The 51,323-nt window shown below is 59.0% G+C and carries 48 protein-coding genes and 1 other RNA gene (1 of these 49 running past the window's edge); 17 read left to right on the forward strand and 32 right to left on the reverse strand.

Annotated elements, in window-relative coordinates; all coding sequences use genetic code 11:
* On the reverse strand, positions 1–460 hold the 5' portion of the coding sequence (locus FHR98_RS11810) for a gamma-glutamylcyclotransferase (RefSeq protein ID WP_246377772.1). Its footprint begins 158 nt before the window's first position; only the first 460 of its 618 coding nucleotides appear in the window; the start codon lies at positions 458–460; the stop codon falls past the left edge of the window.
* A 111-nt stretch (positions 461–571) separates the two neighbouring features.
* Here FHR98_RS11810 and FHR98_RS11815 point away from each other — a divergent pair, with 111 nt between their 5' ends.
* Positions 572–1,609: a DUF2125 domain-containing protein gene (locus FHR98_RS11815; protein WP_183416898.1), complete on the forward strand. Its 1,038-nt coding sequence runs from the start codon at positions 572–574 to the stop codon at positions 1,607–1,609.
* A 19-nt stretch (positions 1,610–1,628) separates the two neighbouring features.
* On the opposite strand, the gene FHR98_RS11820 is transcribed toward FHR98_RS11815, so the two are convergent.
* The 8 genes from FHR98_RS11820 to ffs form a co-directional block, all read right to left on the reverse strand.
* Positions 1,629–2,567 (reverse strand): prephenate/arogenate dehydrogenase family protein, encoded by a 939-nt coding sequence (locus tag FHR98_RS11820; RefSeq protein ID WP_183416899.1) that lies wholly within the window; start codon positions 2,565–2,567, stop codon positions 1,629–1,631.
* Entirely contained in the window at positions 2,564–3,649 is a 1,086-nt protein-coding gene (gene hisC, locus FHR98_RS11825; RefSeq protein ID WP_183416900.1) for a histidinol-phosphate transaminase, read from the reverse strand. The genes FHR98_RS11820 and hisC overlap by 4 nt, the downstream gene beginning before the upstream one ends.
* Entirely contained in the window at positions 3,649–4,533 is an 885-nt protein-coding gene (locus tag FHR98_RS11830; protein ID WP_183416901.1) for a chorismate mutase, read from the reverse strand. Before FHR98_RS11830 ends, hisC begins: the two co-directional genes overlap by 1 nt.
* A gap of 124 nt (positions 4,534–4,657) precedes the next feature.
* Positions 4,658–6,079, reverse strand: coding sequence for a DUF4139 domain-containing protein (locus FHR98_RS11835; RefSeq protein WP_183416902.1), 1,422 nt, complete (start codon positions 6,077–6,079; stop codon positions 4,658–4,660).
* 91 nt (positions 6,080–6,170) lie between these two features.
* Positions 6,171–6,773 carry a recombination mediator RecR gene (gene recR, locus FHR98_RS11840; protein WP_183416903.1) on the reverse strand — a complete coding sequence of 201 codons (603 nt, stop codon included), beginning with the start codon at positions 6,771–6,773 and terminating at the stop codon, positions 6,171–6,173.
* A gap of 28 nt (positions 6,774–6,801) precedes the next feature.
* Entirely contained in the window at positions 6,802–7,125 is a 324-nt protein-coding gene (locus FHR98_RS11845; protein WP_183416904.1) for a YbaB/EbfC family nucleoid-associated protein, read from the reverse strand.
* Positions 7,122–8,984: a DNA polymerase III subunit gamma/tau gene (locus FHR98_RS11850; protein ID WP_183416905.1), complete on the reverse strand. Its 1,863-nt coding sequence runs from the start codon at positions 8,982–8,984 to the stop codon at positions 7,122–7,124. The genes FHR98_RS11845 and FHR98_RS11850 overlap by 4 nt, the downstream gene beginning before the upstream one ends.
* Before the next feature lie 62 nt (positions 8,985–9,046).
* Positions 9,047–9,143, reverse strand: an RNA gene (gene ffs / locus FHR98_RS11855) — signal recognition particle sRNA small type.
* Positions 9,144–9,255: 112 nt separating this feature from the next.
* Here ffs and nudC point away from each other — a divergent pair.
* On the forward strand, positions 9,256–10,182 hold the full coding sequence (nudC, locus tag FHR98_RS11860) for an NAD(+) diphosphatase (protein ID WP_183416906.1): 927 nt from the start codon (positions 9,256–9,258) through the stop codon (positions 10,180–10,182).
* Between the two features lie 28 nt (positions 10,183–10,210).
* On the opposite strand, the gene FHR98_RS11865 is transcribed toward nudC, so the two are convergent.
* Positions 10,211–11,071 (reverse strand): prephenate dehydratase, encoded by an 861-nt coding sequence (locus tag FHR98_RS11865; protein WP_183416907.1) that lies wholly within the window; start codon positions 11,069–11,071, stop codon positions 10,211–10,213.
* Positions 11,072–11,137: 66 nt separating this feature from the next.
* Positions 11,138–11,899 (reverse strand): 3-deoxy-manno-octulosonate cytidylyltransferase, encoded by a 762-nt coding sequence (locus tag FHR98_RS11870; RefSeq protein WP_183416954.1) that lies wholly within the window; start codon positions 11,897–11,899, stop codon positions 11,138–11,140.
* Positions 11,900–12,132: 233 nt separating this feature from the next.
* Here FHR98_RS11870 and FHR98_RS16595 point away from each other — a divergent pair, with 233 nt between their 5' ends.
* From FHR98_RS16595 to FHR98_RS11910, 7 genes are all read left to right on the forward strand, one after another.
* Positions 12,133–13,182: a c-type cytochrome gene (locus FHR98_RS16595; RefSeq protein WP_221205865.1), complete on the forward strand. Its 1,050-nt coding sequence runs from the start codon at positions 12,133–12,135 to the stop codon at positions 13,180–13,182.
* A 203-nt stretch (positions 13,183–13,385) separates the two neighbouring features.
* Positions 13,386–14,198 (forward strand): inositol monophosphatase family protein, encoded by an 813-nt coding sequence (locus FHR98_RS11885; protein WP_322091251.1) that lies wholly within the window; start codon positions 13,386–13,388, stop codon positions 14,196–14,198.
* A gap of 129 nt (positions 14,199–14,327) precedes the next feature.
* On the forward strand, positions 14,328–16,214 hold the full coding sequence (locus FHR98_RS11890) for an extracellular solute-binding protein (RefSeq protein ID WP_183416909.1): 1,887 nt from the start codon (positions 14,328–14,330) through the stop codon (positions 16,212–16,214).
* Positions 16,215–16,224: 10 nt separating this feature from the next.
* Complete coding sequence (locus FHR98_RS11895) at positions 16,225–17,337, forward strand: microcin C ABC transporter permease YejB (protein ID WP_183416910.1); 1,113 nt, start codon at positions 16,225–16,227, stop codon at positions 17,335–17,337.
* A gap of 5 nt (positions 17,338–17,342) precedes the next feature.
* A complete protein-coding gene (locus FHR98_RS11900; RefSeq protein WP_183416911.1) occupies positions 17,343–18,464 on the forward strand; it encodes an ABC transporter permease in 1,122 nt (373 codons plus the stop codon).
* Positions 18,464–20,101, forward strand: a complete 1,638-nt coding sequence (locus tag FHR98_RS11905; protein WP_183416912.1) for an ABC transporter ATP-binding protein — start codon at positions 18,464–18,466, stop codon at positions 20,099–20,101. Before FHR98_RS11900 ends, FHR98_RS11905 begins: the two co-directional genes overlap by 1 nt.
* A gap of 33 nt (positions 20,102–20,134) precedes the next feature.
* Positions 20,135–21,064, forward strand: a complete 930-nt coding sequence (locus tag FHR98_RS11910; protein WP_183416913.1) for a 2-hydroxyacid dehydrogenase — start codon at positions 20,135–20,137, stop codon at positions 21,062–21,064.
* 30 nt (positions 21,065–21,094) lie between these two features.
* Here the strand turns inward: FHR98_RS11910 and FHR98_RS11915 are convergent, their stop codons facing one another.
* Positions 21,095–21,538 (reverse strand): universal stress protein, encoded by a 444-nt coding sequence (locus FHR98_RS11915; protein WP_183416914.1) that lies wholly within the window; start codon positions 21,536–21,538, stop codon positions 21,095–21,097.
* A gap of 122 nt (positions 21,539–21,660) precedes the next feature.
* Positions 21,661–23,049: a leucyl aminopeptidase family protein gene (locus tag FHR98_RS11920; protein WP_183416915.1), complete on the reverse strand. Its 1,389-nt coding sequence runs from the start codon at positions 23,047–23,049 to the stop codon at positions 21,661–21,663.
* A gap of 112 nt (positions 23,050–23,161) precedes the next feature.
* Here FHR98_RS11920 and FHR98_RS11925 point away from each other — a divergent pair, with 112 nt between their 5' ends.
* Positions 23,162–23,809 (forward strand): glutathione S-transferase family protein, encoded by a 648-nt coding sequence (locus tag FHR98_RS11925; protein ID WP_183416916.1) that lies wholly within the window; start codon positions 23,162–23,164, stop codon positions 23,807–23,809.
* 25 nt (positions 23,810–23,834) lie between these two features.
* On the opposite strand, the gene FHR98_RS11930 is transcribed toward FHR98_RS11925, so the two are convergent.
* Positions 23,835–24,977, reverse strand: a complete 1,143-nt coding sequence (locus FHR98_RS11930) for a TAXI family TRAP transporter solute-binding subunit (protein ID WP_183416917.1) — start codon at positions 24,975–24,977, stop codon at positions 23,835–23,837.
* Positions 24,978–25,180: 203 nt separating this feature from the next.
* Between FHR98_RS11930 and FHR98_RS11935 the strand changes: the two genes are divergently transcribed.
* Entirely contained in the window at positions 25,181–26,704 is a 1,524-nt protein-coding gene (locus FHR98_RS11935) for an AMP-binding protein (RefSeq protein WP_183416918.1), read from the forward strand.
* Between the two features lie 44 nt (positions 26,705–26,748).
* Here FHR98_RS11935 and FHR98_RS11940 read toward each other — a convergent pair whose 3' ends face one another.
* Positions 26,749–27,225 (reverse strand): hypothetical protein, encoded by a 477-nt coding sequence (locus FHR98_RS11940; RefSeq protein WP_183416919.1) that lies wholly within the window; start codon positions 27,223–27,225, stop codon positions 26,749–26,751.
* 175 nt (positions 27,226–27,400) lie between these two features.
* Here FHR98_RS11940 and FHR98_RS11945 point away from each other — a divergent pair, with 175 nt between their 5' ends.
* Entirely contained in the window at positions 27,401–29,191 is a 1,791-nt protein-coding gene (locus FHR98_RS11945) for an SLC13 family permease (protein WP_183416920.1), read from the forward strand.
* Here FHR98_RS11945 and FHR98_RS11950 read toward each other — a convergent pair.
* On the reverse strand, positions 29,141–30,832 hold the full coding sequence (locus tag FHR98_RS11950) for a tetratricopeptide repeat protein (RefSeq protein WP_183416921.1): 1,692 nt from the start codon (positions 30,830–30,832) through the stop codon (positions 29,141–29,143). The genes FHR98_RS11945 and FHR98_RS11950 overlap by 51 nt on opposite strands.
* 179 nt (positions 30,833–31,011) lie before the next feature.
* Here FHR98_RS11950 and FHR98_RS11955 point away from each other — a divergent pair, with 179 nt between their 5' ends.
* The 3 genes from FHR98_RS11955 to FHR98_RS11965 all read left to right on the forward strand — a co-directional run bounded on the left by FHR98_RS11955 (position 31,012) and on the right by FHR98_RS11965 (position 34,337).
* Complete coding sequence (locus tag FHR98_RS11955) at positions 31,012–31,428, forward strand: OmpA family protein (protein ID WP_183416922.1); 417 nt, start codon at positions 31,012–31,014, stop codon at positions 31,426–31,428.
* A 93-nt stretch (positions 31,429–31,521) separates the two neighbouring features.
* Complete coding sequence (locus tag FHR98_RS11960) at positions 31,522–32,184, forward strand: transglutaminase-like cysteine peptidase (protein WP_183416923.1); 663 nt, start codon at positions 31,522–31,524, stop codon at positions 32,182–32,184.
* Positions 32,166–34,337, forward strand: coding sequence for an HD-GYP domain-containing protein (locus FHR98_RS11965; protein ID WP_183416924.1), 2,172 nt, complete (start codon positions 32,166–32,168; stop codon positions 34,335–34,337). Before FHR98_RS11960 ends, FHR98_RS11965 begins: the two co-directional genes overlap by 19 nt.
* On the opposite strand, the gene FHR98_RS11970 is transcribed toward FHR98_RS11965, so the two are convergent.
* The 16 genes from FHR98_RS11970 to acnA all read right to left on the reverse strand — a co-directional run bounded on the left by FHR98_RS11970 (position 34,334) and on the right by acnA (position 48,884).
* Positions 34,334–34,858, reverse strand: coding sequence for an isoprenylcysteine carboxyl methyltransferase family protein (locus FHR98_RS11970; RefSeq protein WP_183416925.1), 525 nt, complete (start codon positions 34,856–34,858; stop codon positions 34,334–34,336). The two genes, FHR98_RS11965 and FHR98_RS11970, sit on opposite strands and share 4 nt — an antisense overlap.
* On the reverse strand, positions 34,855–35,913 hold the full coding sequence (locus FHR98_RS11975; protein ID WP_183416926.1) for a type III polyketide synthase: 1,059 nt from the start codon (positions 35,911–35,913) through the stop codon (positions 34,855–34,857). The genes FHR98_RS11970 and FHR98_RS11975 overlap by 4 nt, the downstream gene beginning before the upstream one ends.
* 182 nt (positions 35,914–36,095) lie before the next feature.
* Positions 36,096–36,287 carry a hypothetical protein gene (locus tag FHR98_RS11980; RefSeq protein ID WP_183416958.1) on the reverse strand — a complete coding sequence of 64 codons (192 nt, stop codon included), beginning with the start codon at positions 36,285–36,287 and terminating at the stop codon, positions 36,096–36,098.
* 50 nt (positions 36,288–36,337) lie between these two features.
* A complete protein-coding gene (locus tag FHR98_RS11985) occupies positions 36,338–36,514 on the reverse strand; it encodes a DUF1328 domain-containing protein (RefSeq protein ID WP_183416927.1) in 177 nt (58 codons plus the stop codon).
* Positions 36,515–36,551: 37 nt separating this feature from the next.
* On the reverse strand, positions 36,552–36,803 hold the full coding sequence (locus FHR98_RS11990; RefSeq protein ID WP_183416928.1) for a hypothetical protein: 252 nt from the start codon (positions 36,801–36,803) through the stop codon (positions 36,552–36,554).
* A 274-nt stretch (positions 36,804–37,077) separates the two neighbouring features.
* Entirely contained in the window at positions 37,078–37,920 is an 843-nt protein-coding gene (locus tag FHR98_RS11995; RefSeq protein ID WP_183416929.1) for a phytanoyl-CoA dioxygenase family protein, read from the reverse strand.
* A 38-nt stretch (positions 37,921–37,958) separates the two neighbouring features.
* Positions 37,959–38,717 carry an SDR family NAD(P)-dependent oxidoreductase gene (locus FHR98_RS12000; RefSeq protein WP_183416930.1) on the reverse strand — a complete coding sequence of 253 codons (759 nt, stop codon included), beginning with the start codon at positions 38,715–38,717 and terminating at the stop codon, positions 37,959–37,961.
* A complete protein-coding gene (locus FHR98_RS12005; RefSeq protein WP_183416931.1) occupies positions 38,704–39,729 on the reverse strand; it encodes a CobW family GTP-binding protein in 1,026 nt (341 codons plus the stop codon). The genes FHR98_RS12000 and FHR98_RS12005 overlap by 14 nt, the downstream gene beginning before the upstream one ends.
* A gap of 9 nt (positions 39,730–39,738) precedes the next feature.
* Positions 39,739–40,467 carry an isochorismatase family protein gene (locus FHR98_RS12010; protein WP_221205866.1) on the reverse strand — a complete coding sequence of 243 codons (729 nt, stop codon included), beginning with the start codon at positions 40,465–40,467 and terminating at the stop codon, positions 39,739–39,741.
* Positions 40,468–40,477: 10 nt separating this feature from the next.
* Positions 40,478–41,851, reverse strand: coding sequence for a dihydroorotase (locus tag FHR98_RS12015; RefSeq protein ID WP_183416933.1), 1,374 nt, complete (start codon positions 41,849–41,851; stop codon positions 40,478–40,480).
* Positions 41,852–42,238, reverse strand: a complete 387-nt coding sequence (locus FHR98_RS12020) for a nuclear transport factor 2 family protein (protein ID WP_183416934.1) — start codon at positions 42,236–42,238, stop codon at positions 41,852–41,854. It lies immediately after the preceding gene.
* 6 nt (positions 42,239–42,244) lie between these two features.
* Positions 42,245–43,036 carry an ABC transporter permease gene (locus tag FHR98_RS12025; RefSeq protein ID WP_183416935.1) on the reverse strand — a complete coding sequence of 264 codons (792 nt, stop codon included), beginning with the start codon at positions 43,034–43,036 and terminating at the stop codon, positions 42,245–42,247.
* A gap of 1 nt (position 43,037) precedes the next feature.
* Entirely contained in the window at positions 43,038–43,964 is a 927-nt protein-coding gene (locus FHR98_RS12030; protein WP_183416936.1) for an ABC transporter permease, read from the reverse strand.
* Positions 43,965–43,996: 32 nt separating this feature from the next.
* A complete protein-coding gene (locus FHR98_RS12035; RefSeq protein WP_183416956.1) occupies positions 43,997–45,019 on the reverse strand; it encodes an extracellular solute-binding protein in 1,023 nt (340 codons plus the stop codon).
* A gap of 44 nt (positions 45,020–45,063) precedes the next feature.
* A complete protein-coding gene (locus FHR98_RS12040; protein ID WP_183416937.1) occupies positions 45,064–46,122 on the reverse strand; it encodes an ABC transporter ATP-binding protein in 1,059 nt (352 codons plus the stop codon).
* A complete protein-coding gene (acnA, locus tag FHR98_RS12045) occupies positions 46,119–48,884 on the reverse strand; it encodes an aconitate hydratase AcnA (protein WP_183416938.1) in 2,766 nt (921 codons plus the stop codon). The genes FHR98_RS12040 and acnA overlap by 4 nt, the downstream gene beginning before the upstream one ends.
* A gap of 184 nt (positions 48,885–49,068) precedes the next feature.
* Here acnA and FHR98_RS12050 point away from each other — a divergent pair, with 184 nt between their 5' ends.
* Positions 49,069–49,740, forward strand: a complete 672-nt coding sequence (locus tag FHR98_RS12050; protein WP_183416939.1) for a GntR family transcriptional regulator — start codon at positions 49,069–49,071, stop codon at positions 49,738–49,740.
* A 32-nt stretch (positions 49,741–49,772) separates the two neighbouring features.
* The gene (locus FHR98_RS12055; protein ID WP_183416940.1) at positions 49,773–50,672 is read left to right on the forward strand and encodes an isocitrate lyase/PEP mutase family protein; all 900 of its coding nucleotides are present in this window, start codon (positions 49,773–49,775) and stop codon (positions 50,670–50,672) included.
* Positions 50,673–51,323: the final 651 nt, after the last annotated feature.

Below are 51,323 nucleotides of genomic sequence, written 5' to 3' on the forward strand. Positions count from 1 at the left end.
CCGAAAGAGCGCCGGCATACTGCTTGTGATGTCGATCGACCACAAAACCAAGCGCCGTCACCGAACGGCCCCTGTCATCCTTCAGACCAAGCCAACGCGGGATATAGACCCCTGTCATCATCTCGCGCTCATAGAGATAAGCCATCACTTCGGCGCCTTCGGCGCGGGGGACACGGTAGGCCAGTCCCCAGCAGGACCCACCGCGATCAAGGCCTAGCACAAGTCCAGGCCGCTCCGGAGTACCGCGATAATTATAGGAATAAACGCAAAAACATCGGCGAAAGCCATGCAATCGGGTCGCACGCACTTCAAGATGCGGGAAGCCCGGGTCCCACATCAAGGAGCCATACCCGAAAACCCAATAGTCATCCCGAGGAATATCCATGGCCGGGCGTTTTAGGCCCTCTTGGGCCAAACGCCGTTCTAAAGTGGCAATTCGTTGGGATGCGGTTTCGGTCATGATTTTCGACATGATACTCAAAGAGATTGGGACGACAAGCGCCAGCCCAATGTTTACTATGGACTGATGGATTTTTCCCGACCAAAGAGAGTCCCCAAAAAGAGAGGATCCATGTCGCGTCGCCTGCTTGTTTCGCTCGTTCTTTTGGTTGTCGCGTCAAGCTCGTTATCCGGCCTTTGGTATTGGGGCACAGGGATCATGCTCTCCCGGATGAACGAATGGGCCGAAGCCCGAAGAGCGGAGGGAATTGCCGTTTCCTGGCAGAAGGCCGAGCGCGACGGCTTTCCTCTATCCATTGCGGGTCGAATAACCGCACCGGCGGTAGACCATCCCTTAGGGTGGCGTTGGTCCGGCGCGGCCTTGCGCCTGGAGACGACCTTGGCGCGGCTTGACCGCTATGCCCTGCAAGCGCTGGGCGAACAAACGCTATCCTGGCCGGGCCTAACCGAAAATCAGACGCCAGCCAGCCTAGTCGCCGCCGAAGCGCGCGGTGAAGCAAGTTTCGATTTCGACGGCCAAGCGGAATGGCTGGAAGTCACCTTGAAGGATTGGAGGGCGCGAGGGCCCTTCAAAGGCGAGGAAATCTCGGGCGACGGCGGCGATATCCGGCTGGAGCGGGCAAAGAGCGACCTGGGATATCCGGAGGGCGCTCTGGGCCGGACCGAGGTTCGGGTTCGCCGCCTCGTCCTGCCGCCCGAGTTCGAAGCCCCTTTGGGAAACGAGGTGGCTTTGCTCGACTTACAGGCGGTGTTGACAGGTAGCGCAGGCGACCTCAATGCGACCCCAAGGGAAATTCTCGCTGAATGGCGCGATACCGGCGGGACATTGGATGTCATGCATTTGGCGCTCGATTGGGGGCCCCTCAGCGTCAAGGGCGACGGCAGAGTGACGCTGGATGATGCGTTTCGTCCGCTTGGCGCTTTCTCGCTGAAAGTAAAGGGGCTCGGCAAGACGCTCGACCTCCTGGCGCGCAAGGGCCTCATAGAAGGAAGCGCTGCTTTTGCGTTGCAGGCCGGGAGCTTAGCGCTTGGAAAGGTAGATCCCGAAGACGGGCGGGCGGAAATTCAGCTCCCCTTGACGCTCCAAGACGGCTGGCTGTCTCTCGGCCCTCTGCCTATTCTGAAGCTCAAGCCGCTGCCGTTGCCATAGTAAACCCGACCGACTGATCTCAGTCCTCGGACTCCTCTGGCGTCTTACGCTCGCGCGTGTCGAAAGTGCCGGCCTGTCCCAACTCAACGACGCCGCGTCGAATTTCGCGCGTCCGGGTAAAAAGAGTTTCCAATACATCACCTTCACCCCAGCGGATCGCCCGTTGCAACGCTGTCAGGTCCTCGGTAAAGCGCTGAAGAATTTCAAGCACCGCTTCACGATTATTGAGGAAAATATCGCGCCACATTATCGGATCCGAGGCGGCAATACGGGTAAAATCGCGAAAACCACTGGCCGAGTAGCGAATGACTTCCTGGCGGGTTGCTTCCTCAAGGTCCTGGGCCGTTGCGACAATCGTGTAAGCGATCAAGTGAGGCAGATGCGAGGTGATGCCCAGCACCTTGTCGTGGTGCGCGGCATCCATGATCTGTACGGTGGAGCCGCAAGCCTCCCACAAGGCCTGAACCTTCTTTACCGCCGCGTCATCGGTGCCCGGCGGTGGCGTCAGAATGCAGTAGCGATCCTCGAAAAGCTCGCCAAAGGCCGCGGCGGGCCCGGAATGCTCCGTGCCGGCGATTGGGTGGCCGGGCACAAAATGCACGCCTTCGGGAACGAAGGGGCCGAGATCACGGATCACCGCATTCTTGACCGATCCCACATCCGTGACGATCGCACCTTTCTTGAAGGCGCCCGAAATCGCCTCTCCCAAGGCGGCATAACTACCGACTGGCGTAGAAAAGATGATCAGATCGCTGCCTCGCACCGCTTCGGCTGCATCGCCCGTGACGGTATCTGCAAGACCCAGCTTCTTGATTTGCTCGCGTGTTTCCTGACGGCGCGCAACACCGACGATCTCCCGCGCCAGGGACTTTTCGCGCAGGTTGATCGCCAGCGAGCCGCCGATCAATCCGACGCCCAGCAAGCAGACCCGCCCAAATAAAGGCGTCGCAGAGGTCATGTCAAAAACTCCGCGATTGCATCACGGGTAATTTCCATTTCTTCCCGCGAACCAACCGTGACACGCACGCACGCTGGCAAACCATAAGACGCCATGCCGCGCAGGAGCACACCACGATTCTTGAGCGCTTCAATCGCCTCGCCGGCTGTCTTGCCAGACGTTTCCGGAAACTCGACCAGAAGAAAGTTCCCCTGGCTGGGGTAAACGGTCAAACCCAAGGTCGAGAAGGCATCGGTCGCCCATGCGCGCACCTCGTTGTTGCTGCGTCGCGACTCCTCGACGAACGCCTGGTCTTCAAGCGCCGCGATCCCAGCCGCCTGCGCAGCCTGCGACACATTGAAGGGACCCCGCAAACGGTGCAATACATCAGCAACGGCAGGCGGGCAGTAGGCCCAGCCGAGCCGCAAAGCCGCCAAACCATAGATCTTCGAGAAGGTCCGGGTCATCACAACGTTCTCGTGCCGCTCGACCAAGCGCGCGCCGCTCTCGTAAGCCTCGGCATCAACGTACTCTGCATAGGCGGCATCGATAACCAACAGGCATTCCGACGGCAAGCCTGCATGCAAACGCTCAATCTCGGCGGATTCCAAATAGCTGCCGGTCGGATTGTTCGGATTGGCCAGGAAGAGGATACGGGTTCGCGGCGTCACTGCCTCCAATAGGGCGTCGACATCCGCGCGTAAGTTCTTTTCCGGCGCCTGCACCGGACGGGCGCCCGCGGTCCGTGCCGCAATATCGTACATCAAGAACCCATGACGGCTGTAAAGCACTTCGTCGCCCTCGCCCGCGTAAGCGCGCACCAGCAGCGCGATCAACTCATCGGAGCCCGCGCCACAAACGATTTGCGATTCATTGAGACCATGCACCTTTGCCAGGGTTCGGCGCAAAGCGACCGCGCCACCGTCCGGATAGCGATGCAATTCGTCGGCCAATCCAAGATAGGCCTCACGCGCCTTGGGGCTGCATCCCAAGGGATTTTCGTTCGATGCCAAGCGGACAATGCGATTCACGCCCGCCGCATTGGACTCTCCTCCAACATAGGCCTGTACTTCCAAAATTCCCGAACGTGGTGACGGCGCCATTACTTTTGCTTTCCTTTACCGGCAGGTTTCTTCTCAATTGCATTAGCCGTCAGCGGTACCGCCGCAGCCCCCAGGAACCAACACTGACCGATCCGGGAGTCCTCAAGTGCATTCAGGGCGTCAAATGCCTTATCCGCCTCAGTAACAAAACCCTCGACCTCTAGCAGGGACAGGGTGCTACCACCGCTTTCAAGATAGGAACGCAACGAAAGCACCTCGAGACCGGCCTTTTGCAACAAATCGCGAAGCCCGCTGCGCGATATCTGCTCATGGGTTTCAACAACCAGGAAGCTCGTATCCTCGCCACTGGCCTCTGGCTTAACACGTGAAATAGCAAGGGCTTCGACCTTGTCTTCGCCGCTGGCCATGCTGCCAAACGGCAGACGGGCGATGATCTTGGGCACGTCGCTTCCGCTGCGTGCCAAGGCTTGCCACCAGGAATCCTGCTCTTCGAGTTGAGGAAAGGGGAGAACGCCAATCACATGCGGACTTTCGGAAACGTGCTGAAGCACCTGCGCCGCCGAGCCACAGGGGATAAGCCCCGCCAGAGTTCCGTAATGGTCGCGGGTGATAGAGCGCAAAATGGGCCCGACATCACCACAAAAATAGGCCACGTCGAAGTGGCCCTGAATCAAGCTGCTCGAAGAAATGATCTCTCGCCAGATTCGAAGCATGCCGCGCAACGGGAAAGAGCCGCTGTGACGTTCGACGATACGGCGGAGCACCTGTGCCTCACGGCCAGGCCGCGTTACCGGCCCCTTACCCTTGTGCCCAGCAATCCGTTCCACGATTGAAGCACGCTCCATCAGCAGTTTCTGCAGACGTGCATCCACATCGTCGACCTGCTGCCGAAGGTCATCCAAGTTATCTTTTTCGTCCGCCATTCCTAGACTGCCTCTTGATCGCCAAGCCGCGAGGCGAATTGATAGTCTCTGATACAAGCAAAATCAAAGGGGCAATATGCGAAAAACCGCCGCTCCGCCCCCAGACTCGACTTTTCGACTAAGATCAGTAACTGACGAGCACCCGGTACACCAGAACAGATTCACCCTTTGGCGGGACCTGCAGGTTCCAAAGCAGGCGCGTCGCGGAAACGGCTTCATGAGCCTGGGTCTCTTTCAAAACGCGCGTGTTCGGCGGGTAATCGCCAACCAACTCGACCTGAACCGCTTCGTTCTTGGCATTCTTCACCGTGACGGTTTGTTCGGTTTCGAAGGAGCGGTTCGACACCTGCTTGTAGTCGTTCGTTACAGCTTCGGCCGTGATATCGAAGGCTGCCCCCAGCGTCAGGGTAGCCTCGCCGTTCTCGGCCAGATGATCCTGGCGGGATTCCCCCAACAGCAAGGCGCCGCCTTCAGGCGATTCTCCGTAGACACGCCAGACACCCGCAGGAAGTGGGCGACCAAGCCCCTCCGATCTTTCGTTTTTCAACAGCATATCAACTGAAGCGTTGACCGGCCCCAACTTATCTCCCTGCGTTGTTTGCGCGCGCAGCAAGTTCTCAATGCGATAACGCTTGGTGACGGCAACCGAGTTCGCCTCTAGGAAGACGACTTGCTTTACCGTTCCGGCCGGAAGGCTGACGCGCGATGGCAGCACGTAACGGTGATATTCGCCCGCAGTTTCCTGCTGCGGCATGGCGGCGCGCATGCCAGCACTCGCATCGCCTGACATCATCTCGAACTGTGCTTTGACAGGCATTGCCGGCTGCGGCCGCACACGGGAAATATCACCCGCCACCAGGCTCACATGGGCATGCTCATAGCTTTCATCGGTATCATTCCGGAGCGTTGCCTTGGCGACAATGGCAAGGTGTTCCTCGTTGTTGTCCAATTTGGCGACATAGTCGGCAGTCCATGAGAAACCCTGCGCAAGGTAACCAATCACCGCATCCCCTGCCCCGGCATTCTGTGTATCGAGCCGCACCTCCAAAAGGTCGTTGGCATCCAGGGCGTCCGGGACACCCGGCAAAAGCACCCTATCGGCCGCTACGATGCGGACTTCCTCACCTATGCGCACCAGCGCGCCACCATCAACCGACAGCAACTCTCCCTCGACAATTCGAATGTCGCTATCGTCCCCTTCGGCTGCGATCTCGACCCGTACGTTCTTGCCCACCGAAGCGCGCAGCAGGGCTGCGGGCGTCAAATTGGCCGGGCGGAAGCTTTGCTCCTGCACGTGAAAGCCCTTTCCTTCGACGAAAAGGCTTTCCGGGATCAGATTTTTACTGATTCCCTCGATCTCAAGGATTGTCTCGCCTTGTTGCAGCGTTACCGCACGCGCATCGGCGAAGAACGCTAGATTGCTGGTGTAGATCGTCACCGATAGATCTCTTTGGGACGATGGCAGCCGCAACGGCTCGGCCTGGCCTGATCCGACGCTAGCCAACAAAATTAGGGCGGCTGCAACGCAAGCTCGCGAATTGACCATGATCTGCACCCCTTACTTCATAGAAAGAAAATCCACTATGCGCAGACTCGATTGTAACCGAACCTAGGCTAAGAACATGGCAGGATAAAGATCAAGAAGAGGCGGCTGGACTGCGCGCGCGCATAGCCGCGGTAAGCGTACCGTCATCCAGATAGTCGAGCTGTCCGCCGACCGGAACGCCATGTGCAAGCCGCGACAGCCTGACATCGCAACCAGCCAGCCTTTCGGCCAGATAATGGGCCGTGGTTTGGCCATCGACCGTAGCGCCCAGGGCAAAGATCACCTCGACCACCTTTGTGTCGGAGGCACGCTCGACAAGGCTTGCAACACGGAGTTCCTCGGGTCCGCGGCCATCAAGCGCCGACAGGGTCCCGCCCAAGACATGGTAGCGCCCCTTGAAAGCGCCGCTACGTTCAAGCGCCCAGAGATCCGCTACTTCTTCCACGACACAGATGAGGCTGTCGTCTCGAACAGGATCGACACAAAGGCTGCAGGGGTCTTGGGAATCGAGGTTGCCGCAACGACCGCAGGACACAACCCGCTCCGCGGTCTGCTGCAACGCCGCGGCCAGTGGCACCAACAGCTGCTCGCGCCGCTCCAACAGCGCCAGCGCCGCCCGGCGCGCGGATCGAGGGCCTAGTCCCGGCAAGCGGGCCAAAAGCTGTATCAGCCTCTCGATTTCACCAGCGCTCACAGCGGTACGAAGCTCCTTCGCCTGAAGCTCAAAACGGTAATTTAAGGCCGGGAGGAAGCTGCATACCGCCGGTAATTTCCTGCATCTGTTCTTGCACGTAGGCTTCGACTTTCGCCTTCGCGTCGTTTGCTGCGGCGACGATCAGGTCCTCCAGAACTTCCACGTCATTCGGATCAACCAATGATGGCTCAATGGAGAGATTCCGTAACTCGCCCTTCCCATTCATCGTCACCTGCACCAACCCACCCCCAGCAACGCCCGTGACTTCCGCGGCCGCCAATTGCTCCTGCATCTCCGCCATCTTGGCCTGCATCTGCTGGGCCTGTTTCATCATCTGCCCAAGATTCTTCATTCCAGATCCTCCCCATCGCCCAGGAAAGCTTCCAGAGCTTCCGGGTCCACTTCCAAATCGTCATCCAACCCTAAATTCGACAGGGCCTCCTCGACAGCCTCCGTTTCGAGAGAGGCGCCCGTGATCGCGATCAACTTCGCGCCGGGGAACAATTCCTGGACGCTGCGCACCAGGGGCTCCGCCAGAACCTGACGACGTTCGGCCGCCTCCGCATCGGCGCGTTGCTCAGACAGAGTTGCCTCTCCGGCGGCGCCGGAGACCGTAACCACCCAGCGCATTTGCGTCCACTCGGTCAAAAAGCGGGATAGGCGTCCGGCCAAATCACGCGGCGCACGCTCACTTGGGCGAATTTCTATACGACCGGGCTCGAAGGCGACAAGATTTACCTCATTGACCAATAGAGCCGCTAATCGTGGCTCCTTCATCCGGCTACAAAGAGCTGCAACCGCCTCGAAATCCTTGGGAATTTCCGCCTGAGGCGCTGGCGCTGTAACAGGTTCGAGGGCATCTTCGCCTTGCGGCTCGCTTTCTGAACTGGTCTGCGGCGCCTCCTGCGGTTGCGGCAAGCTGGCGCCACCGCCACCGCTACTGACCAACCGGGCGCGGGGGGCATCGCTGCCACCCTCGGGCCCGCCTTTCGTGTTGCCTGGAGCACGGCCTGAAGTGTCGTTCTGGCCCACCAAGCGCTTTACCAGATCGCCCGGTGGCGGCAGGTCGCTGATATGGGCCAAGCGAATCAATACCATCTCGGCGGCGCTAAGCGGCGCCGGAGCGAACTGGGTTTCCTGCAATCCCTTCAGCAGTATCTGCCAAGCGCGCGACAGAACCGGCATCGAAAGCGCTTCAGCCATGGCCCGGCCCCGAACGCGCTCTGCCTCCGGCAATCCGGCTTCCGCCGCATTCTGCGGAATAAGCTTTGCCCGGGTCAGCCAGTGAGTCAGCTCAAGAAGGTCTTGCAAAACCACAGCAGGATCAGCGCCCTTGGCATGTAGGTCGCCCATCACCGCCAAAGCTTCTTGAATGCGGCCGCCCATGAGGTGATCCAGCAAATCGAATATCTGGGAGCGATCGGCTAACCCCAGCATCTCCCGCACCAGTTCGCTCTCCACCTTTCCGCCGCCCAGCGCGATGGCTTGATCGAGCAGCGATAGCCCATCTCGGACCGAGCCGTCAGCGGCGCGAGCGATCATGGCAATCGCCAAGTCATCGGCTGACACCTTCTCGCGCGCCAACAGGCCTTGGAAATGCGTGACCAGCTCCACTTGATCGACGCGGCGTAGATCAAAGCGTTGGCATCGCGAGAGAACGGTGACGGGAACCTTGCGAATTTCCGTCGTAGCAAAGACGAAAACCACGTGCTCAGGCGGCTCTTCAAGGGTCTTCAACAGCGCGTTGAACGCGCTGGTTGAGAGCATGTGCACCTCGTCGATGATATAGACCTTGTAACGCGCGGAAACCGGACGGTACCGCACACCGTCGAGCAGTTCGCGCATATCGTCGACGCCGGTGCGGCTGGCCGCATCCATCTCTATCACATCAACATCGCGGTCCTCGGCTATGGCCTTACAATGATCGCAAACGCCGCAGGGCGCCGCCGTGGCCTGCCCGCTACCGTCCTGACCGATGCAATTGAGGGCTTTGGCCAGAATCCGCGCGGTGGTGGTCTTGCCGACACCACGCACACCGGTCAATACGAAAGCATGCGCCAAACGCCCGCCGTTGATGGCGTTGGTCAAGGTGCGCACCAACGCCTCCTGGCCGATCAGCTCGGAGAAATTACTGGGCCGATACTTGCGTGCCAGGACTCGATAAGGCGCCTGGGGCGCGGTGTCGGTCCTGTCGGCGGTTTGATCGGTCATAGATGCTTGGGGCTGTTGCGGGAATTACGACCTCGCCGTCACGGTCTCATGACCGCAATGGGGTGGGAGGCTGGACAGACGACCCGAGCCGAACTCGTTACGGCTGCTTCCTTCCGGACCTGACCGGGTTGGCGAGGGACTCGTCCGCCGCCAGCCACCCAAGCCCACTATAGCCACAGAAAGGGCGCTTGGGGCAAGGGTAAAGCGGCGCAAAAATCCTATGTCATCAGTTCCCGTTGCCAGACTCTGAGGAAAGGGGCAGTTTAGCGTCATGGCACGGAGCAATTTCTATAGCGGCGGCGGGTTGGACCGCGCAGAACTTCTGCGCCGCGATCCGGCATGGATAACCCTGGCGATTCGGACCGGCCGGCTGCGGCTGGTACCGGTGTGGCGCAACCACAACCTTGTTTCAAATCCGGAAGCCCCTCGGCCTCTGTTTCTGGATAGTCTGGATCAGATGGAACGCTTGCTGGCGAGCGGTCATGAGCCTTTCCTCCTGGGACATCGCGAAGAAGTAACCTTCGCCGCGCTCGATCTCAGTCAGTACGACGATCCGAGCGATGTCACCGTCATTGAAGCCCTGGGTGAAGCCAACTTCGAGGATCTGCGGCGGGTCGGACCGCTGCTCGATCGTTGGGAGGGGTCGCTGCTGGCCTATGCGCGCGGCCTGTGCTGGTGGCACCAGCGGCATGGGTACTGCGGGGTTTGTGGCTCGCCCACACGATCAGAGAATGCCGGACACCAGCGGCGCTGCACCAATGAGGGGTGCAGCGCGCTGCATTTCCCGCGCACCGATCCCGCCGTCATCATGTTGGTGCACGACGGCGAGCGCTGCGTCCTGGGCCGCCAACAAGCTTGGCCGAGCGGCATGCACTCGACATTGGCTGGGTTCGTCGAGCCCGGCGAAAGCCTGGAGGAGGCCGTCGCCCGCGAGGTGTTCGAGGAAGTCGGCTTGGCGGTAAGCGATGTGGTCTACCACTCGTCCCAGCCCTGGCCTTTTCCCTCCTCCATCATGTTGGGATTTTTTGCCCGTACGAACGAACACACCCTGAAAATCGATCCCAACGAGTTGGAGAGCGCCGCTTGGTTTACACGGGATGAACTCTTGAACGCCCCGGAAGACGACACACTGCGTCTGCCAAGGCGGGATTCCATAGCCCGGCACCTAGTGACAAGCTGGCTGAACGACGACTTTTGAACCCACCAAGCGCCGTCGCCTACGCTGTTCAGAATCCCCCGATGCCGTTTTCCTGCCTGCGAAATGGGCTGGCCGGATAAACACCGAGAATCTTCACTTCTCGGGAGAAGAAGCTGAGTTCTTCCAGGGCCAGCCTCACCGAGCGATTATCAGGGTGACCTTCGATATCGGCATAAAACTGCGCGACATTGAAGGACCCATCCAGGATGTAGCTCTCCAACTTGGTCAGGTTGACGCCGTTGGTCGCAAAGCCGCCCAACGCCTTGTAAAGCGCCGCCGGAACCGAACGCACGCGGAAGACGAAACTCGTTACGACCGGACCCGTCTCGGGCTCGGGATGGATTGGATCGCGGGCCATGATTATGAAGCGCGTTGTATTGTGCGCCTCGTCCTCGATGTTGCTGGCCAGCGATTTCAGGCCGTAAATCTCGCCCGCCAGCTTGGATGCGATGGCGGCCTCGTTGGGAGACTTCTTCTCCGCGAGTTCGGCAGCGGAACCGGCGGTGTCGGCATGAACGATCGCCTTCCAGCCTCGCTCCTTGATCATACGCCGGCACTGCGACAGGGCATGAACATGGCTACGTACGATTTTCACATCCTCCAGCGTCACACCCTCCGGCGCCAGGAGTTGATGTTCGACCTTATGGAAATGTTCGCCGATGATATGCAGGCCTGAGCTTGGCAACAGATGATGGATGTCGGCCACACGCCCGGCACTGGAGTTGTCGATTGGGATCATAGCGAATTGGGCGTTGTCCGAGACCACCGCGCCAAAGGTATCCTCGAAAGACGAGCAAGGCAGTGTTTCGTAGGCCGGGAAAACCGTCCGGCAGGCCATGTCGGAGTAAGCACCCGGGACGCCTTGAAAGGCTATTTTTTTCTGCGCCATCTGCTGGTCTCGCAATTTGCTGATGATAAAGGTCTGGTCACGCCTAAAAGCCCTGATTCCCGCGCTTCAAGTGCGGGCCGAAAGCATCTGCCGGGCGCGCTCCAGGTCGGCCGGAGTATCGACACCCAGTGGTATGGTGTCAACGCAGGCGACGCCAAGCCGCATGCCAGCTTCCAGGGCCCGTAATTGCTCCAGCTTCTCGCGCTTTTCAAGTGGTGATGGCGGCAAAGACACAAAACGATCCAAGGCCTGGCGCCGGTAAGCGTAGATACCGATGTGGTGATAGAGCGGAAGAGCGGTATTGCCTTGGTCCCAAGGTATCGGCGCTCGACTGAAATAGAGCGCCTTCGCCTGACGCCCTGGACCTTCGAAAAGACAGGCGATCTTGACCACGTTCGGGTTGGTGCGCTCGGCTTCTTCTTTGATTTCCGCGCAAAGGGTCGCGATATCCACGCTGGTATCGCTCAGCGGGACCAGGACAGTGCGTAATGCCGCCGAATCCAAAGTCGGAAGGTCGCCTTGGAGATTGACCACGACATTGTGCCTGCGCTCGGGGTCGCAACGTTCCAGGGCCTGATGGATTCGGTCGGACCCGCTGGGCAAATCCGGATCCGTCATAATTGCACGGCCGCCCGCCGCTTCCACCGCCTCCAGGATTTCCCGATCGCCTGCCGCCACGACAACCGGTCCGACATCCGCCTCTTGAGCGCGCCGCAAAACCTGCACGATCATTGGCACCCCTGCAATCTGGGCAAGCGGCTTGCCGGGCAGGCGGCTTGCCGCCATGCGGGCTGGAATTACAACGATCGGGTTTTGGGCCTCGGCCATGAAATCCTCGTCTTTCGGGTTGAAGCGCCACCTTCTATGCTGGCGCTGCGACTCTCTGCCGCGTAAAAAGCCTTCGAACCGAACGCAAACTGTATCTGGCTTTACCGCGTGCGAAAGGTTAATGAGGGAGGCGGAAAGCGAAAAGTGCTTTTCGCTGTCCATGCTGTTGATTGCCGGGCGCGCGCGCACTAAAGTCCCGCGCCAACCATACTTGTACATCCAGGGGAAGCGTGATGTCCCTCGAACTGAATAAAATTGCTGCAGCCGTTTTAACGGGAGGCGTAATCGCCATGGCGTCGGGCTTCGCCGCCCATCTCCTCGTGCCTGAGCACGAACTGGAGGAAAGCGTCTACCACGTTGCCGGTTTGGAATCAGCAACCGATGCAACGGTGGATGAGGGTCCGACCGTCGATCCGGTCCTGGCTCTGCTCGCCGACGCCAATGTCGAAGACGGCCAGGGTGTCGCCAAGAAATGCACCGCATGTCATACCTTTGAGGAAGGGGGCGCAAACAAGGTCGGCCCCAATCTCTATGGCATCGTGGGAGCCAAGGTCGGACACAGGGACGACTTTTCTTATTCCGATGGACTGCTCGGCTCCGCGAGCGAAACCTGGACTTATGAGGCCCTTAGCGCTTTCCTGGCCAATCCGAAGGATTACGCCCCCGGCACCAAAATGAGCTTTGCCGGAATCAGCAAGCCGGCCGACCGAGCAGCTCTCATCGCCTATCTGCGCAGCTTGAGCGCGTCGCCCCTGCCGTTGCCGAGCCCGGAGGAAAGCAATGCCTCCGCCGCGCCGGCCGAGGGTGCCGCCAGCACTGTAGCCGAGGCCGCGAGTGATGCCGCCAGTGCCGTCGCAGAGGCTGCGGGTAGCGCGGTAGGCGCTGTCACGGATGCCGCCGAGGCCGTGGCGGGTGCGGCGGCCGTGACTGCCCTGATGATCACCGGTGATGCCGAGAACGGGCAGAAGGTCGCGCGCAAGTGCGCCGCTTGTCATTCATTTGACGAGGGCGGACCCAACAAGGTCGGGCCGAATCTTTACGGCGTGGTCGGCGCGGACATCGCGAACCACGAGGGCTATCGCTACTCTGACGCGCTGGCCGCCAAGGAAGGTGCTTGGGATTTCGGCAGTCTCGATAGCTACCTCAAGAGCCCCAAGGAATTTGCACCCGGCACAAAGATGACATTCGCCGGGATCAGCAATGACCAGGACCGCGCCGATTTGATCCTTTATCTGCGGTCTCTGTCGGCCTCTCCGGCCCCCTTGCCGGAGAAGGATTCCTAATAGAGGACACCCGCCTCGGACCTGTCTCAAGGACTATGGCTCGAGGAGTCACGTGCCGTTGAAGAATGAGGAAATTGGGGCCGAATCGAATCGGCCCCAATTTTTTTGCCGCCCCCCGCAAGCCTTGCTTGCACTTGGTTCGCCCGAGGCCTTGTGGGAATATGCCGTTCCGCTACCGTCCCCTATCATCCAGGAGTTTGCGCGTGCCCCAGGTCTTTCAGGATACAGACTTCTTGAACCGCTGTTTGAGTATCGCCGCCGAAGCCGCCGACGCGGCAGCAGCGGTGACGCGTGGGTACTTCCGGCGGGAAATCGATGTGATCAGCAAGAACGACGAGTCGCCGGTCACCCGCGCGGACCGGGAAGCTGAGTTGGCGGCGCGTGCGGTCTTCGAAAAACACTTCCCAAAGCACGGAATCATCGGCGAGGAGCAAGGCGTCAGCCGCGGCGATGCGGAGTTTATTTGGGTGATCGACCCGATTGACGGCACCAAGCAGTTTGTCACCGGCAATATTGGTTACGGGTCGCTGTTTGCGCTCACCTGGAATGGCGAGCCTTTGCTGGGATTGATCGACATGCCCATGAAGCATGAGCGATGGGCAGCGGCGCGCGGGCTGGGAACACTTTTTACCGATTACAGAGGCACGCACAAAAGTCATGTTCGTGCCTGCCCTACCCTCTCCGACGCCATGCTGACGGCAACTGCGCCGGAGATGTTCAAGGGACCGAAAATTCCGGCCTTCCAACGTCTCAGCGAGGCGGTTCGCTTCACCACCTGGGGCAACGATTGTTACGGTTTCGGATTGCTTGCCAGCGGTTTCGTGGACCTTGTGGTGGAATCGAGCCTGGGCGTGTACGACTACATGGCCTTGGTTCCGGTGATCGAGGAGGCCGGTGGTATCATGACCGACTGGCAAGGCGCGCCTTTGACCCTGCAATCGGACGGCAGCGTGATTGCAGCGGGAGACCGCAGGTGCCTGGAGGCAACTCTTTCCCTCCTTGCCGAGTCGCTTTAGGCTGCATTTGGTTCAGGCAGGGCCTTGACCTGTCGCAAAAAGGCCATCACATCGTTGGCTGGCCGGTGTCCGACCAGAACCTCATCGAGGTTCAACGAGAAACCCTAACGGGAGGCAAAGTCGCTGGAGATGTCGCCAACGCGCAGGTTCCTGTTTCCAGTCCTGGCAATCGCAGCAGCCCTGTTGTGGCCCTCGAGCGATGTCACCGCGCAGCAATCCGAATCAGGTCCGGCCGTTCACAAATCGAATGCCATCGCGATGCATGGCGAACCCAAGTACGGGCCCGACTTCAAGCACTTCGATTACGTGAATCCGGAAGCACCCAAAGGCGGCAGCTTGCGGCTCGCGGATGTTGGCGCTTTCGACTCCTTCAACAACTTCATTATCAAGGGCGAGGCGGCGGCCGGCATCGGGGGAATCTATGATTCTCTGATGGAATCCAGCGCCGACGAGGCCTTTACGGAGTACTGCCTGCTTTGTGAGAGCGTCGAGTGGCCGGATGATCGCTCGTGGGTGGCCTTCACGCTGCGTGACGATGCCTACTGGCATGACGGCAAGCCGATCACCGTCGAGGACGTTATCTTCTCTCTCGATCTCTTGCGGACCCAGGGCCATCCCTTCTACCGCTTCTACTATGGGAGCGTGGCCTCGACGGAAATTACCGGGCCGCGAACGGTTCGCTTCACCTTCAGCGAGACCGGAAACCGGGAGTTGCCGCTCATCATCGGGCAACTATCCATCTTGCCGAAGCATTACTGGGAGGCCCGGGATTTTTCGACGACGACCCTGGAACCTCCCCTGGGCAGCGGTCCTTACAAAGTCGAAAGTTTCGAGCCTGGGCGATTCGTCACCTACAAACGGGTCGAGAACTATTGGGCGCGCGATCTGCCGGTACAAAAGGGCCGTAACAACTGGGACGAAATTCGCTACGACTATTACCGCGACGACACCATCGTGCGCGAAGCGCTCAAGGGCGGCGACATCGATCTGCGCGTCGAGAATCAAGCCAAGGCGTGGGCCGTCGATTACGATGTTCAAGCGGTGCGAGACGGCAAGGTGATTCTAGCGGAAATTCCAAACGAACGGCCGACCGGCATGCAGTCGTTTGCCATGAACACCCGCCGCGCGCCTTTCGACAATCGTCTCGTTCGACGGGCTTTGGCCTTTGCGTTCGACTTCGAATGGACGAACCGTAACCTGTTTTTCAGCCAGTACACCCGCACAGAAAGCTATTTTTCCAATTCGGAACTGGCATCGCGCGGATTGCCGACAGGCGCGGAACTGGAAATCCTGGAATCCTATCGCGACAGCTTGCCGCCGGAAGTCTTCACCGAGACCTATAGCGTTCCTTCGACCGACGGCAGTGGATGGCCGCGCGACAACCTCCGGCAAGCCTTCGCTTTACTCGAGGAAGCCGGGTGGATTGTTCGTGACATGAAGATGGTGAATGCAGAGACCGGCGAGCAGATGGGCTTCGAGATTTTGCTATCCTCGCCGGCCTTCGAGCGCATCGTCCTTCCCTACATTCGGAACCTACGGCGCCTCGGCATCGACGCACGGGTCCGGCTTGTCGATTCCTCGCAGTACGTCAACCGCATCCGCAGCTTTGAGTTCGACATGATTGTCGGAAGTTGGGGTCAATCGGATTCCCCCGGCAACGAGCAGCGCAATTTCTGGGGTTGCCAGGCTGCCGAGTCACCGGGCAGCCGCAATCTGACCGGTGTTTGCGACCCGGTCGTCGATAGCCTGATCGAGCAACTGATCGCCGCGCCGGACCGCGAAAGCCTCGTGGCCACGACGCGCGCGTTGGATCGTGTCCTTCTATGGGGTCATTACGTGGTCCCAAATTGGCACATCCGCATCGACCGCATCGCCTATTGGGATATCTTCGGACAACCCGAGATCGTACCTAAGAATGGCGCGCAGATAGATTCCTGGTGGATCGACAGAGCCAAAGCGGACAAGCTCAGCCGACGCCGTCAGACCGCCGACAGCAACAGCAAAGCGACGGAGTAAGGTAAGACCCATGCTGGCCTATATCATCCGCCGTCTCTTCCTGATCATCCCGACGCTCTTCGGAATCATGGTGATCAACTTCGCCGTCATCCAGGCAGCCCCCGGCGGCCCGGTCGAACAGCTGATTTCCCAGATTACCGGCGAGGGCACCGCCATCGTCGAGCGCGTATCTCGGGGCGGCGGCGGAGAGGTTGCCGGCGGCGGCGGCAGCAGCAGCACGACAGCCGCTGGGCAGCAGGGCACCTATCGCGGCGCGCAAGGTCTCGACCCGGCCTTTATCGCCGAGTTGGAGCGCATGTTCGGCTTCGACAAACCGCCGCTAGAGCGTTTCTTCCTGATGATGCGGAACTATATCGTTTTCGATTTTGGCAAGAGTTTCTTCCGCGACCGGGATGTCGTCGAACTCGTCATAGACAAGCTACCGGTCTCTATTTCTCTCGGGCTCTGGTCGACCATCCTGATCTATCTGGTTTCCATTCCGCTTGGAATTTCCAAAGCGGTCCGCGATGGCAGCCGCTTCGATATCTGGACCAGCGGTGTGGTCATCGTTGGCTATGCGATACCGTCTTTCCTCTTCGCGATCCTGCTGATCGTGGTGTTCGCCGGCGGCAGTTATCTCGATTGGTTCCCGCTGCGCGGTTTGACGTCAGACAACTTCGACCAACTCTCGTGGCCGCAAAAGATCACGGACTATTTCTGGCATCTCGCACTGCCGATAACGGCCATGGTGGTCGGCGGCTTCGCCGGATTGACGATGCTTACCAAGAATTCGTTCCTCGATCAGATCGGACAGCAGTATGTGATTACCGCCCGGGCCAAGGGGCTGACGGAAAGACGCGTGCTTTACGGCCATGTCTTCCGTAACGCCATGTTGATCGTCATTGCCGGTTTTCCCGGCGCATTCATATCGGTGATCTTCACGGGCGCCCTACTGATCGAGGTTATTTTCTCGCTCGACGGCCTAGGTCTCTTGGGCTTTGAAGCCGCATTCCAGCGCGACTATCCGGTCATGTTCGGCACGTTGTTTTTCTTCTCCCTATTGGGGTTGCTGCTCAACTTGGTGGGCGACCTGATGTACACCATCATCGATCCAAGAATCGACTTCGAAAGCCGGGAGGTCTGAACATCATGACCCGCCCGAACACCGTAAAGCAGGATCGTTTTCTTGGCGTGGTCATCTCACCGATTACGCGACGGCGGCTGCACAATTTCCGCGCGAACGGCCGAGGATTCTGGTCGCTTTGGATTTTCCTGGCGCTGTTCTTCATCTCCCTTTTTGCGGAAGTCGTGGCAAACGATGAACCGATCCTCGTCTACTACGACGGCGGCATTTATCTGCCGGTGCTCAAGGATTATCCGGAGACGACCTTCGGCGGCGAGTTCCTCACCCGGACCGACTACGGCGACCCTTATGTGCGCGCGTTGATCTCGGACAAGGGTTTCATGATCGAGCCGATCATTCCCTATGACCACCGCACCGTCGCGTGGGATCTGCCGACGCCCGCACCCTCGGCCCCTGACGGAGAACACTGGCTAGGCACGGATGATCAAGCCCGCGACGTTGTCGCGAGGCTGATTCACGGCTTTCGCATTTCCGTTATCTTCGGTCTGGCCCTGACGCTGATCTCGTCGGTCGTCGGCGTAGCCGCGGGTGCCGTACAGGGGTACTTCGGCGGTTGGACAGATCTGATCTTCCAGCGGTTCATTGAAATCTGGTCCGGTCTGCCGATTCTTTACCTGCTGATCATCCTGGCCAGTTTGATCGAGCCCAACTTCTGGCTCCTGCTGGGACTGATGCTGCTGTTCTCCTGGATGGGTCTCGTTGGTGTCGTGCGCGCGGAGTTTCTGAAGGTCCGCAATCTGGATTATGTGCGCGCGGCGCGCGCGCTTGGCGTGACCGATCGGGTGATTATGTTCCGGCACGTCCTGCCGAATGCCATGGTTGCAACGCTTACCTTCATGCCCTTTATCCTTTCAGGCTCGATCACGACGTTGACGGCACTCGATTTTCTGGGGATCGGCTTGCCGCCGGGGTCGGCCTCACTGGGCGAACTTCTGGCGCAGGGAAAGGCCAATCTCCAGGCGCCGTGGTTGGGCCTGACCGGTTTCTTCACCATCGCCATCATGCTGAGCTTGCTGGTTTTCATCGGCGAGGCCGTGCGTGACGCCTTCGACCCGCGCAAGCTGTTCGCCGGGGAGCCGCCGCCGCCCGAGACCGCAACCAGCGCCACCATCGAGGAACCCGCCTGATGAGCGAGAAAAGTCCCCTTCTTGAGATCAGGAACCTCTCGGTCGATTTTCGGCTGCCGGGGCGCACCGTGCAAGCTGTCCGGCGCCTTAGCTACAGCCTGGACAAGGGCGAGACCGTTGCGCTGGTCGGCGAAAGCGGGTCGGGTAAATCCGTATCCGCGCTCTCTATCTTGCAACTGCTGCCCTACCCTGTCGCCAGCCACCCGACAGGAAGTTCAATCCTGTTCCAGGGTGAGGAACTGGTTGGCGCCTCTACGAAGTCGTTACGCTCGGTTCGGGGCAACAAGATCTCCATGATCTTTCAGGAGCCGATGACCTCGCTAAACCCGTTGCATAGCGTCGAGAAGCAGATCGGCGAAACGCTGTTGCTGCACAAGGGTCTGGGTCGCGAAGCCGCGCGCAAACGCACCCTGGAGCTTCTCAAGCTTGTGGGGATTCCAGATCCGGCGCGCCGCCTGGCGGCCTACCCGCACGAACTTTCCGGCGGGCAACGCCAGCGCGTGATGATCGCCATGGCGCTTGCCAACGAGCCCGACTTGCTGATCGCCGACGAACCGACCACGGCGTTGGACGTCACCATCCAGGCTCAGATACTCAAGCTGCTGAAGGAACTGCAGCAGGAGATGGGTATGGCCATGCTGCTGATCACCCATGATCTCAACATCGTCCGCAAGGTGGCCGATCGTGTCCTCGTCATGACCGATGGAGAGGCCGTGGAACAGGGCCCGGCCCAGGAAATCTTCGAGAACCCGCACCATCCCTATACGCAACGGCTGTTGGCGGCGGAGCCGAAAGGCACGCCCCTTGAGACCTCCCGGGAAGCAAAGCTCCTTCTGGAAGCCGAAGATATCAAGGTTCACTTCCCCATCCGCAAAGGGCTGTTGAAGCGCGCGGTAGACCACGTGAAGGCGGTCGACGGCATAACCCTCGCCCTGCGCCAGGGGCAAACGCTTGGTATCGTGGGCGAAAGCGGCTCGGGGAAGACAACGCTTGGGATGGCGGTGTTGCGCTTGATCTCCAGCAAGGGCGGCATACGTTTTGAAGGACGGGACTTGCAGCCGCTCTCAAGCGGCGATCTCCGCCCGTTGCGCAGCCAGATGCAGGTCGTTTTCCAGGACCCTTATGGTTCCCTATCCCCGCGCCTGTCGATTGCCCAGATCATTGGCGAAGGCTTGCAGGTGCATGCCGCCAATATGTCCCACAGCGAGCGCGACTCTCTGATCGTCGAGGCGCTTGAGGAGGTTGGTCTCGATCCCGAAAGCCGCCATCGCTACCCCCACGAGTTTTCCGGCGGCCAGCGCCAGCGCGTGGCCATTGCCCGCGCCATCGTTCTGAAACCGCGCCTCATCGTTTTGGACGAACCCACCTCGGCACTCGATATGTCGGTGCAAGCCCAGATCGTGGACCTGCTCCGCGACCTGCAGGATCGCCACGGTCTGGCATACCTGTTCATCAGCCATGATCTTCGGGTTGTGCGCGCCTTGGCGCATGACGTCATGGTGATGAAGGACGGCATCGTCGTGGAGCAAGGACCGTCCGCCTCAATCTTCGACGCGCCGCAAGAGGCTTATACCAAAGCCCTTATGCGCGCCGCCTTCGAGTTGGAGGCAACCGAAGACGGCGTCGTTCGAACTTAGTCCCACCAAAAGACGAAGGATTATTGCTGCACCATGGCGTTACTCTTCAAGACCGATATTGACCGGGGGACGGCCTGGGCACAGGCCTTCGCCAAGCACGCGCCCGAGCTTGAACTGCGCCAATGGCCTGAGATCGGGAATCCCGATGATATCGAATATGTGCTGGTTTGGGCGCCACCGGAGGGTGTGCTCAGCCGCCTGCCCAACCTCAAGGCGATTTTTTCTGTCGGCGCTGGGATCGACCACCTGATGGCGGCAGGTGAATTGCCCGAGGGCATCCCCATTGTTCGCATGGTCGAACCGGGATTGACGGCCGGGATGACCGAGTTCGTCGTCATGGCGAGCTTGATGTTGCACCGCTTCATGCTGGAGTACCGATCGCAGCAAACGGCCCACCATTGGGAGGAAATAAACCAGATTCCCACCGCGCAGCGCCGGGTCGGAATTTTGGGCCTGGGTACCCTGGGTCAGGAATCGGCGCGCGTTCTATCGACTTTTGGCTTCCCGGTCGCCGGGTGGAGCCGCACCCGGAAGGAGATTTCCGGCGTCGACTCCTTCGCCGGAGAGACAGAGTTGAAGGCCTTTTTGAGCCGTAGCGACCTGCTTGTTTGCCTGTTGCCCCTGACGCCGGAGACCGAAAGCATTCTGAATCGCGAAACCCTGGCCCAGCTTCCAACGGGTGCGCTGTTGGTGTCTGTCGGACGTGGGCGGCAGGTCGATGAAGATGCGCTGCTGGAGGCCCTGGACAGCGGCCAGATCGGCGGCGCTGTGCTCGATGTTTTCAGGCAGGAGCCGCTGCCGGCCGAAAGTCCCTTTTGGGATCATCCGAAGGTCATTCTAACCCCGCATGTTGCCTCCATGACAAACCCGGAAACCGCCGTACTGGCGGTGCTCGACAATATCGCACGCATCAAGAAAGGCGATGCGCCAAGTCACACCGTCGACCTAAAGCGGGGATACTAAACCCGATTGATGGTGTCGGTGGGAAGCCCTCTAGCGAACCGTAACGACGGTACACTTCGAAAGCGACGCTACCTTGTGCGAAACACTGCCGAGCAAGGCACTTTCGATATCACCGAGGCCACGGCTTCCCAACACGATGGTATCGATGTCATGGCGATCGGCGTACTTGACGATGGTGCGCGCGGGCGGGCCTTCCTTAACCACCGTCTTTATGTTGGAAACGCCGTCATGGTCGGCTGCCTCCAACGCGCCCTCGATTACCTGTTCGGTATAGTCGTCAAGCACGTACTGAGGCTCACCGGAGAGATGTTCCATCTCCATATAGCGGCGAATCTCGGTGCTGAGCTTGATCTGCTTGGTGACCGCCAAGATCGTTAGCTTCGCATTAAACTGCGCCGCCAGCTCGGCTGCGGCCTTAGCCGCTCTCAGGGAATGGTCGGACCCATCTACCGCGCACAGGATATTCTTGAACATTTGCCACCCCCAAAAGGCTTCAAGCAGTCAAAGAGAGTAACAGTCTCTTCTGCCTTGGCAAGACCACCAGACCGACCCATTCTTTCCAAAGAATGCTGTATAGGGGCCGATCTAAGGTCTTTCTACGCGCTGACCAGCTTTTCAATGCACCTCGCCGCCGCGCGCAACCCCATCGCCTCTGCGCCTTGAGGACGGCCCGGTCGCGCTCGACTGTTCCAGGCCATCAAATCGACATGTGCCCAGGGAATTCCCTCCTCCACGAAGCACTCCAGGAACAGGCCGGCAATGATGGCGCCCGCATAGGGTTCGCTTGAGATGTTGTTCAGATCAGCGACCTTGCCGTCGAGCTGCGACCGGTAAGCGCGATGCAACGGCAAGCGCCACAAGGGGTCGTCTTCCGCTTCGGATGCCTCCAGAATCGCGGTGGCAAGTTTGTCGTCGTTGCTGAACAACGCAGGCAATTCCGGACCCAATGCGACACGGGCGGCACCGGTCAAGGTTGCGAAATCAAAAATCGCATCGGGTTTATCCCGGCAAGCCTCCGCCAGGGCATCGGCCAACACGATCCGCCCCTCCGCATCGGTATTGCCGACCTCAATCGTCAGGCCCTTGCGCGTTCCGATCACATCAAGCGGCCTGTAGGAGGTGCCGGAAACCGAATTCTCGACCGCGGGTATCAGCACGCGCAAACGCAAAGGCAAGCCTTGCGCCATGATGAAACTGGCAAGGCCCAGGGCATGGGCAGCCCCACCCATGTCCTTCTTCATCAACAGCATGCCGCTGGAAGGCTTCAGATCAAGTCCACCGCTGTCGAAACAAACCCCCTTGCCAACCAGTGTGATAAGCGGACCGGTGCTGCCCCAGGTAAGATCGATCAAGCGCGGGGCCCGCGCACTGCCCTTGCCCACCGCGTGGATGGCCGGATAGCCTCTAGCCAGCAAATCCTCACCCTCGATAACGGCGACGGTGGCCTCGTGTTTCACCGCAAGGTCCTGCGCTGCCGCTGCAAGTTCTGCGGGGCCCATGTCATTGGCCGGCGTGTTGATCAGATCCCGGGTCAGGAAGATGCCTTCCAACAACGCCTCGACCCTTGCGCGCCTGGCATTGGTCGGCCAGACCAACTGCGCAGGCTTGGCCTCGTCTTTGGGTTTGCCTGAGCGATAACGATCGAACCGATAGGAAGCCAAGCCCCAACCCAGGCTGGCGCGGTCGGCTTCAGCTTCATCCATATTCCCCTGCAGACGATAAAGTCCGGCCGGAAGCTTGGCCGCAAGAGCTGCGTAGCTCCATAAGAGATCGTTCAAATTCTGGCCGTAGACCACACAAGCTACCGTTCCCCGCTCGTCGGGGACGAGAGCCAGTTGCCCGGCGGCGGCATCAAACCCCGTTGCCTGCAACCAAGTTCGCACGCCCGGAGGTTGGGTCCCCAGCCATTCGTCAAACTGCGCCTTGTAAAGGCAAAAGACAGGAACCGCCTCGGCTCCGCCATCTGCGCTCAGATTGCCAACCATATATCGCTCCAGGAACTCGGATTATAAAATGCCTTGATTGCAGCCCGAAGGGGCGCTCACATTTTGTCAGGTTCCCCGTGCAAGGCAATCGCAATAAGACGGAACGAGGACTATGGCGAACTGGTGCTTGATAATTGGCAATAGAAACTACTCTTCTTGGTCACTACGCGCCTGGCTGGCGCTGGAGGCGACCGGTGTCGACTTCGAGGAAGTCGTGATTCCCCTGGATCGCCCGGATACCGCCGAGAAGCTGCGGCAATGGTCGCCATCTCTTCGCGTGCCGGTTTTACAGCATGGCGACCTGACAATCTGGGATTCGCTGGCGATCAGTGAATACCTGGCGGACACCTTTCCGGCGGCCAAGCTTTGGCCGCAGGACGCCGAAGCCCGCGCTATTGCCCGCTGCCTTGCTGCGGAAATGCACAGCGGCTTTGCCGACTTGCGGGAGGAACTGCCGATGGATATGCGGGCACGCAGAGAGCGCCCCGCCATGCGAGCGGCGACCAAACGGGATATCGCGCGAATTGTGGAGCTGTGGGAAGGCGCACGCGCCCAATACGCGTCCCGAGGGCCTTTCCTGATGGGAGAATTCAGTATCGCAGATGCCTTTCATGCACCACTTGTAAGCCGTTTTCTGACCTACGACATAGACCTGCCGAAAGCCAGCGAAGCCTACTGCGATACAATCACAGACTATCCGCCCTTTGCCGAGTGGTATCGTTTGGCCAAGCAAGAGAAATGGGTCATCGCCGAGCCTTGAGAACAGCGCCCTGCCGCACGCGCTGTTAGCCCGCAGGCTTTTCCTTTGGAATCACGCCTGCCGGTTTGGGTTCGCCGTCTTGCGATCCGCTTTCTTGCGGCGGCAGTACTTTCGGCAGGTTTTCCATCAGCGCATCGTCGAGAACGCCAATTTCGCGATAGTAACGTTCGGCCCCTGCATGCAAAGGAACCGACAACCCGGCAAGCGCCGTTTCGATCCGAATCAGAGCACCTTTCGGGTGCCCGCCGCCTAGCAGCCTTTTGGTGTTCTCATGCCAGAGCGCTTTCGTGAGTTGATAAACTAGATCGTCGCTTACGTCTGAACTGACCAGCCACTGGGCGCCGACACTGATGGTTTCCACCGCGCCGACATTGGGATAGGTTCCCGGCGAAATGAAATCCTGTGAAAAGAAGGGATAGGCCTTTAACAGTTTTTCAGCAGGTTCGCCGGTAATCGGCACCAATCCGATTCTAGAGGTCGCCGCAAGCTGCGTCACCGCTTCGGCGGGCGTGCCGGCAACCAGGAAGAAACCGTCGATTTCGCCCAGGGCAAGACGATCCGCTGCAACCCCCGGCGGCAGAGCCAGGGCCTCCATGTCGCTTTCCTTCAAACCGTAGGCCTCCAACACCAGCAAGGTGTCAACTCTGGTTCCCGAACCTTCCCGGTCCAGGGATATCCGTTTACCTTTTAGCTGGCTCGGCGTGAAGACGGCCGCGCTTTCGCTGACCACAAGATGTAGGGACTCCGGATAAAGGTTGGCGATTGCCCGCAGCTTGTCGGCCGGACCTGACTCGGCGAACTCCTGCTGGGCGTTGTAGGCCCAATAGGCGACATCTGATTGCGAGAATCCCGACTCGATCTCGCCTTTTTGAATCGCCTTGACGTTAGCGACAGAGCCGTTCGTCGACTGCGCCACGGCAATCAAACCGCTGACGCCGCAGCTTCCGCCCTCGCCACAAGTGCGGCTGCCCGGAGGGTTGGACATGGCCGCGGCGATAAGACCACCGATAGGGAAGTAAGTACCGCTAGTCGAACCCGTGCCAATCCTGAAGAATTCAATATCCTGGGCCTTGCCCGAAGAAACCGCGCCTATGATAAGCAATAGCGACAGAGAAAGCGCGCGCGTGGCTGAGATAGAGCGATTTCCGGGGCGTAACAAAGGAGACATGTTGGCCGTCCAATGATCTGCGGCTAAGCGGCGCGAATAATCAAGCTTGCACGCGAAGCCAAGGAAAAACTATTCGAACGAAGAAAGGCTGTTACGTACGATAACGCCCTTGCCGCCCTATAGCAGCAAAATCCTTCAGGAATTAGCCTTTAACCTTTAACTACGTACAGAATTCACATGAACTTCTTACCCGGAGCCTGGACATGAACCTTGCCAACCTTCTTATCCGCAGCGCCCAACGCAGACCGAATTCCGCTGCAATCAAGGTCGGCACCACGATCTTCGCTGATTATCGTGATCTTGCGTCTCGGACATGCAGGATCGCAGCGTCGATGGTTCAGCAATTCGGCTTGCAGCGCGGCGACCGCGTCGCCATCGCAATGAAGAATACCCCCACCTATCTTGAAGTTCTCTACGGCGCATGGATTGCCGGTTTGGCCGCCGTGCCAATGAACGCCAAACTCCATCGTAACGAGTTTCGCTACATGCTGGAGCACAGCGGCGCAAAGCTTTGCTTCGCAACGAAGGACTTGGCAAGCGACCTGTCCACACTATCCAGCGAGCTGCCGAACCTACGAGAGGTTATCGACGTTGATAGCGCCGACTACAGCCGCCTCCTGGAAAACGAACCTCTCGATTGCGTCCCGGTTGAAGCCAACGAAATGGCTTGGCTATTCTATACCAGCGGCACGACGGGACGCCCCAAGGGCGCAATCCTTACCCATCAAAACCTCCTCGCCATGACTTTGTGCTACTTCGCCGACGTTGATGCGGCGACAAGCGAGGACCATTGGTTGCAGGCAGCGCCGATGTCCCACGGTTCCGGCCTCTACAACATACCGATCGTCGCCGCAGGCGGTTGCCAGGTCATCCCGGAAAGTGGCCAGTTCGACCCCGAGGAAATTTTCAAGCTGCTACCCCAAACGCCGAACCTTTGCTTTTTTGCGGCGCCCACGATGGTAAAGCGCTTGGAACAGGCCGCCGCCAATTGGGATGTAGACAGCCGCAACCTCAAGACCGTCGTTTACGGCGGCGGGCCGATGTACGTCGCCGACCTGAAGGCGGCCATGGCCCGCTTCGGCCCTGCCTTTGTGCAGATTTACGGCCAAGGCGAGAGTCCGATGACGATCACGGCGCTGGGACGCGGTGATCACCTCGATACCGACAATCCACGTTACGAAAAGCGTTTGGCTTCCGTCGGACAGGCGCAAAGTGCGGTTGAAGTCAGAATTGCCGATGAGGAGGGCAATCCTCTCCCCAAGGATGAAGTCGGCGAAGTTCTAGTCCGCGGACCTTCCGTCATGCCGGGCTACTGGCAGAACCCGGAAGCAAGCCTCATGACTTTGCGGGACGGCTGGCTGCATACAGGTGATGTCGGTGCCCTGGACGACGAGGGATACCTGACACTCATGGACCGTTCGAAGGACGTGATCATATCCGGGGGCAGCAACATCTATCCGCGTGAAGTGGAAGAGGTCCTCCTCCGGCACCCCGCCGTCCTCGAATGCTCCGTCGTCGGCATGCCACATGCCGAATGGGGCGAGGAAGTCGTGGCCTTTGTCGTAGCCCGCCCGGATGCAGCGGTAAACGAAACTGGCTTGGACGCGTTGTGTCTGGCCGAAATAGCGCGCTTCAAGCGACCGAAGAAGTACAGATTCGTGGAAGGCTTGCCGAAGAACAACTACGGCAAGGTTCTAAAAACCGAGCTGCGCAAAATGATCGAGTGAGCCGCCCCCCAACAACAGTCGCGGCTCACCCGGCTTCAAGCGACTTAGCTGTCGGCGCTGACGACCAAACGGTAGTCTGGTGTCGTGTTCAAAGGGCAAGAGTACAGATACTCACCTTCCGTCAAGGTGATCTCGTAATCCTTGGTGACGCCCGTGTTCAAACCGCCACCGGAAACGCTGGGCAGCGTCGCTCGGCTCACCAACCCATCACCACGCAACCAGAAACCCAACCCATAAGGCACATCTTTGTTGGTCACCCGGAAGACGTACTTGCCGGGCTTCAGCTTGAGCACTTGCGCCGCATCAAGGCGCGTTTGCCCGGATTCCGAGTTGATCGCCTCGCAATCGGCCTTCTTCGTCGTCGTGAAATTGTGATCGACGCCATTCTCCGACTCAACAAACTGACAGGCAACCTGTGTAAGCTCGATGACGGTCGCCTGCTCTTGCGCCTGAGCGACCAACGACCCGCCGAACAGCAGAGCTGCCGCGTAAACGGGTAAAAGAAGGGGGGATTTCCTCATACTCTAACCTCGCCTTTCATACTTGCTTGCCGGAGCCGCTGTTGCATCGCGCTGTTCCGGCGCATTACGTGAACGGATACAATATGAGCGACGCTGTCTGAGCTTCGAATCAAGCTTCGTCACGGGGGCGTGATTGGCCTTGTTGTCAGCCACTACGGCAGGGCACAATCCTATAATGCTTTCTCTTCCCACATCTTACGACCAAGTCGCGATTCTGGCGATCGTTATCGGCTTTTTCGCGCTGCTTGCCTGGGGCCGATTCCGCTATGATCTCCTGGCCTTCGCCACTTTGATAATCACTGTCGTCCTGGGTTTGGTCCCGGCGACGGAGGCCTTCATGGGATTTGGACACCCGGCGACCATCACCGTGGCGTTGGTGCTGATACTCAGCCGTGCGTTGGCGGAATCCGGCGCAATTGATCCCTTGACCCGCGCCATCTCGCCGCTCACCGGACACACCTCTACCCACGTTGCCGGCTTAGCGGGCAGCGGCGCACTGCTGTCCGGATTCATGAACAATGTCGGTGCACTGGGATTGCTGATGCCCGTTGCGCTGCAAAGCGCCCTCAAGGCAAAGCGGCCCGGATCACTCTTGCTGATGCCGTTGTCCTTTGGCTGCATCCTGGGCGGGCTCGTAACTCTGATCGGTACGCCGCCGAACATTATCGTCGCCAGCATCCGCGCAGATGTTCTGGGCGAAAGCTTCCAGATGTTCGACTATACGCCAGTGGGGGGAGCGGTGGCCCTTGTCGGCCTGGTTTTCCTGGCAGTCGTCGGGTGGCGGCTTGTGCCAGCGCGCCAGAATGGCAGTGCCGAGCAATTGTTCGATCTCGGCGACTACGTAACCGAAATCCAGGTCGTGGAGGGCAGCAAGGCCGTCGACGGCACCATCACCGAACTCGCTGAACTGACCAAGGACGTGGATGCCGAGGTCGTGGGCCTGTTGCGGCAAGGACGCCGCCTGCCGCGCCTGCAACGACGGGAAGTGCTGCAAATCGGCGACTTGCTGCTGATCGAGGCGGCGGCCAGCGAAATAGAGAAGTTCGTGAAGGCCACGGGCTTCAAGCTCGCAGAAGACCGCGGCAAGGCTGAAGAACTATTGCGAAGCGGCGAAGGCGAAATCCTAGAAGCTGCCGTCCCACCGGATTGCCCCGTGGTCGGGCGCAGCCTTGGACAATTGCGACTGTCGGCGCGCCATAATCTCGTGGCCATTGGATTGGCAAGGCAGGGCAAGCCCTATCACGGTCGCTTGCGCGATCTGCGGCTGCAGGCCGGTGACATATTGTTGCTCCACGGCGAACGGGATCACTTGGCCGAGGGCTTGAAAGCGCTCGGCCTGCTGCCGCTTGCAGAGCGCGGCCTAAGTTACGGATTACGTGACGGAGCTTGGTGGATCGTCGGCTGTTTCGCGGCTGCCATCGCTATAGCCAGCACAGGTGTTCTGCCTGCCGCCGTCACCTTCGGCGGGGCCATCGCGGTGTTGGTTTTTGGCGGCCGGCTTCCCTTGCGCCAGGTTTATGCCGCCATCGATTGGCCGGTGATCGTCCTCCTGGGCGCGCTAATTCCCGTCGGTTCGGCGCTTCAGACAACCGGCGCCACCGATACTATCGTCGACGGCATTCAATGGATGACGCAAGGCTGGCCCGCTGCGGCAGTCCTCACGTTGATTTTGGTCGTCACGATGACCGTTTCCGATGTTCTCAACAACGCAGCGACCGCCGTGATCATGGCGCCGATCTCGCTCATCCTGGCCGACCGTATGGCCGTCAACCCCGATGCTTTCCTGATGGCTGTCGCCGTGGGGGCTTCCTGTGCATTCCTGACGCCGATCGGGCACCAGAACAATGCACTGATCCTAGGCCCCGGCGGCTATCGCTTCGGTGATTACTGGCGTCTAGGGCTGCCGCTCGAGATCCTAGTTGTCGGCGTTGCGGTTCCTATGATCCTGCTGGTCTGGCCCCTGTGATCGCTTGGTTTGCGAAAGCTGTTTCACCTTCTCCTGCAACCGCACTCTCAATGCGTTGTAGGCCTTGCTATCAGGCCGTAGCAAGCAGGCTGCTTTGGCTTCCTTCAGCGCTGCCCGAAAGCGCTTCCGGCGTTCGAGGAACAGCGAAAAAGAATAGTGCGCCCGCTCCGGGTTCAATTGGCTGGCAGTCGCTTGGCGAAAGCTTTCCTCTGCCTTCTTGAAGCGACACAACGATTCCTGCAAGTCGGCTTTACGCAGGAGCACGGCCGGATCGTTCGGCACGATCTCCACGGCTTCGTTCAGCAACGCCAAAGCTTCCTCAGCATCGCCCACAGCCTGTCGGACCTCGCTCAGCCAGAGATAGGGCAAGATGTTGAGCGAGCCATCCATCTTGATGGCTCGGCGCAACGCATTCTCCGCTTCAGACCATTTCTCCCGGGTCTTCAGCACGTAACCGAGGCTGCGGTATGATTGGGCGCTTTCAGGGGCCAACTCCACGATCCGCCGGGCGTGGGCCTCGGCCTCCTCTAGCCTGCCCTGATTGACCAGGACCGCCGAAAGGCTCTGATAGAGCAGTGGCCGTTCCGGCTCCAGTTTCAAAGCCTTCTCGGCAATTGCTTCAGCCTCCTCAAATCGGCGGGCGGCGCGGTGGAAGGCTGCTTGATCACGCGCCAGTTCTTGACGCTGAATAATGAGCGCGCGCATGGCCAGTTGCGCAATCTCCGCCGCCGTCACACCGGTTGGGTTCGCACCTGACTCGGGCTCGGCAAAGTAATCCTCGGAAAGCGGTGTAACCTGCTCCGAAAAAACCCGATTGACCGCGAGGAAGCGGCTATGAACAAGGCGCCTTTCCGCCAAAGTAAAGAAGGGATCCCTCCCTTTTACCCAACCCAACTCAAGAGCTGCGGTATTCAGTACGTCGACGAGTTCTTCGTTGTAGGTCTCCATAGAGGTCCACGGTGCGGCGGCATTTGAAAACAGTCGATTAGCCTCCAAAAACGCTGCGCTCGTGGAAAGGTTCATGCTCGATTTTCGATAGTCCGGGATGTCTATAACGGCCGCAATCCCTGACGCTTCGCAGAAGTTTCCGAACAAATCGCCCTTCAGGTTCTCAAACACCAGGAATCGCAGGTTCGCAGCACCAAATGCGTTTGACCAGTTGGCGTGGAGCAGATTGAAATCGAGTATCGATTCCATGGTTCCCAACGCCCGTTCGATAAAGGCCGGACGATCTTCCCGGCAAAACATCTTGCCGGTTTCGTTGTAAAGCGATTCCAGATAGTCGACCTGATTGCGCAATGTCGCGATAACGCGCACATCAAATCGCTCAAGCTTTGTTTTGAGTTGTGAAATGGCCGCCGGAGAGATGCCCGATAGATCTTCGGCGCTGATCAGAAAGTAACGATGCTGGCTTGCCTCCATGTAGGCCACCGCATCGTCCCAGGTGCCAAGCGCCGCGTCGAATCCGGGCAAGCCGGCGATTTCCCAAGCCAGATTGTGCTGTGCGCCGCCGATGTGCCTGCCTATTGGAATGAAGTCCAGCCCTTGTCGGCGAAACAGGTGACTCGCTGCCTGAAACGTCTGCTGCACGGTTGTCGTGCCGGTCTTGTGCAGGCCGATGTGCAGGAATAGTGTTTTCATTGAGACGCCCGCTTTTTTCTTATTATGGCTGGGATAGGCGATCCCGCCGTTATATCGCTGCTCCAACAAGAGCGTCAAACATTGCCTTGTCCGACAATCCGGTCGTTGCCGACAGCGACTGGAGTTTCCCGGAATTCCAGTGATAAACTTTTCGAGAGCATTAAAAGTGGGAGGGAACGATGCGAAAGATTCTTGCAACCGTCCTGTTGGTCGCAGGCACCATCCTTTCGACAACGGCGCAAGCGGCCGATTGCCCGGGTGCCGAATATGGAATACAGGTGCTGACCTTCGATGTCGGCAGCACCAAGGTATCCCCCGAAGGCCGCGCAAAGCTCGAAAAGTTCGCTGACACCGCCAAGCACCGGACCCTTGTCTGTGTGGTCGGTCAGGCTGACAAACAAGGCGATAAAGCAACGAACGAGCGCTTGGCCCACGAACGCGCGGTCGCGGTCAAGAAAATACTCGTTGAGTTCGGCGTCCCCGAACGAACCATCGAAACCCGCAGCCGCGGTGAAGCCTTTGGCGGTTCTAGCGTTTTTGGTCTGCTGAGCGACAATGAAGACGACCGGAGAGTGGAAGTCAGCTACAGCCGTTGATGGTCACGCCGCTTCACTTCATCTACTGCAACATCGTGCTTTCTGTTACATACTAATACCCAGGACCGTGGGCGATTCGGCGCAGGAAGCAGCATGACTGGAAGCAGCAAACGAAGACTGAGAGGCGCAGCACTGTTCGCGGCCGCAATATTTTGCGCCACCTCAACCATGGCAATGGCCAACATGGAGCCGGTATTCGGCGCCAAGGAGCGAAGCATCAAGGGCGTCAGCTTGTTGAGCAAATGGGTTCGTGTACTAAAGCTAACAGTCGAAGCGGATGCGGAACTGCCGGAATGTAATGGAGAGGGGAACGCGGCGGTGCCGCCCTGCCGCCTTTCGGATTGGCAGGATATCCGCGATCAGGCGATTAATATTCTTGATCGCCTGACCCAGATGCAGTTCGTGAATCGGCAGTTCAATGAACAGCCCTACATCTTGGACATCACCAATTGGGGTGTTTCCGACTACTGGGAGACGCCCAAGGAGTTCAAGATGGTCAGTGGTGATTGCGAAGACTATGCAATTGCCAAATTCCTGATGCTCCGAGAGCTGGGTTGGCCGGAGGAGGCCATGCGCATCGCCGTCGTGCACGACACCAATTTGGACATAGGACATGCGGTGCTTATCGTTGATTCGGAAGACACATCCTGGGTCCTAGACAATCAAACGCGCACACCCTTGCAGATGGATCGCGTCCTGCACTACGTGCCCTATTACTCATTCAATAGTGAGACGACATGGCTGCATCGTTACTGAGTCCCGCCAAGCGAAATCGGACAGGCATAATAGCCGTCGTCGGTTTGGCGGTTGTTGGCATCGCCGCCTTTCTTGCCGTGCTTGGCTTCGTACGCGGCGAGCGTGAACGCGAACTTGGCCAGTGGCAGCTGCGTTTGGACTGGTGGGCGCAGCAAAGCGCGGAGTCGGCCGACCGGTGGTTGCGTGATCAAAGTGCCCTAGCCGATCGACTTGCAGCCAACGATACGATTCGGTTGCAGCTCACCTTGATGGCCGAGGCGGGCAGCGACGGCGGCGGGTTGGCCGCCGAGGAGGTCGCGTATGTTCGGAATCTTCTTCAGGCCGTTTCTTTGAACGCCGGTTTGCGGATTTCGGATTCCGAGCGCCGGGTCCCGGCCAACATCCCACAGTTCGCACCTGAGGGTGTGGCGTTGATCGCCAACGGCCAACGTCTGGTGGCTGCAACCGCTGGCATGCCGACGCTCGACCAGAAGGCAGAGACTTTACTGGCTGCACGCGAAGCTGGCGGCACTCTGGTCGTTGCGCTGGATCCGGCTCCCGACGGCGTTCTGCGGGTCCTGCTCGCCAGTCCCGTCTATCGTTTCCAGGCGGATCCCTCGCCTGCGGACGAGATCGGCATGATTGTCATGCTGAGGTCGCTTTCCCGGGCAGCGGCTCTGGCGTTGATCAACCCGGGAAGCCTGACCGCGCCCGGCAGCAAAGCGGGTGTCTTGCATCTGATCACGTTAAACGGGAGCAACGGCCGATTACTGCTGTCGACCCGAGCAGACACCGATACCGGCTTGTCAGAAGGGGACAGTTTTTCACTCGATAACCAAAAATTCTTCCTGGCCAAGGCCGCGACGCAACCGGGCGTTTTCCTGGAGACGGAGACCTTGAGCGGCGACGCCCTTCTCATATCTTCCGCGAAGGTCGAGCTCTTGCCTTGGATGACGGCCGCCTCGATTCGGCGCGACGCAGCGCTGGCGGCATCGGAAGCCAGACTTGATACGCTGGCAACCCTGTTCTTCGGCGGCATCCTGGTTGCCACGCTACTGATCCTCCTATTCTGGCGCCATGGTGCATCGGCCAAGGCGGAAGCGCTTTCGGATCGCATGGCGCGCACGCTCGATGACGAGCGCCGCGCCCGGACACTATTGCAAGGCGTCAGCGATGCCATAACCGATGAACTGCTCGCGCTCGACAGGAAGGGCTTGCTGCTTTACGCGAACGAAAGCCTGGCACTGCGGGTTGGCGTTTCTGCCGATGAAATGAAGCGAAAGACACTTGCCGCTATCCTTGGCCCTGCCGTCGGTGCCGAGCTTAACGCCCAGATCGAAAAGGCCCATGCCGAAGGAACTACCGTACGCCACGAAATGTCTGGCGACGAGGAGGCAAGTGCGCAGCGAGTGATTCGCGCGATCATTGTCCCAGTCGGGCCGCATGATCATACCGCCGACAACGACACGAGCGCGGCGTCGGAAGAGCCGGAGCCGGCCACGATCCTCGTCCTGCAGGATATTACAGAACCTCTGCGCTCCCGCGAGGCCCTGGCGGAGGCGGAAACACGCATGGTCCGGGCGCTGGTCCGGATAATCAATCAACGCGACCCCTTTGCTGCGGAGCAGTCCGCGCAAGCCTCCCGGCTTGCCGAGGAACTCGCGGAAGAGATGGGATTGCCGCCGGAAGAAGTGCGCGCTGCCAATCAAGCGGCACTGCTCATTGACCTCGGGAAGATCGCAATACCCAGAGACCTGCTCACCAAGAAGTCCGCCTTGACTGCGGAGGAGCTGCAGTTCATGCGCCGCGCCATTCGCCAGGGTGTCGAACTGGTGGACAACGCGGGCTTGCCAAGCGTTGTCTATAAAACGCTCCGCCAGCTGGCCGACCGGCTTGGAGCCGAGAAGCGTCCAGTTGACCTGGCGGATGATGAATTACTCATGGCAACCAAAGTCGCTGCTATAGCCCATCACTTTGTAGCCCTCGCCAGCAGGCGCGTTTATCGCGAAGGATTCTCGCTGGAAGACGCCCTGAGAATGGTGCGCGAGGATTCAGATCTGAAACACGACGATGCCGTTGTTTCAGCGCTATCGCACCTTTACTACAGCCGTGGAGGCAGAGAGCGGTGGCACCTAGGGTCCTCGGGAGGTAAAGAACAGGAATCCGAGAGCTAAGGCTGCTCGCGGCGACCGGCCAGGGCTTGCTCCTCCAACCTGATCCGCCATATCAGCAAACAAGCGTTCAGAAGCGAAAAGAGAATCGCGACCCACAGTGCGCCAAAGGCCAATGGGAGCAAGAGAATTTCTCCTGCGACGATCACGTAGTTGGGATGGCGCAAAACTCGATAGGGACCGCGCTTGACCAAGGGCGCTGCGTCCAAAGTAATGATGCGCGTCGTCCAAAAGCGCCCAAGGCTCGCGACCACCCAAACTCGCGCGATCTGCAAGAACACGAAAGGACCCAGGAACAGCCAGTCAGCTGGTTGTCCAGACGGCACCACCAAAAACAACATCAGCAGCCAGGAACCATGCAGCAAAATGAAAAGCGGATAGTGCGCCGCGCCAACTTCGCGCGCACCTGCCGCCAGAAGGGCCTGCGTGTTCCGCCGGGCGATCACGAGTTCGCCCAGGCGTTGCGCCGCGACCAGCAAAACGACGAACTGTGCCCAACCGAAACCGAGCGCGTCCGGGTTCATTCCGCCCCTCCGGGCAGAACAAGCTGCAAGGCCGCACTGAACCCCGGTCCCAGCGCTGTCGAGAGTAAGGGGCCTTCTAGGCGCCTTTCTTCGCTCAACACCCGTTCCAGAACAAACAGCGCCGTCGGCGCCGACATATTGCCGTAAGCGCGCAGGATCTGCCGTTCGTGCGGCAATGGTCGCTGCAACACTTCCTCCAATGCGGCAACAACCTTCGCGCCGCCTGGATGGCAGGCGGAATGAGCAAGCGAAGCGACGGTCATGTTCTGGTGCTTCAGGAACCTTCCCACAAGCGGCCCCAAATCGCGGCGGACAAGCTGCGGAATATCACGGGAGAAAATAACCCCCAAGCCGTCGTCCTCAACGCGCCAGCCCATAATACCCTTTGATCCGGGCCAGCGGTGTTGCACACTGGCACCCAGGATCGGCCCTCGCTTTCGGGCATCGGTCGACACAAGCACCGCCGCCGCACCGTCACCGAACAGCGCGCTTGCAATCACATTGGACTTGCTGAGGTCTTGCGCACGAAAGTTGAGGCTGCAAAGCTCAACAACCAGAAGCAGTATCCGGCTACCCGGTCGCGCCTCGGCCAGACGGGCTGCCTGTCCCAATCCGATCACACCGCCAGCACAGCCCAGCCCAAAGACCGGCAGGCGCTCGACATCCTCGCGAAAGGCGAGCCGGTCCATCAGTAGCGATTCCAACGATGGGGTGGCGATTCCGGTGCTGCTGACCAACAGCAGGCTATCGATATCCGCCGGTTCCAGGTCTGCCGAACGCAGACAACGGATCGCAGCGTCTTCCAACAGTGCCAGCGCTGCGTCTTGATAGATTGCCGTGCGCTCGGGCCAACTCCTCGGTTGTGCGTACCACTCCATCGGCATAGCCGAATAGCGCGTTTCGATGCCCGCGTTATCGAAGGCCGGCAGCAGCGGCGTCACGTCATAACCTTGCTCCCGAAAGAGCTTGTGGATATGCGATTTCACCGCTGATTGGGCAAGACGCTCAGGAGGAACGGCAGTACTGATAGCTTGAAGACGGGCGCTCGGAGCCATTCCAACCTCTGGGAAAAGTACAACGGTCTTTCAGGGGACCCCTGCACCGCTCCCAAAGATATATAAGGTAGGTTCGCGCAATAATCGATGGCGCTGTGGGTGAAAACCCTGAAATGTTTCACTATTCCGCGGATTTCTCCTCGATGGTCACGCTTTGTCGCGCCGTCCAAAGGCGAATTAAATCAGTCGGTTTTTTGCTCCAATTCGTCGGCCGCTTCCTTGACCTTGTCGCCAGCTTCTTCAACTGCCTGGTCAATCTTGGAGCCAAGCTGTTCGGCGGGACCTTCTTCTTCGCAACCGGCAAGAACCATGCCCAGTAACAGTATGCCAAAAATCATGGCGATGGGTCTCATCGCCGACTCTATGGATTTCATCGCAAATTCCTTTCAAGGGTTGCTGGTTGGTCGGCCTTCAAGAACCGGCCCTAGGGAAGGGGTCCTCTGTCACGCATCAAGTGGAAGGCCATCATCATGGCAAAAAGCACGATGAAGATGAAAAAGAGAACCCGCGCCAGATCGACCGCCACCGCTGCGATCCCGCCGAAACCGAGGGCAGCCGAAACGATCGCGAGTAAAAGAAAGATAGCAGCCCACCTTAACATTGAAGGTCTCCTTGCTCAGAGGATTTCATGCTGAAGATTAGGGAATCACACAATCAAACGTCATAACGCCGCCGTTGTCGCGCCTGACGTCCTCAACAAGACGCGCTGCCCGATTATAGTTCTCATAGCAGTATTTGGCCGCTTCCTGCCTTGTCTCCTCCTCATCGCCATAGTGATAGGAGTAACTGACGGTTGGATTTTCCGCGCCGATCCGCTCCGGGCCGGATGCCGCGCAAGCCGCCAGAATGAACGGCGACAGGAAGGCAAGACTCTTGAAACGATAATTCATGATCTCTTCCCCGGTGATTATTGAAACTCTGTTCGACCCTCGGCTGCTTTAAAGAATAACCTATGGCTATCCGCCGGCTACTCAACAGCCCAAGGGATTTCAGAAACTCTATCGGTCGTTCCGGGCGAGATGTTGTGACAAAACGATAATTTCAGCCGGAGTTAGTCACAGAATTATCATAAGTCCACTTCTTCTATAATGATCTCGAATGAAAAGTTCTTAGCCTATTCATGACATGTAGTTCGCGGACCGGCTGAAACTGCTGTCTTCGATTTTATCCGGTAGCGGACTTGGAGAGCCGCTCGGTTATAACCTTTCGACCTTCGTTCCAGCGTGCCATCGCCTCCGCATGGCGGCGCATCTCCAGTTCGCCGCAATCGACCTGCGGGCGAGCGTCGTGTTGGAAATAGCCATAGCGGTCCTCGCCCCGAACGAGCGTGGCGGAGAGCGGCACACCGCTCGTCGAACGAACGTGGGCGGGGATGTAGCTGATACCCAACCCGATGCGGCGATCTGTGGATCGGTTCGGGCGGCTGTTGTGCAGCAGCTGCGTATGATGCAGCGACAATTGCCCTGGCCTTAGCGGCATCAGCGTGGGTGTACCTTCGTAGTCGGAAATGTCGATGGTTTGTCCGGTCTTTAGCATGTTCCCGGGTTGAAACTCGACCTTGTGGCGCGCCTGTCCACGTTTGTGTGAGCCGGGCAGGACCTCTACACAACCGCTCTCTTCGGAGGCTTCTGACAAAGCCACCCAGGCCGTTACATGCTCCAACGGGTCAAGACCGAAATAAGTAGCGTCCTGATGCCATGAGATAAAGGCATCAGTATTCGCCTCTTTGATCCAGATCGTTAGTTGAACCAATAGGATATCCGGGCCGATAACGTCCTCGACAGGGTCCAGCACTTCGGACGAGTGCACGATCTCATCGATCCAGGTCTGATACAGGTGCGGTTTGAACATCAGGTTGCCGGTGATGCGGCCGCCAAGCTTTGCCTCCAGCGCCTCCAGGCGAGCCCGGTATCCGGCGGCCTGCGCGCCCGTGAAGGCGTCAACCGGCGCCACAAATCCCTCTTCCCTGTACTGACTGACCTGCGCTTCGCTCAGCTTCCTCGTCATATTCTTCTCACCCTTTCACCGTATTCTTGGTTTCTTGATCACGCGGCGAACCCGCCATCCAGGCGCAGATCGGCTCCCGTCATGAACGCACTCTCCTCGCTGGCCAGATATAGCGCTGCAGCGGCAATCTCATCAGCAGTCCCCAGACGGCCAAGAGGGTGCGCGGGGGCGAGCGCCTTCTCCGCAGCTTCGCGTCCTCCGTACCGCCGCTCTACGCGCCCGGTCATGATCGCGCCAGGCGACAGGCTGTTGACCCGAATGCCTTCCGCGGCATGATCAAGCGCCATGATGCGGCTGAGGTGGATCAACGCCGCCTTCGTCGCGCCGTAGGCGGCACGGCCCGGTCGGGCCCTTTGGCCCAATTGGGACGCGACATTGATGATGACTCCACCGCCTGCTTTACGCATGTGAGGGATGGCCTCGCGGCTCAACAACATGGCGCCGGTCAGATTGACGGCCAGCGCACGATCCCAATCCTCCAAATTGATATCGACAACGGTGGCGTGGGCCGAAACCGCCGCCGCGTTGTTGACCAACAAGTCGACGCCCCCCATCGCTTGGGCTGCGGCCGCAACCGCGCTCTGCACATCCGAAGCGCGGCTGATATCGCACACTATGGGAGGTCCGGCTCGCTCAGGTGCGATCACCGAAACTTCCGCGACAGCTTCGGTGAGTCCCTGGCGATCGTGATCCATACCGATGACCTGAGCGCCTTCGCGCAGGAACGCCGCCATGATCGCCTTACCGATATCGCCGGCTGCGCCGGTCACGATGGCTCGCTTTTCACTCAGCCGCATCGGGTTTGCCTCCCCCCAGGCACTTATCGATCAGTTTCTCGATCTTCTTTTTCACCAGTCCCCTGCCAATCAGAACGAGCCCCAAACGAGCGCCGCTGGAGGCATGCTTGGTCGCCTCGGGAAGTGCGAAGACGTGCTGCACTCCCTGAATAACCATTGGCTGCGCCTCGCCCGCGAACTTCAGTAAACCCTTGACGCGAAGCAAATCCGCCCCGTATCGGCTCTGGAAAGCTTCCACCAAGGCTGCGTACCCCGGCCAATCGACGGCCTGCTCAACAGGAACGAACAAGGTCTCAAAGTCCGATTCCTCATGGCCTGAATGCACGTGATGAAGGCCCTCATGAGACGCTTGCCAGGCCAAAGCGCTGCTTGGCTCGATCTGATCCAGCGCGTCAACCGGATCCAGATCTCCGGCGGAGCTCACCAAAACCCCGGCGCCCGGGTTCATTTCCTTTAAGAAGCCCTGGATTTGCGCAATTCGTTCGGCGGGTACGGCATCGGCCTTCGTGACGATCAAGCGATCGGCGAGCGCAACCTGCTTGCGAACCTCCTCAAAACCGTCTTTCTGATCCAGAAAGAAAAGGCCATCCACGCAGGCGATGACACCGGCCAGGTGATAGCGGGCCGCCAACAGGCGGTCGGTCATCAGCGTATGCATCAAGGGCGCCGGATCGGCGATACCCGTGGTCTCGACGACGACCCTGGAGAAGCCTGGAATTTCGCCGCGCGCGCGGCGATGGAAAAGGTCGGTTAGAGTTTCCGCGAGGCTGCTATTGAGGGTACAGCATAGACACCCTGAATCGAGAAGAACTACATCGTCCTCCTCGCCTTCGGTGACCAGCAGATGATCGAGACCGACCTCGCCAAACTCGTTGACGATAACCGCCGTATCGGCGAAGGCCGGAGCCCGCAGCCAGCGCGCGAGCAACGTCGTCTTACCGCTTCCCAAGAACCCCGTCAGGATGAATAGCGGCGTCGCCTGCGGATCGCTAGATGATGGCCGACCACTCATGGCAACGCCTCATCCTGCGCCGGGATTACTTTCCCGCACGGGCAAAGCTTCCAGATACGCGGCGACCTCGTCCGTTGGAATCACATCCGCATACTTGCAGTTAAGATCAAAGAGGTTCATCGCATGGCTCGATTCGAAGCGATCGAAGGCCGTTTCCTCGGGGATGATGGCTTTAAAGTTGTATGAGTAGGCATCCACCGTCGTCGCCCGCAGGCATCCGGAAGTCGTACAGCCCGTCAGGATCAAGGTATCCACGTCCAGGAAATTCAGGTGGCTCATGAAGAGCGTACCGAAGAAAGCCGAAGGTTTGCGTTTTCCGATCAAAATGTCCTCGGGCCGTGGTGCCAGCGGCTCCACCGTCTGTGTGGCATGCGTACCCGCAACACTTGTTTTCTCCGCGCCGCGATGGTTTTTGCCGACCTGAACGCCGCTGTCGATCATGTCCGGACGCCGTTCGCTCTGGGTATAGAAGATCGGCAGATTTTTCGCGCGCGCGATTTTCATGAGGCGCTCGATATGCGGAACCGCCTTCCATCCAGCCTCACCACAATGGGTGCGGTACTGCTTGACGCCGTCTTCCTGCGACTGACCCGGAGCGTCGCCGCAGAAATTGTACTGCACATCGATGATGAAGAGCGCCGGGCGTTTGCCGAATCCACCGCGCTTTCCGTATCCCGCAAGCTGATAAATACGCTTGTCTTTCTCAGTCAAAAACCGGTCCCAGATTCTTTCGCTCACAGATAGTCTCCTAGCGTTGGTGCTTGGGCAGGCGCGGCAGGTAGTGGCCGGTGCCGTCAATCGCCGCGTCCGTCAATTTTCCGTTCTCGGCAAGCAGGCGCCCGCGCGAGAAAGTCATGGTCGGCCAACCGCGCAAACTGCGCCCCTCGAATGGCGAATAGTCGGAATAGGACAGCAAATTCGCGGGATCGACGACCCGTTCCAGGTCAGGATCGACGACGACGATATCGGCGTCCGCGCCGGGCGTCAGCGTGCCCTTGCCGTGCATATTGTAGGTACGTGCGGCCGTTCGACTGGCCACCATAGCCAACACCTCCGGCGGCACCTGCCGCTGATGGTAGCCGGCCTCCATGAGGATCGGCAGGAAGGTCGCCACGCCCGGAAGGCCGTTCGACGCCGACCAAACGGACTTTTCCTTGGTCGCACGCTTGCGCGGCACGTGATCGGTTCCAACGGTCGTTACGGTACCGTCCAGAATACCCTCCCAGAGCGCATCGATATCGTCCTGACTTCGGAGTGGCGGATTGGCCTTTGCCAACACACCCGCCGGGTCGTGCTTGTCGGTGAAAAGGTAGTGGGGGCAGGTCTCGACGTACATCGGCGGTCCACCGGCATAGCGGTGACGTCTGACCTCATCCAGCGCTTCCTTGGAGCTCAAATGGACAATGTTGACGGCACAGCCCGTCTTGCGGGCGAAGTAGCAGACCCGGTGCACATTCTCGGCTTCCAGGAAATCCGGGCTTTGCTCATCCCAAGCCACCAGGTCGTCTCGGCCCTCGGCACGCAGTGGATCGCGCAGATAGGGAATCACTTCGACGTTCTCGCAATGAACGCCCAGGATGGCCCCGGGCAAGGCCGCCGTTTCGCGCATAGCGGCGAAAAGCAAGCCATCGTCGATGTCCGTGAATCCCTTCGCGAGCCCCGCCTGCCCCTTGTACATCATGTACATTTTGTAGGAGCTGACACCGAAGCGCTCATAACATTCCGCCAATGTTTTGACGTGCAGGTCATTGGTCAGCCCGAGGTGATACGAGAAATCGATCACGCTCTGCGATTCGGCGCGCGTGCGTTCCGCATCGAAGCCCTCACGAAAATCCTTGGTGCGATAAAAAGAAATAACCGACGTGACCCCACCCAGCGCCGCCGAGCGTGATTCCGTGCGGAAATCATTCTCCGGATCGCCAAAGCCGAAATGAACATGGGGATCGATGATGCCGGGCATGATCCATTGCCCCTGGCAATCGATACTGCGGGCAGCATCGAATTCCTCGCCAAGCGCCGCCGTCAGCACGATCTTGCCGTCTCGGATTCCCAAGCCGCCTGGTAGCGCCCCTTCGCCTGGGAAAACCAACAGGCCGTTCTTGAGGAACAGGTCGAGTTTCATTCAGTTTCGCCCTCCACGCGCCAAACGATGTTCGCCGGAATCGTTCCAGACCCACTGTGACTGGATTTTGCCATCGCGTATCTCGAAACGATCAATAAACCGAATGCCGTCGAACGCTTCTCCGTCCGGCCAGACCCCATGGAGCGTTCCATAGCAGTAGGCGATTGTAGCATCGCCCGCAGGGCAAAGATCGACACCCTCGATGGTCTTGCCGATCCGCTGATAGCGGCCTTTCGAATTGGTCACCAGTTGCTCGAGTGACGGCGGGCGCTTGCCGCCCGGGAACAGCATAACCATGTCCTCGGCGAGGAATGCCTTTGCCCGAGGCAAATCCCGCGCCTCGACGGCGGCCAAATAATCCCTGGCGATCTTCTCAGCGCTTTCCACGACGCCTTATCCTTTCTGTCCAAATACCCGATCAAGCCCAAAGGCCCGTTCCAAGCCGACCACCAGCAAGTAGGCAAAGATAATGAGCAGCGTCGAAACGGCCGCGATCATCGGATCAATTGCGAATTCTATGTAGGTGAAGATACGGATCGGCAGGGTGGTCACGTCCGGCCCGGTGAGGAAGATGGAGATCGTCACCTGATCGAACGAAACGATGAAAGCAAATATGATGCTGACCAAAATTGCTGGAGCAATGGCCGGCATCACGACCTGGAAGAGAACGCGAAGCGGCTTCGCACCCAGGCTCTCCGCCGCTTCCGCCAACGACGTATCCAACCCGACGATCGCCGCCCCGACGGTTCGAATGACATAGGGCAAGGTGATCAGCGTATGACCGATCACCAGACCAAGCATGTTCGAGGGAATTTCAAGCAACCTGATGAACTGAAACAGTGCCACGCCGGTAACCACCGTCGGTAGGATCAGGGGGGACATCAGGAATGCCCTGAAGAACTCGCGTCCGACAAAATTCTCCCGCGCCATGGCGATGGCCGCTATGGTCCCCAGCAATGTCGCCGCCACCGTCGCTGCAACGGCAAGAACCAGGGAATCTATAAAGGATCGAAGGAAATCCTCACGCCCCATGAGTTTTTCGTACCACTGAAGGGTAAAGCCCTCCGGCGGGAATGTGATGTGCGGTGCCTCGGTGAAGGAACCGGCGACGATGATAACCAGCGGACCTAGCAGGAAAATCAGCGTGCAAGTCGTCCAAAGGGCAAGAGCGGTGCGTCCGATCATGTCACACCTCCTGCCGGAAAAGGCGCGCATGAAGCAGTATAACGATCATGTTCATGGCCAACAGAACGAAGACGAGGGCCGAGCCGAGCGGCCAGTTCACGGAAAAAGTAAACTGCTCGTAGATCAGCGTGCTGACCGTCGAAACGTGACCGCCACCCAATAGCGCCGGGGTGACGAACGCGCTAATCGAAAAGCAAAACACCAGGATTGAACCGGCGCCGACACCCGCCCAGGTCAAAGGCCAGACAACATCGGTGAAGATACGCAACACCGAAGCGCCCAGGCTCTCGGCGGCCTCGATAACTTGCGACGACAAGCTCTCCATGACACTGACGAGTGAAAGCACCATGAACGGCAGAGTGACATGGCCCAAGCCCACAACGACGGTCCAAAAGTTGTTACTAAGGGGCAGTGGCGTTCCAACCAACCCCCAGTCCAAAAGCCAGCCGTTGATAATGCCGTTATCTCCCAATAAGGCCAGCCAGCCGTAAGTGCGAACGACCAGGTTGATCAGCAAAGGCGATAAAACCGCGGCCAGCAGAAAGCTCTTCATACGCGGGCCGCAGCGGGCGATCTGCCAGGCGATGGGGTATCCCACAATCAAGGTGAAGAAAGTCACAGCCAGGCCCAGCCAAATGGTCTCGCCGACAATCTGCAGATAAAAGGTGTCGGATAGCAGTTTTGCGTAATTGTCCAACGCGAAGGCTTCGCGAAACACAAACATCGCGTCGTACTTATTGAAGCTCATACGCAAGAGATAAAGGTAAGGAAGCACCAGTCCCAGAATGTAGAGCATCGCGATGGGCGAAAGCTGGAAGAACCGTCGCCAAAGGGTCCGCCCACGCGCGGCGGCCTCCAGGCTTGGAGCTTCGGAAGAAGTCTGTCCCCCCTCCGTAGTTCCATCAACGGTAGTCGGCTCTCGCACCATCGCGTCTACTCCAACTCTATTCTCAGACCCGTTCAGCCCGTGAAGGCCTTGTTCCACTGCTCAAGCAGTTCCGACTTGCGCGGGTTCAAGACGGACCAATCCGCAAAGCGCAGGCTGTTGACCTTGTCGGCGCCATAAACATGCTTGGCCGCAAGATCCGCATCCATGGTGACCGTCGTGTTGGACGGGCTGTACAGATTGGATACGAAGGCATCCTGATACTCAGCGCCCATGACCCGGTTCGCCCAATCGAGCGCTGCGGCCTTGTTGCTGGTGTTCTTCGGAATCTGCACACCGGTACGCATGCCGTAGGTGCCCTCTGAAGGCGTGGTGAAGGCGACGCTGACACCGTCGTCCATCAGAAGCTGGATCCGATGACGATAGAAGAGAGCGGCATCCATCTCACCTTGCTGGAACTTGCCGAAACCGTCGGTGACGCCTTTGTAGATCTTCATGTTGGGCAAGTCTTTGAGCGCTTGGAAGCCCGGGTCGAGATTCTCGACACTCCCGCCATTCAACTCCGCTGCAATCTGCAGGAAGATCATGCCGTAGGTCGAAGAAATATGCGGCACACCGACCGTGATCCCATCTTGCCATAGATCGGCCCAGGACTTCGGTGCGTCCATCTTCTCGGGGTTGTAAGCGCAGGTAAACTCGTAGACCGTACTGGTGTACTGCGGGATGGCCGGTGGCTTACAGATATCATAGACATTAGCGATATTGGGTGTAGCGCCAGTGTCCATCGGTTCCCAAAGGCCTGCCGTCTCACCGAAAATCGCCTCGTCTTCGTTGACGTAGATCAGATCGAACGGCGGATTGGCCTTCGACGCTATGATCTTCGGGATAAACTTGGAACCCCAACCCAGTTCCTTCTGGACCGTGACATCATTGGCCGACTCAAACGCCGGAATAACACTGGCATCCAAAATTTCTGAGTAAAGGCCGCCAAAGGTGCCAATCACAAAGTTAGAGGCGGCAAAAGCAGGGCGCAGCGTCGTCAAAGCGGTAGCCGCCGCCGCACTGCCTGCAAGAAAATCTCTCCGAGAAACGTTCATAAATCTATCCTCCGCTGTCGTGGTTAACCGAAAATTCGTCCGAATCACCGTGCTTCCATCACTTTGCAACGCGCGGCATCGGCTCGGGCTATCACCCTGGCTCCGACCGCCACACCCTCGGCTTCGCCCGGTGACAGCAAAGCCTTGATCACTCCATCCCTATAGTTGGCCATGACCTCAACATAGAGGCCGAGATAACGGTGCGAGATCACCTCCAGACCCTCGGTGCCGGCGGTAGGCTCCAGCCTGATGTCCTCGGCCTGTACAAAGACAGTGACGTCCTCGTCGGCTCCCGTGCCCGGCGGCTGACCAAGCGAAAAGTCGCAACCCGCCCCAAGGTCGATTGCGGTCTTTCCGTTCTCGCCTGCTAGGACCCTTCCTTTAAGCACATTGCCACTGCCGATGAACTCGGCAGCCCAGGGAGTCCGGGGCGCTGTGAAAATCTCCTTTGGTGTGCCGAGCTGCTCCAGCTCGCCGTCGCGCATGATCGCAATGCGATCAGCCATGGCCATCGCCTCTTCCTGGTCGTGAGTCACAAAGACCGCCGTCACGCCCAGTCGCTTTTGCAAGAGTTGCAACTCAGTCTGCATCTGGATGCGGAGCTTCTTGTCGAGCGCACCCAGAGGCTCATCGAGCAATAGAATGTTGGGCTCGATCACCAGGGCTCTGGCCAGCGCCACCCGCTGCTGCTGCCCGCCGGAAAGCTGGCGCGGTTTGCGGTCGGCAAACTGCCCTAGGCCAACCATGTCCAGCGCCCGCTTGACGCGATCGTTGATCTCCGAACCGGGCACGGCGCGGCATTTCATGCCGAAGGCGACGTTCTCCGCCGCCGTCATGTGCGGAAAGAGTGCAAAGTGCTGAAACACCATGCCCAGGTTGCGCTCGCGCGGCTTCAAGCGCAGCACGTCTTGCCCACCAATCTTTATGCTGCCTTTACGCGGGTGGACAAATCCGGCGATGGACCTGAGCAAGGAGGTTTTCCCACAACCCGACGGTCCGACAAGAGCTAGAAAATCGCCTTCGCCGATTGAAAGGTCGACACCGCGCAGCGCATGAAACGCGCCATACCAAAGATGCAGATTGTTGATTTCCAGCGAACTCACGTTGCCGTGCCTCCATTCGGATGATGATCTGGCCCCCCAGCGGCGCTCTTCAGAAAGTCCTTGAGCACCGAGGCAAATATTCCCCCGTCTTCCAACAAGCGCCGCTCGCTGTCTCCCGCCAACACCGGTCGTACGGTGAAGGTGACAACCCTGCCGTCCGCCTTCTCCGCCACGACCTCGACCGGGTTGCCGCTTTGGACACTCGTGGCGATCCCTGACAGCGTGAAAATCTCGCTGCCATCCAGGCCCAGCAAGCGCCAGCCGATGCCGGGCTCGAAGGCCAAGGGCAGAATGCCCATGCCGACCAGATTGGAGCGGTGAATGCGCTCGAACGATTCTGCTATTACGGCTTTCACGCCCAGCAGAGCCGGGCCTTTAGCCGCCCAGTCACGGCTGGACCCCATGCCATAGTCGCGACCGGCCAATACGATCATCGGGGTTCTCTCCCAGCGGTACTGCCGGGCCGCTTCAAAGATCGGCATTTCCTCGCCGTCGGGATACTTCCGGGTAAAACCACCCTCGCGGACACCTTGCATCAGATTCTTGATGCGGGGATTGGCGAAGGTCGCGCGCATCAGGACTTCATGATTGCCCCGCCTTTGCGTATAGGCATTGAAATCACGTTCCTTCACGCCCTGGTCGGCCAGATACTGCCCGGCGAGACTGCTTGGAGAGATTGCGCCGGAAGGCGTCACATGATCGGTCGTGAGGGAGTCGCCGAAAAGACAGAGGGCGCGTACGTTGAGCAAACTGTCAGGCAACGCCCTTTCCAACGTTTCCTTCGCAGCGTCGAAGAATGGCGGCCGAAGCAAGTAGCTGGACGTTTCGGGCCACGCAAACAGTGGCCCTTCAGGCGCTTCAAGGTCACGCCACAACGCAGTTCCCTCATAGAGTGTCGCATAGTTCTCGCGATAGAGTTCGGGTCGACCGACGTGAGCGACAAGCGCCTCGACTTCCGCGTCCGAAGGCCAGATATCGTGCAGGAACACCGGTTGCCCGTTGTCGGCCTGGCCCAGGGGTTCTACCTGAGGATCAAGATTGATACGCCCGGCCAAAGCGTAGGCAACCACCAACGGCGGCGATGCGAGATAACTTGCACGCACTTGGGGGTGGATGCGGGCCTCAAAGTTTCGATTGCCGGAAAGGATTGCAGCGAGAACCGCGCCTTCCTCCTCTGCCGCAGCGGCCAAAGCCGGTGCGATCTCGCCAGACTTTCCGCTACAGGTAGTGCAACCGTAACCGACGACGTGAAAACCCAACGCTTCGAGATCGTCAATCAACCCGCTTTGGGCGAGATAGCGCGTGACAACGCGCGAACCCGGCGCCAGCGAGGTCTTCACGTGCCCCGGCACGCTCAATCCCATGCGCCTGGCTTTGCGGGCCAGAAGCCCGGCGGCCAGCATGACCGAGGGGTTGGAAGTGTTCGTGCAAGACGTAATCGCGGCGATCGCCAAAGTTCCGTGCGGCGTGGCAGTGCTCTTGGAAGCCGCAGCGAAGCCGCCGTCTTCCTTCGACTTGGCCAAGCTCGCGTTAAAATCCGCGGCAGCGGCGGAGAGCGACCGACGGTCCTGCGGGCGGCGCGGGCCGGCCAAGCAAGGCTCGGCCTCAGACACATCAATCTCGATGATCGCGCTATATTGGGGGACTGGTGCGTCTTCCTCACGGTAAAGTCCGCTTGCCTTCGCGTACTCCTGAACCAAGGCAATCTGCTCATTGCTTCTGCCGCTCTGCTCTAGGTAGGCAATGGTCTGGCCGTCGATCGGGAAAAAGCCGCAGGTTGCTCCATATTCGGGCGCCATGTTCGCCAATGTTGCGCGCTGCGGCACGGTCAGCGCTGCTGCCGCCTCGCCGAAATACTCAACGAAGTCACCGACTACACCGACCGACCGCAGTTTCTCAGTGACCAACAACACGAGATCCGTCGTGGTCACGCCTTCACGCATCTTTCCGGTGAGCCGTACACCCACGACACGAGGCAGCTTTACCATGTACGGGCGCCCCAGAAGGGCCGCTTCCGCCTCTATACCGCCGACCCCCCATGCCAGCAGACCCAGGGCATTGACCATGGGGGTATGGGAGTCGCAACCAAGGACGAATTCCGGGAACACCACCTCACCATCGGGACCGGATGCGCGACCGACGACGTTTGAAAGCCGCTCAAGATGTATTTGGTGAATGATGCCCATCCCTGGCGGCACCACCCGCAGGCTTTTGAAGGCTCCTTGCGCCCATTTGAAGAACCGGTAGCGCTCGGCGTTGCGCTCGTATTCGCGCCGCTCGTTATAGGCTGCGGCTTCCGCCGTGCCGGCGCGATCAACGATCAAGGAGTGGTCAATTATCAAATCAACGGGAATGACGGGCTCGACTCCGTCAATAGGCAAACCTTCTTCCGCCAGTGCATCGCGAAGCGCCGCCAGATCCATCAGCGCCGGAAGCCCGCTGGAATCCGGCAGGACAATGCGCGCGACCCGTAAGGGAACCGTGCAATCCTCCGGCACGCCATTCCAGCGCAAAAGCGCCTCCAGCGCCGCGGCGGCGTCGCTATCTTCCTCTTCTGCGCGCGCTACGTTCTCAAGCAGAATGCGAAGGGAATAGGGAAGCGTACTGATCGCGGCTTCCTGAAGCCGCCGCAAGTCAACGAAACGGCACGCCCCAAAATCCCCGCCGAGGTCCTGTTTCGCCACGGCGACCACCCCACCCCTTTCCTTTAGAAAGGACGTCCAGGGCACTGTAATGTTTCCTGCTGAGCGACTGCTCGACATACTTGCCTCATGCTTCGTCAAGCGCAAGGTAGCCAAGGATTTTAGGAAGTGTCAACACTAATAGGGTCATAATGCATTATGGTACAATTAAGTAGGAGCGGCAAAAAGTACCCACAGTAAAACCATTGACCATCGTAGCATGGGTCGGTAATCATTAAAAACTGTTGACAGTTAGAGTTGAGCCATGAACGTCGATACTCCTCAAAGCACACTGGCGGAACAGGCATTCGAACAGATATTCGACCTCATCCTGACGGGGGAGCTCCCCTTGGGCGGAATCGTCAATGAGGCCAATCTGGCGCAGCGCTTTTCGATCAGCCGCGGCCCCGTTCGCGAGGCGGTACAGCGCCTCCAAGGCCTGCGGCTCGTTACCCGCGAGCCCTACATGCGCGCACGGGTCGTACAGCTTTCCGGGCGCGATTTGGTGGAAATATTTCAACTCCGCCAAGGTGTCGAAGGGATGGCTTGCAGATTAGCTAGCGAGGCCATGTCGGATACAGACCTGCAACAGCTTCTCGACGATTTGGAGCAATCGCGGAACGGCCAGGGTGCGACACCTGAGATCCTCGATATCCATGTGCGCATTGCCAAGGGCAGTGGCAACAAGCGTATCGTCAGCCTGCTGTGCGGAGATCTCTACCACCTAATGCGGATTTACCGTTTTCGCTCGGGGTCAGAGCCGGGACGGCGAGGTAAAGCCTTCGAGGAGCACTGGCAGATCGTGAGAGCAATGCGCTCGCGCGACCCCGATCTTGCCGAATCGCTGATGCGCGCGCACATCGGGCGGGCGACAGAGACTTTGTTGGCGTCTCTCAATGATATCGAGGCTCCCTTGCGCCTCGTCACCGAAACGTAAGGGTTCACCAAGAAAAGAGATGGAAAGCTTTCATGACTAAAACCAAACGCCTGCGTGATCTGCTTGCCGCCGATGGCATTCTCGTTTCACCGGGTGTCTATGACGGTTACAGCGTCCGCCTTGTCGAGCAGATGGGCTTCAAGACCGCCTGCACAACGGGCGCGGGCATGGCTAATTCGCGGCTGGGTGTTCCCGATGTCGGTATCATGGGGCTTTCCGACAATGTCGAGGCCTGTCGCATGATTGCGCGCAGCGTCGACATTCCCGTCATGGCGGATGCCGATACGGGGTACGGCAGCCCCGTCACGGTGTTCCACACGGCCCGCTATTTTGAGGAATCGGGTGTCGCAGGGATCAACATCGAAGACCAGGTCAATCCCAAGCGTTGCGGCCACATGCAGGGCAAGGAAGTGATTGATGCTCGCGAGATGGCCCGGAAGGTAGAGGCCGCTTGCGACGCCCGGCGCGACGATGATTTCGTCATCCTCGCCCGCACCGATGCTATTGCCGTCGAAGGGCTGGAGGGCGCCATTCGCCGCGCCAAACTCTATGCCAAAGCGGGCGCGGATCTGATTTTCGCCGACGCGATCGCGACCGAGGATCAAATCAAGCAGCTCGTTGATTCCGTTGATGTGCCTGTTTCGGTCAATATGGGCTTTGGCATCCGGGCACGGCCCACCACGCCGCTAATCTCCGTCAAACGCCTGGCCGAGTTGGGGGTCAAGCGCGTGACCCTGCCACGCATGCTCCCGGCGGCTGCGATCATGGCGATGAAGCAGGCGCTCCAAATATTTCAGGATGCGGCCCAAGCGGGCGAAACCGTTGACCGCCGCGACCTGCTCGTCGGTATCGATGACATTTGGGAGCTGATCGGCCAACCCCAGGTCAAGGAGCTGGAGAAGCGCTACATGACCCTGGAGGGTATCGGCTGACCGTCATATCAAGAATCGGGGGAGGGAACAGGGGCGGCATCGGGGGAGCCGCCCCTGTTGCTTTTGGGGCCGCGCTCCGCCGCCTTGCAACGACAGCGCAATCGCTTTACGGCCTGCGCTTAACAACTGAAATGTACGGAATTAAATGGCGCGCCCGGGAAGACTCGAACTCCCAACCTTCTGATCCGTAGTAATATTCAATCGATTGATGAAGAGAAAGTCGGACAAAAAGAGACAACAGAATCAATCAGTAAGATTGGAGCGGTTATCTTCTTGGAGCCTCTATACTCGCTGTTTTTCCAACCTTAGTGTACCACCAGCGCACCATAGATTGGGCGATGGGGGTTTCCAAAGCATCTGAATCTGATGGCACTATGATGATGATACTGATTTAACCGAGCGCGGTATTTGAAACTAAGAGCCCCTAATGGGCATTATCAGAGGAAAATTCATAATATTTGAGATGGCATTGATCCGCATAATTCGATCCGAAAATTATGAAACATCAATGACAGAAAAATGCCGGTTCTGTGTGCGGGCAAGCAATTGATTTTCCTCTGATGGTGTGGACGGCTCCACCCGAACGGCATCGCAATGTGCCATGCTGGTGCTGTTTGGAACCAACAGAGGGAAGGAGCCATCCACATGAAG

The organism is Limibacillus halophilus, from assembly GCF_014191775.1.
GTDB lineage: Bacteria > Pseudomonadota > Alphaproteobacteria > Kiloniellales > CECT-8803 > Limibacillus > Limibacillus halophilus.

What these genes read in the sequence shown, in the direction of transcription:
- FHR98_RS11815 (WP_183416898.1), top strand. Translation starts at nt 572, where the DNA reads ATGTCGCGTCGCCTGCTTGTTTCGCTCGTTCTTTTGGTTGTCGCGTCA.
- FHR98_RS11820 (WP_183416899.1), bottom strand. Translation starts at nt 2,567, where the DNA reads ATGACCTCTGCGACGCCTTTATTTGGGCGGGTCTGCTTGCTGGGCGTC.
- hisC (WP_183416900.1), bottom strand. Translation starts at nt 3,649, where the DNA reads ATGGCGCCGTCACCACGTTCGGGAATTTTGGAAGTACAGGCCTATGTT.
- FHR98_RS11830 (WP_183416901.1), bottom strand. Translation starts at nt 4,533, where the DNA reads ATGGCGGACGAAAAAGATAACTTGGATGACCTTCGGCAGCAGGTCGAC.
- FHR98_RS11835 (WP_183416902.1), bottom strand. Translation starts at nt 6,079, where the DNA reads ATGGTCAATTCGCGAGCTTGCGTTGCAGCCGCCCTAATTTTGTTGGCT.
- FHR98_RS11845 (WP_183416904.1), bottom strand. Translation starts at nt 7,125, where the DNA reads ATGAAGAATCTTGGGCAGATGATGAAACAGGCCCAGCAGATGCAGGCC.
- FHR98_RS11850 (WP_183416905.1), bottom strand. Translation starts at nt 8,984, where the DNA reads ATGACCGATCAAACCGCCGACAGGACCGACACCGCGCCCCAGGCGCCT.
- nudC (WP_183416906.1), top strand. Translation starts at nt 9,256, where the DNA reads ATGGCACGGAGCAATTTCTATAGCGGCGGCGGGTTGGACCGCGCAGAA.
- FHR98_RS11865 (WP_183416907.1), bottom strand. Translation starts at nt 11,071, where the DNA reads ATGGCGCAGAAAAAAATAGCCTTTCAAGGCGTCCCGGGTGCTTACTCC.
- FHR98_RS11870 (WP_183416954.1), bottom strand. Translation starts at nt 11,899, where the DNA reads ATGGCCGAGGCCCAAAACCCGATCGTTGTAATTCCAGCCCGCATGGCG.
- FHR98_RS16595 (WP_221205865.1), top strand. Translation starts at nt 12,133, where the DNA reads ATGTCCCTCGAACTGAATAAAATTGCTGCAGCCGTTTTAACGGGAGGC.
- FHR98_RS11890 (WP_183416909.1), top strand. Translation starts at nt 14,328, where the DNA reads ATGTCGCCAACGCGCAGGTTCCTGTTTCCAGTCCTGGCAATCGCAGCA.
- FHR98_RS11895 (WP_183416910.1), top strand. Translation starts at nt 16,225, where the DNA reads ATGCTGGCCTATATCATCCGCCGTCTCTTCCTGATCATCCCGACGCTC.
- FHR98_RS11900 (WP_183416911.1), top strand. Translation starts at nt 17,343, where the DNA reads ATGACCCGCCCGAACACCGTAAAGCAGGATCGTTTTCTTGGCGTGGTC.
- FHR98_RS11905 (WP_183416912.1), top strand. Translation starts at nt 18,464, where the DNA reads ATGAGCGAGAAAAGTCCCCTTCTTGAGATCAGGAACCTCTCGGTCGAT.
- FHR98_RS11910 (WP_183416913.1), top strand. Translation starts at nt 20,135, where the DNA reads ATGGCGTTACTCTTCAAGACCGATATTGACCGGGGGACGGCCTGGGCA.
- FHR98_RS11915 (WP_183416914.1), bottom strand. Translation starts at nt 21,538, where the DNA reads ATGTTCAAGAATATCCTGTGCGCGGTAGATGGGTCCGACCATTCCCTG.
- FHR98_RS11920 (WP_183416915.1), bottom strand. Translation starts at nt 23,049, where the DNA reads ATGGTTGGCAATCTGAGCGCAGATGGCGGAGCCGAGGCGGTTCCTGTC.
- FHR98_RS11925 (WP_183416916.1), top strand. Translation starts at nt 23,162, where the DNA reads ATGGCGAACTGGTGCTTGATAATTGGCAATAGAAACTACTCTTCTTGG.
- FHR98_RS11930 (WP_183416917.1), bottom strand. Translation starts at nt 24,977, where the DNA reads ATGTCTCCTTTGTTACGCCCCGGAAATCGCTCTATCTCAGCCACGCGC.
- FHR98_RS11935 (WP_183416918.1), top strand. Translation starts at nt 25,181, where the DNA reads ATGAACCTTGCCAACCTTCTTATCCGCAGCGCCCAACGCAGACCGAAT.
- FHR98_RS11940 (WP_183416919.1), bottom strand. Translation starts at nt 27,225, where the DNA reads ATGAGGAAATCCCCCCTTCTTTTACCCGTTTACGCGGCAGCTCTGCTG.
- FHR98_RS11945 (WP_183416920.1), top strand. Translation starts at nt 27,401, where the DNA reads ATGCTTTCTCTTCCCACATCTTACGACCAAGTCGCGATTCTGGCGATC.
- FHR98_RS11950 (WP_183416921.1), bottom strand. Translation starts at nt 30,832, where the DNA reads ATGAAAACACTATTCCTGCACATCGGCCTGCACAAGACCGGCACGACA.
- FHR98_RS11955 (WP_183416922.1), top strand. Translation starts at nt 31,012, where the DNA reads ATGCGAAAGATTCTTGCAACCGTCCTGTTGGTCGCAGGCACCATCCTT.
- FHR98_RS11960 (WP_183416923.1), top strand. Translation starts at nt 31,522, where the DNA reads ATGACTGGAAGCAGCAAACGAAGACTGAGAGGCGCAGCACTGTTCGCG.
- FHR98_RS11965 (WP_183416924.1), top strand. Translation starts at nt 32,166, where the DNA reads ATGGCTGCATCGTTACTGAGTCCCGCCAAGCGAAATCGGACAGGCATA.
- FHR98_RS11970 (WP_183416925.1), bottom strand. Translation starts at nt 34,858, where the DNA reads ATGAACCCGGACGCGCTCGGTTTCGGTTGGGCACAGTTCGTCGTTTTG.
- FHR98_RS11975 (WP_183416926.1), bottom strand. Translation starts at nt 35,913, where the DNA reads ATGGCTCCGAGCGCCCGTCTTCAAGCTATCAGTACTGCCGTTCCTCCT.
- FHR98_RS11980 (WP_183416958.1), bottom strand. Translation starts at nt 36,287, where the DNA reads ATGAAATCCATAGAGTCGGCGATGAGACCCATCGCCATGATTTTTGGC.
- FHR98_RS11985 (WP_183416927.1), bottom strand. Translation starts at nt 36,514, where the DNA reads ATGTTAAGGTGGGCTGCTATCTTTCTTTTACTCGCGATCGTTTCGGCT.
- FHR98_RS11990 (WP_183416928.1), bottom strand. Translation starts at nt 36,803, where the DNA reads ATGAATTATCGTTTCAAGAGTCTTGCCTTCCTGTCGCCGTTCATTCTG.
- FHR98_RS11995 (WP_183416929.1), bottom strand. Translation starts at nt 37,920, where the DNA reads ATGACGAGGAAGCTGAGCGAAGCGCAGGTCAGTCAGTACAGGGAAGAG.
- FHR98_RS12000 (WP_183416930.1), bottom strand. Translation starts at nt 38,717, where the DNA reads ATGCGGCTGAGTGAAAAGCGAGCCATCGTGACCGGCGCAGCCGGCGAT.
- FHR98_RS12005 (WP_183416931.1), bottom strand. Translation starts at nt 39,729, where the DNA reads ATGAGTGGTCGGCCATCATCTAGCGATCCGCAGGCGACGCCGCTATTC.
- FHR98_RS12015 (WP_183416933.1), bottom strand. Translation starts at nt 41,851, where the DNA reads ATGAAACTCGACCTGTTCCTCAAGAACGGCCTGTTGGTTTTCCCAGGC.
- FHR98_RS12025 (WP_183416935.1), bottom strand. Translation starts at nt 43,036, where the DNA reads ATGATCGGACGCACCGCTCTTGCCCTTTGGACGACTTGCACGCTGATT.
- FHR98_RS12030 (WP_183416936.1), bottom strand. Translation starts at nt 43,964, where the DNA reads ATGGTGCGAGAGCCGACTACCGTTGATGGAACTACGGAGGGGGGACAG.
- FHR98_RS12035 (WP_183416956.1), bottom strand. Translation starts at nt 45,019, where the DNA reads ATGAACGTTTCTCGGAGAGATTTTCTTGCAGGCAGTGCGGCGGCGGCT.
- acnA (WP_183416938.1), bottom strand. Translation starts at nt 48,884, where the DNA reads ATGTCGAGCAGTCGCTCAGCAGGAAACATTACAGTGCCCTGGACGTCC.
- FHR98_RS12050 (WP_183416939.1), top strand. Translation starts at nt 49,069, where the DNA reads ATGAACGTCGATACTCCTCAAAGCACACTGGCGGAACAGGCATTCGAA.
- FHR98_RS12055 (WP_183416940.1), top strand. Translation starts at nt 49,773, where the DNA reads ATGACTAAAACCAAACGCCTGCGTGATCTGCTTGCCGCCGATGGCATT.